Origin of the sequence: Enterococcus faecium (assembly GCF_029023785.1) — a bacterium.
Taxonomy (GTDB): Bacteria; Bacillota; Bacilli; order Lactobacillales; family Enterococcaceae; genus Enterococcus_B; species Enterococcus_B faecium.
In genome coordinates this window covers 1,236,274-1,293,944 of the sequence record NZ_CP118955.1, presented here as the reverse complement: position 1 = coordinate 1,293,944, position 57,671 = coordinate 1,236,274, and the positions used below count along the sequence as shown (strand labels likewise).

Genomic DNA, 57,671 nt, shown 5'->3' with positions numbered 1-57,671 from the left:
TGTATCCATTGTATCTTCTGTTGTTTCTGGCTGACGATAGCCTTTTACTGTGATGACAAATTTTCCATCAGAAATATCTCCTCTATATTGATATAAAGGATCATTTTCTGGTGTAGCCGTCTCAGAATCATAGGTATCAAAAGAAAAAGTATCTTTTATTTTTTCCCATAAAGAACGGTCTTCTTCACCATCCATCCGATTTTCATCTGTTTCAACATCTATACCAGACAATCCGTCAAATCCTAGTCTAGATGCTGCTTCATCAGTAGTATAAATAACGATATCATCTCGTTCATACCCTTCGTTACGCAACCGTTCAATTACTGATAATGCTTCTTCCCTCGTACTATAGCTTCCGATGACCGTTAAATTTTTCTCTTCCATGTAAATTCCTCCTAGCAAATAGATTTATGATTGGTATATTGTTACTTATAAATTTATTCTATAGGAGACGATTGTTTTCTACAAATATTTAGATTGGAATTTGATTAAAACAATTTAATTGAAATTTGAAAACATTTATGTTAATGAAAGTCATATTCTAATAAAATGTCATTTGTTTCTATATGAATTTTTATGAAAAATTTCATATAATTTCCACTCGTTGTGATGGTTTAATTTATCCAATCCATCAATAAGCAAACAACTTATATAAAAAAGGATTAATTCTCAATATAATTGCTCCTACCATAGAATAAATCTTCATGTAAAGTAATGAAGTACCAACTATTTCTAATACTTCTTTAAGAATTATCCCAACAATATCGTTAGACAAACCATTATTGAATAAATGGAGAGCCAATCGATTCTGAAAAAATGTTTTCTAATTTTTCGGAAATAAAAGAAAGAGCCTCCTGCCATTAGAACGAACCAAATCCATTTCATTGCTCATGAAGTAACCACATAGCTAAAAAGAGGATAAATCAATTAAAAGATCAAAAGAATGACTGCACTAATAAAATAACTAAAAATGTATCTTCTTACTTCATATCTTTTAGCTAGTACTTAGTTAAAAATTTGCTTCCTAAGATCAAGACAAACTGTCTATCTTCATTTGATGAAATGCGGTAAAATATAGAAAATGAACACTATTGGAGGGAATTTGTAATGGACAGCAAAACTAGAAAACAACTGCAAGAAAAGTTAAAGCAACGTACACACTTGCTCCCTTCCGTCTTTCAACAGTTTTTAGAAGAAAATCGTTCTTCCCTTTCATTAGGCAGTCGCTATGAATACGCAAAAGATTTTCATCTGTTTACTGATTATTTGAGAAAAGTATTTTCTGAAGAAGTGGATGATCAGCTGATTATCCATTTAGAAAAACAAGATTATCAGAATTTCTTAGCTAAAATCTATCGACATACTCGTTCGTTCCAAACTACAGCGAACCAAGAAACGGAGCAATTGTTTGAAAATAGCTATTACGGGATTTCAAGGAAGCAATATTCATTAAATCATTTTTTACGATTTTTGTATCAAAAAGGACTGATTGAAGAAGAGATTTCTCTTTTGGGTACAAGTTTACCGGAAACAACCAAAGCAGCTCCGCGATATATCGATGCAGAACTTTTCAAAGATTTTGAGCATTTGTTTATCCCGATTGAAGGCTTTCAAACAAGCAGAGAAGCTAGCTTTGAAGAAAAGAATAGACCGAGGAACCTTGCAATTACTGCCATTCTTCTGTATTGCGGATTAAAGATCCATGAAGTAGTAGAACTTAAACGTAAAGATGTATCTTTGACCAAGCAGATTCTTAATCTGAATAGAAAAGAAAACAGACTGAATAAAGTACCAATACCAAAAGAAGCGATGCCATTTCTGGAGAACTATTTTAAGTTAACAGCACAAAATACGGACGAAAATTCTTTTGTTTTTCGTTCCTCACATGATCAGCAAATTTCTCCTCGGACTATTCGCCAAATTTTGAGCAAAATTACAGTATATAAAAACGTATCGCCAGAACTATGCAGAAAAACATATCGTTATTATGCAGAACTATATTTAGATGATGCTGACGCGGTAAATTATTTATGTGGTAATCGATACCTCTCATCCCATTCTTTTCAAGATATCTGGGAAAAGATGGTTGATTTTTCTTATCACGAATTAGCGGCATTCGTTCGGGTTTCTTCCATATAAAACAAATGTATGATCTTTTTTTCACAATAAACTATGTTATTATATAAAGGATTATGTTACGATTATCTTTAATTTGTATATTACTTAACAAAAGATAATGGAGTGTGAATGATGGAGACCATAACGTATTCCCCTTTGAACTTATTTACGAATTTTCAAGAAGCTGCAGCTAACTTTTCCGAGACCCCGATTATCTTTGATGAGCCACTTTCAGCTTTCCCAGAATTAGGACTTGAAACAACTTACAAAAAATGCTGCGAAAGTGTGTTGAAACGGGCTTATCAATTGGCTCATCTTGGAGTGAAATCCGGAGACAAAGTTATTATTTATAAGAGTTCCGCTTTTGACACATACCTTCTAGCTGTTTCTGTGTCTTACCTTGGTGCAGTGCCTGTCATGACTTCTTATCATCTACCAACAACAACAATGGAAGTATTTATCGATCGTTTAGAAGACCCTTTCATTTTATTTGATGATGAGACAAAAAAGCGAGTGAGAGAAATTTCAAATGGAACAAAATCAAAACAGATTCCTATTCTTTATTTAATGGAACAACCTGCTTTGTCTGTTTCTCAATCATTTTTAGACAAAAATGAAATTTCTTATATGACCCATACTTCTGGTACAACTGGTATCCCTAAACTTATTTGTCATTCTGCTCATTCTATGGGATGGCGGACGAAATGGCAAAAAACAGTTTTCACAAAAATTTCGGAAAAGAAATTAATCGCTTTTCACATCTCTCCAGTGCATTCCAGATTCAATATTGGTATCTCTTCTTTGATGTCCATGGGATTTCCTATGATGCCTTTAGCAAACGCACAAAGTTCAAAAGTTGTTCATATGTTGGAAGCTCACCGGCCAATTGCACTAGAGACCCATCCGAATAACTTTGTTCAGTGGCGTTTTACTGCTAAGGAGCATCCAGAAGCTTTTTCGGGTATCCGATACTATCACTCCACTTTTGATGCTATAAACAACCAGACAATGAAGACATTTTTGCGAACGTCGATGGCACAGGATGCGGTATTTCTTCAAGTATATGGCCAAAGTGAATGCGGACCAATGATTCTTAAGGCTCATACACTAGAGAGTTTGAAAACAAGTGATGCAAGAGATATGGGCGTTGGACTGGAAGACATGACAAGCGCTCGGATTACAGATTCAGTTGGGAATGTCCTACCTGAAAACACAGATGGTCATATACAATTACTGTCTAAAGGACGGGCTTTGACTTATTACAAGGAAGATGCACGGTTCCAGGAAAATGTTTATGGCGATTGGTGGGATAGCGGAGATTACGGTTTTATGGATAAGCATGGCCACCTATTTTTGAAAGATCGGCAAGTGGATTTGATCGAAACGATCAATAGTACATTAGCTATTGAAGACTTTTTATTAGATTCGTTAGATTTTTTGGCAGAAGTAGTGATTGTAAGGGATAAAAATCATTCTCCACAACCGATTATTGCTTTAGCTCCTGATAAAGAAATGGATTGGAATCGATGGTGGGAGCAAGTCCATGAACTTCCTCGCTTGAACGTCCCTATCATCCGTGATTTTGATGCAATCCCGCGAACAGCTACAATGAAAGTGCAACGGCTTCAAATCGAGAAAGAATTAAAATCACAAAAGTCCTAACTATTTAAGGAAAGAAAGATCCATTTTGGTCTTTCTTTTCTTTTTGTTTTTTTAAATTGGATGAGATAAAAATATGCCAATTGGCTGTTTTTCTTTTTTGAAAATTTCGTTATACTCTTATTCATGGAGGAAAATGTTATGAAAAGAATCTTGACAATTGGCGGTTCTGATCCATTTGCTGGTGGAGGAATCCAAACAGATTTAAAAACTTTTGAGAATTTTGGTCTATTCGGACTAAGCGCCTTGACTTCTATAGGGGCACTAGATATTAATGAGCGATTTATGCTGGAATCTATATCTTTGGAATTGCTTAAACGACAGTTAGTTTCGATTGATAAAATGACTTCATTAGATGGTATCAAAATTGGGTTATTGAATTCAAGTGAAGCAATCATGGTTGTTCGAGACTTCATAAAAACAAAACAAAATATCCCAATCATTTTAGACCCTGTTTTGGCATTCAAAGAAACTGAAGCTGTGATCAATCAATTGTATATTTCGCAGCTCATCGAAGAACTTTTTCCACTTGTTACGATGATTACGCCTAATTTGGCAGAAGCTGCTTTACTTTCTGGTCAAGCTCTTCCCTCTTCGTTAACAGAAATGATCCATCTCGCTAAAGAACTCACTGCTTCAGGAACAAAAAACATTGTGATCAAAGGCGGCACAAGGATGGCTGGAGATGAAGCTGTGGATCTTCTCTATTCAATTGATCATTATGAGGTATTTTCTCATAAAAAAATCGACACTACAACAGTAAACGGGGCCGGTTGTGCCTTTTCTTCTGCAATAACAGCGAATCTTGTGTTAGGGGCAGATTTTACCAAAGCAGTAGCAGAAAGTAAAAAATTTGTTGCCCATTGTATTTCTAATGGCGTGCTGATGAACGATCATACCGGAAGTGTCTGGTCTGGCGGTATTCAAAAAGGAGGAATGAGAAATGAAAACTAAGCAATTAACGATCTATGCTATGCTGATTGCGTTGACAGTTGCCCTTTCATTAACAATTTTGATCCCTGTACCGGCTACGAATGGATTTGTGACATTATGCGAGGCCGGGATCTATACCGCTGCTTTTCTTTATGGTCCAACGGGTGGATTAGTTGTTGGTGCTTCCAGTGGTCTATTGATCGATTTGATTTCAGGGTATCCGCAGTGGGCAGTTTTTTCATTAGTGATCCACGGGTTACAAGGATATGTTGCTGGTTCTTTCAGCAAATCTTCTACTCGTATGTGGGGATTAGGGCTTTTATTAGGAAGCTTAGTTATGATCATCGGCTATGGTATCGCCGGTTGGATTTTATATGATTGGCCGGCTGGAGTGGCTTCTATACCAGGAAACATCTTCCAAAATCTGATTGGAATGGGACTTGCCTTTCCTATAACTGCAAGTCTTCAACGTATTCAAGCACGGAAGCAATATTAATTGAAAAAGAAGGTTTTAGAAAATGAAGTTGTCAGAAAAAGAATTAAAAGACCAATTGACTGAAATAGTTAATGACATATTGGCTGAGGCACACTTGAAAAAAGGTGATCTTTTTGTTTTAGGATGCAGCACAAGCGAAGTCGTTGGAGGACATATTGGAAAAAATTCCAGTGCGGAAGTTGGTCAATGGATCATCCGTACGTTAAAAGAGTTGTTGGATCCTAAAGAAATTGCGCTAGCTGTCCAAGGTTGTGAACATTTGAACCGAGCATTAGTAGTAGAACGAACAGTGGCAGAAGCAAAAAATTTCGAAATTGTCTCTGTTGTTCCTGCACTACATGCTGGAGGTGCTTGTTCTGTTGCTGCTTTTGACCAGTTCAATGATCCTGTCGAAGTGGAACACGTAGTTGGACAAGCCGGTATCGATATCGGTGACACATCAATCGGTATGCATATCAAGCATGTCCAAGTACCTGTCAGACCTCGTTTGAAAACCCTTGGACAAGCTCACGTGACAGCCCTTCGCTCTCGTCCTAAATATATCGGTGGTCCTAGAGCGAATTATTGAAATGAGTAATTGACAGAGCAATCTGAAAAACTTCCTCGCAAAGTCCAACTAATGAACTTTAACGAGGAAGTTTTACTTGTTTGTTTTATATAACCGAGCTTCATAAGGTGCTAGTATGCCTTTAGCTTCAAATTCTCCGCTAGAGGAATTTGACAAGAGTAATGTCCAGGACTGATCTGCTTCTTTTGGAAGTTCATAGTCAGCAAGTGATTCTGTTAAGTTTACCATAATAAGATATTGTTCATCTTCTAAATATCTTTCATAGACATAAAGTTGTGGATGTTCATGAAGATATTCTTTATAAGAACCGTATATCAGACCTTTATTGGTTTGTCTAATGCGGATCATGTTCTTATAGAATTGCAGGACCGACTCTGGTTCATATTCTTGTTGTTCTACATTGATCGTTTTGGTATTTGGATTAGTGATCAGCCAAGGTTCATGTGTAGAAAAACCAGCATATTGTTCCGAAGTCCATTGCATGGGTGTCCTGCTGTTGTCTCTCGTTGTTTCACGAATGATATCCAATGCTTCTTCTCTTGTCTTACCTTCCGCAAGCAGCCTTTTATAAAGTCTTTTCGAATCTACTGCATCAACTTGATCGATCGATTCAAAGGGCATATTCGTCATTCCGATTTCCTGTCCTTGATAAATAAATGGCGTACCTTGCAAAAAGAAATACATCATAGCGATTGCTTTTGCAGACATAGCCCAAAAATCGGGACGAGTATCTCCAAACACTGAAACGGCACGAGGAACATCATGGTTTTCCATATATAAAGCGTTCCATCCGATACCATCCAATGAAGTTTGCCAAGCGCTTAATGCATGTTTCAATTTAAGGACATCTAATTGCCCTTCTTTTTCTTGCTGCCAGATATGGATATGATCAAATTCGAATATCATATCGAAATAACCGTCTTTCCCTACCCATTGTGGTCCTTCTTCTGCAGTGACACCACTTGCTTCTCCGACAGTCATGATATCGTACTCTTCAAAAACATGTTTCAAATCGGTCAAATGTTCTTCGATTCCTGAGACATTTTGAAAGGGTGAGAAAGGGTTCTCTGTGGCTTTTACTGAATATTCATCTTTTTTTACATGAGAAATCGCATCTAAACGAAATCCATCTATCCCTTTATCCAACCACCATCGGATCATATTGAATAGTTCTTCTTTCAATTTCTCGCTTTCCCAATTTAAGTCTGGTTGTTCTTTTGCAAAAACATGCAGATAATACTGTCCAGTTTCATGAGAATACTCCCAAGCAGAACCGCCGAAAATCGATGTCCAATTATTCGGTTCTTTGCCATCTACCCCGTCGACCCAAATGTAATAATCGCGATACGGGCTTTCTTTAGATTTTTTCGATTCTTCAAACCATTGATGCTGATCCGAACTATGGTTGATGACAAGATCCATAATCACTTTGATCCCTAATTCATGTGCTTCTTTTAGCAATAAATCAAAATCTTCCATCGTTCCGAATCTCTCTTCTATATCTTGATAGTCACTTACGTCATAACCATTATCGACAAATGGAGATTGATAGATCGGATTGATCCAGATAAAGCCGATACCAAGATCTTTCAAATAATTAAGTTTTTCACGGATCCCATTGATGTCTCCTTGACCATCGCCATTGCTATCTTTGAAACTAGCAGGATAGATTTGATAGCCTACTGCTTCTTTCCACCATTTTTGTTCTTGTATCATATCGTTTCACTCCTTTAACGGTCCCTCTTGATTATAACCGATTCTATTTTAGAAGTATCCTTGTTACCGGTAACTAGAAACGAAAAGCTCAACGAATCTGCTAAGTGCGTTCGTTGAGCTTTATTTTATCATAGATAGCGGGCAATCAGTTGAATCATTTGCTTGGGAAATTCATTCAAGTCAGTAATATCTACAAAACGACTTTCACCGTAGATCGACTTGATTTCTTCTTTGTCTTGGCCAATAGCTGCGGAGACAAATAGGATTCCTTGACGTTCATATTCTTTCAAAACAGACTGGATATCTTCTTTTGCTTTTTTGCCTGTATAATCCGGCAACGCTTTTGGCTGACCGTCACTAATATTAAGCAACAGTTTGGTTGTTGCGGATTGTCTGTTTAATTTTTCTGCTGCTAAACGAAGTGCAGCACCATCACGATTGTTTTGCCTTGGTTTCATAGTGACTAATTTTTCATTTAACCATTGAAATCCGTCTTCAAATTCTTTATAAGAAAACAAAGAAGTCTTTTCTCTTGACGAACGGTCTGCTGTATCTCCGTAAATCAACAATGGGATATCGACTTTCTTAGAAAATTCGGCAATGGCAATCGCTGCTTTTTTTGCCGCTTCGATCCGATCATCCCGTATCATTGACCCAGATTCATCGATCCGTACAGCTACCGCTAAAGAAGGTTGCTCATGTGGCGGGTTCTTTTTGTCAAAATTTCTCAAATCACCATATGCTACTTTGCTTGCATTGAACCGCTGACCTTCGTATTTTCCTTTTTGGTACGTCTCTGTTTGTTCATTATCCAGTAACTCTAAAATTTGCCGGCTAAGTGATTCTACTATTGGCATTACTTGCATGTGTAGCTCACGTGCTTCCGGCGTTTTTCCTTGGAAAGCTGGTCGGTGAACGATGAGACCTTCTTTTTCATGAATCGTTTCCTTCATGATTTGTCGCGCTTCTTTATTCAGTTGCTTCTTGATTTCCTTATCATGTGCTTCCATGTCAGAAGCAGACATTTCTTGAGAATCATCTCCTGTTTGTTGTTCTTTTTGATTTTTTCCTTCGATATCGCTACTGCGTTCTTTTTGCATTTGAGGAGGAATCTCGTTTTTTTCTATTGTTTCTTCTTGTTTCTCTTCTCCCTCATTTGGTTCTTCAGCAGACAACGATTTCTTTTCATCTAAGCGCAGAATTTCTTCAGCATTTTCAGTGATGTTTCGTTCATTTGCTTCTTCGGCGCTAATGGTTCTTCCTTTTGTATGCTCAGATTGAGGATGACCCCATTTTTCTTTTCTCAATATGTCCTGAAGTTCCAGTAGCAATCCACTGTCAGACAAAGCTTGTTCAAGAATTGCCAATTCATCTGAATCAGTGGATAATTTATACAAAACTTTTGGATAAATCGACTGGAGTAAATCTTGTCCTTGCTTATAGGTATTTGCCCAATAAAAATAAGAACGCATTCCTGCTACACCTTTGATGGCGTTAGCTTTTGCAGTTTCATCCAACAAACGGATAATCTCTGCCATCTTTAAGAGAAGTTCTTGTTTTTGGATCATAGTTTTCGCCATCGCACGTTCTGCCATGACTTCTAAGGCAGGAAGATCCATTTTTTCCGCATGTTGCATCCGATCTCTTAAAGATTCATTTAATGGGCGATTTCCTTGGTAATTTCGATTTGTAGTGATCACAATGACGCAATCTGGATGGCGACGAATGATTCCTGTCGGTAAATTCAACATCCCATTTGGTTCGAGCGCTGAGTTAAGTGCCACAAGAATAGAGGCATCTCGGATGACAGTCGGCTCTTGAATCTCTAATAAATATCCTTTTTCAATCGCTCGAACGATTTCAGAAGGGTAATAGCTGTAATGGATTGCATCTGGATAATCAGCTTCGATCCTTTGAACTAGCTCTGCTAATTTTTCTTTAGCAGAAAAAGGATCAATGCCGTAATGGTTCTGGATCAGTGTCAGTACAGCTTCAAGTGTATCTGTTTGGTAAATAGCTTCTAGTAATTCTTGGTCTTGTTCCTTATTAGAATCTACTACAGGTAATAAGGCTCCGAAAACATCTGATTTGTCCATATCTGCAAAACAGGTCACTTTTGTATAGGGAAGTTGCAGATCAGCAGATAGTGCTTTGGCTAATTGTGTCTTCCCCGACCCGGCATCTCCTTCCAAAAGTACGTTACTGATTTTCATTTCAGGATCTTGCCAATTCCCTTTGATTTCGGAGGCGATCCGCCATTCTTCTGCACTTGTCCGATGGCTTTTCGGTTTCTTCCAGATCATTTGCTTTTCTAGCCGTGAAAAGGTTCGGTTTTCTGTTAGTGAGAAATTCTCCATGCTTCTCTTCCCCTTTTGATCATCTCTGTCTATTAATATCCTAGCTCATCTAAAAGACGTTTTAAAATACGGAATCGTTCCCCAATCAGTTCTCCGTCTTTTTGTAGTGTATCGTAATACAAAATGATGTCTTCATCGATCTTTGGATTTTTGGTATCTACTTCTACCGTCATTCGGTTCCCTTGTAATCCAATGATGTCTACGACTGGATTTTCTGGATCATAAAATTTTTCATAACGATAAGCATCTTGGAAGTATAAACTTCCTTGCGCAGCTAAGATCGCTAAATCTAAAATACGTGTGATTGGTAATTCTTCCGACTGTCGTGACCATTTTTCTCCAGTATGTCGCCATACCTTGCCTGAGATATCGACTTTTCCACGATCATTCCACTGAGCAAGGCCCAGTGAAAGCCCTTTTGCATCCGTATTTAATGCATTTCTTCCATCAACTTTATCATAGTCTTCTACAACGATTACTGGTTTATGTTTTAAATTTGTTGGTATTTCCATTATTTTAACTCCTCATCCTTTTATTTTTAGTAAATAAGTAAATTAGTAGTTTACTCATTTACTAAACTATATGCGACATTATAGAGGATTGAAGTGAGGATTGCAAAGAAAAAGAGCTTCATTGATAGAAATAAAAACACCATCTCGTTCTTTTACACGCTCATTAGTAACATGTAGAAAGTCCAAGATGATGTTGGAATATTTTTGGTATGTTTTTTGAATAAAAGGAATTATTGCGCTGAAATGGCAATGCCGATGGCTTTTTCACCTAAATGTGTACCAATGACTGGTCCGAAATGACCAATTTCGATTTCTGCATTTGGATATTTTTTCTGCAATTTCTCTTTCTCCGCAATCGCTACTTCTAAATTATTTGCATGTATCACGTAAAGTTTGACTGGCGGTTGTATTTCGTTATTTCTTCTACCAATAATTTCTTCAGCTCGAGCAAATGCTTTTTTACTTGAACGGATTTTTTCGAATAAAACAATTTTCCCTTCAGAAAATGTCAGGATCGGTTTGATTTTTAATAAGCTGCCAATCAGCGCTGCACCATTTGTCAAACGTCCTCCTCGTACTAAATTGTTCAAATCATCTACAATCAGATAAGCGTAGGTATTATCTCGGATTCGATCGATATGTGCAAGTATTTCATCAAGGGACTGACCTTCATCATTTAAGTCTAAGGCAGCTTCTACCATGTGTCCCATCGGCATACTAGTGATCTTAGAGTCATAAGGAATGACCGTTACTCCGCTGATGTCATCTTTCATCGCAAATAATGTGTTGACAAAGCCAGAAATCCCTGAAGAAAGATGGATACTTAAAATCGTGTCATACCCTTTCTCTTTCAATTCCTCATATAAACCCAAAACTTCCCCTACGACAGGTTGTGAAGTAGTAGGAAAATCTTTACTGTTTTTTAAAAGTCCATAATATTCATCCGCTTCGATATCGATTCCTTCGTTATAAATTTTCCCATCCATAATCAAAGGGATTGGAATAACGAATAAGTCGGGATGGTTCTTGATACGTTCCGGCAGATATGCCGAACTATCTGTAACTACTGCAAGTTTCATGTGTTTAATTTCCTCGTTTCAAAGAATTTTTCCAGACCTTATAACTATATCATAAGTAAGATTAGATATGAAACTAAAATTGGAAAATAGAAAAACGACAAGCGTAATCATACGAGTTGCCGTTTTTCAAGTGACAGCAAAAAACGATTAGTTAACCTATTCTTTGCTTCTGCTATGATGTTTAACATTTTTCAACATTCGAAACCCATTTTTTCCGAATTGAGAAAATAAAAATACTAAGCCGCCAATACTTCCTACAGCCACACAATAAATCATTGCATAGCTTTTTGATTCCATTGACAATCGCTGATTCAGCAAAAAGAAAACGGCAAAACATACTGCAAGCATAATCAGGGTGGAGCGGAAAGTTTTTAAGAAAAAATTGCTGATCTTTGCTAAAGGTGCTATTCGGTATTCTTTGCACATAAAGTGATAGCCGCGAACAAAGACAATACCGAATGCTAAGCCATTTGATAAGCTCATCCCGTATCCGCCAACTAATCCTAATCCGATTACTTGGAAGATGACTTTCAGGATAATTGCTTCTACAGTTAATCGGATCGCAAAACGATGGTGATTCAAAGATTGAAGCATCGTAGATAGGATCGTGAATAAAGAGAAAAACAAAGAAGCTAGCAAAGCCATTTGGAAATATCCGACACTTTCAGGATCATAGCCAAAAAACAATGTGTATAGTGGTCCAGCTAATAAAGACATTCCAGTCAATGAAGGAAGAAGAATCAATAACGCAATCGAAAAACTATCTCCTACTGTTTTTTCGATTTGTATCCGATCTTTTTTCTTCATCGTGCTTAATATTGGCAAGCTGCTTATAGCTACTGTTCCTACCATGGAGATCAGGATCAATGTCAATTTATTTGGATTGACAGAAGCACGGCTGAATAAGAATTCCAGTTGCTGATCTGCGATCTCTGGACGGAAAAAGTGAAGCAGTGGTTTCATCGTTACTTGGTCGATCATTTGAACGATAGTAATGACTGAGCCGACAAAAATAAACGGTAGTGTTTCCCGAATGATAGAGACAGAGGCAGATCGGTTTTCTCTTTCGAAATAACGGCTGGAAATCAAAAAATCTTTAAGTTCGAAGAAGTCTTTTCTGCGTCCGACGATATACATATGGATAATCGCAGCTAACCCACCGAAGAAAGAAGCGACTGTACTGATCAATACAGCTTCTAATATGGTTCCGTCAGTCAATACGCGCAAGTAATAAGTACCAGCCAAGATAACGATCACTCGCACAGCCTGTTCGATAATCAAAGAAGTTCCATAAGGCCGCAGATCATTTTTTCCTTGGAAATATCCTCTCATTGCACTAAGAATTGGGATAGCAATCAAAGATGGGCATAAACTTCTGATAGCTAGTATCCCATTATTAACGTTAGCAATCGGACTGATTCCGGCTAGTAAAGGAGCAAATAAATACATCAGTGCAGCAGAGGCGATACCGATGACAAACATGATATTGATCGTACTTCTAAAAATCAGCCGACAAGCAGCGTTATCTCCTTCTTTTGTGGCTACAGCTACTTTTTTTGCAATCGCATTTGGAAATCCGACTGTACCAAGCATCAGGAACAATCCATAAGGAAGATAGCCAACATTATACAATGTCGTAGCAAGCATACCATCTTGATTGTTCCCCATCATACTTAGCCAGGGAATCAAATAGACTACCCCTAAAACTTTACATAGAAGATTAGCAAAGGTTAGCCAAAATGTTCCTTGCATCAATTTTTTATTCATTTAAATTCCCTCAACTATTCTTTCATAAAATAAACATCTTCCCTATTATAGCAAAAAATCATAGAAGGACAAATCCCTCTCTAATTCCTAAAATAAAAAAGAGCTTGCATCATAAGCCAACACTAATCTTTTTTATCCCTACGAATAAACTTGCATCCAGAATTGACTGTTGCAAATGCAGTTCGGATAGATCAGTTTGAACAACTTATGTCGCAATCTCTGTTTTTAATAAAATAAAACAGTTTAAAGCATAGACAGCAAAAAGACAGACGCAAGTCCTGTCAAAACTGACAACGCCATCGAACGTGTTTTGTAAGCCACGCCTGCTACTAGAATCATTGCAGCTATTTTGATATTCCAAGCAATATCCAGATGTTCATGAGTAATGAAAACATCTTTAAAAGCTAACGCCGCAAATAATGCCACCGGTACATATTTCATCCAGTCACTGAACCAGGATGGCACTTTTCGATGAGTAAAATAAAGCATCGGGAACAAGCGCGGGATATATGCCACGATGAACAGACAAGCAACTAAAAGTAGCAAATATAGTTTAGTCATGGTGATTGGCCTCCTGTTCCGGGAAGTTGAAGAGCGGCTCATTGACATCTTTACCGCGGTCTCTTAGTTTCTTAGCTTTTTCTTTTTTGAATGCCTTCTCCAGCATAAATCCGGCAAATGAAGCAATGACTGTTGCTGCAATCAATCCGAAAGTATTTTGGAATAATACCATGAATACGACCCCTAATACGCCTGAGAATAAACCTGTAAAGATCAGTAGTGCGCTTTTCATCTGCATGATAAACATGAAAATGAACATGGCCGTCAAAGCAAAATGGACAAGGTCAGCATCTACTCGAATCACCGAGCCGAAAAAATTACCGATCATATTGCTACCGGCCCATGCAGTCATTGAGAACCAATTGACATATAAAGCCTTTCTTTTATTCCAGGAAGGGTCAGTTGAAAACTTTAAGTAGTTCACCGCATAGTTTTCATCATTCAGTGATTGAGAAAAGACAGCCAAAAACGTCCGCTTTTCTTTTTTCATAAAACCGGCAAGACTTGCTCCTAATAATGTATAGCGTAATTCTAAAAAGAAAACCATCAATAATGTCGTTGCAAATGATGCTTGCGTCGTAAGCATAGATGCAACTAAAAACTGCGCGCCACCGGAAAAGACCAGAATCGATAACAGTCCTGATAAGAGAGGATCAAATCCAACTTTTTGCAACAATACTCCGCAAGCTAATCCTACTGGTATATAGCTTATACAAAGTGGCATCACTGCATGCAAAGCTTGAAGCCATGGCGCACTTTTCTTTTTGTTCATTAAAATATCTCCTTTAATTACAACAAATAAACAGCGGACTCATTGTAACATAAATTCGCTAAATTGTAGCCGTTTTATTTAAAAACAAGATTATATTTTTCTCATTTTTGCTTCAATTCATGAATAAACGTTTTATTTACGAGAATAATTTGGGTCATATTTATCTGTTTCAATGTATATATACATCTTCTTGTCAGGAAGAGACTGACGCATATTTTTTTCAATATCATTGATGACCGAGTAAGCTTCATTCTCTTTGTTACCAACGATATCTGCTTTTGCTGCAACTAAAATCTCCGTTGGACTTAAATGAACTGTTTTTATATCGATCAGCCGACTGATCTCAGGACGTTCAAAAGCTAACTTGATTTTTGATAAATCGCTTGCTGTCACGCTTTCACCGATGATCAGACTATAAAATTCTTTTGCTAGGAAAATGGCGGCTCCCATCAGCAAGAAACCGATCAGCAATCCGCTGATCGCATCAAATGCAGCAATCCCGGTTGCATAAGTCAATATTGTTCCTGCTAAAGCCAAGACCAAACCGATTACAGCACACAAGTCTTCCGTAAAAATAATCAGTATTTCACTGTGTCGACTTTCGCGCAAAAAGCGCATCGTGGAAAGTTTTTCAGTATTCAATTCTTTGATTTCTTTCATTGCCACGCGTAACGAACTTCCTTCGATTACCAAACCAAATAACAGTATTGCTATAACAATGATCGGATTACCCACTTCATGGGATGGATGCGTCAACTTTTCAAAAGCTTCCATCACCCCAAGTGCCCCACCGCCGAAGAAAAGCATCATTGCGACGATTGTACTGAAAAAGTATTTTGCTCGTCCTTCACCAAATTGATGCAACTCGCTCTGTCCTTTATTGGCTTGTTTATCACCGAATAACAGCAAAATCTGATTGCTGCAATCAACGATACTGTGGATGCTTTCGTTTAGCATGGCGGCACTGCCACTGATTGCATAGCCGACAAATTTGCTGATAGCAACTAGAATATTAGCCCCTAGAGCAGCAATTACGGAAAACATTCCGCTTTTTTTAAAATTTTCCATGTTATTTTCCTTCTTTCATCAACTGAACTCACTGAATTATGGCAATATTCGCCCTTTAACAGTTTTTTATGAAACTTATAGTTTAGACAAATTGAAAATGACCGATTGTCCATCATTCAATTTGATCTCTTTGGCACCAGTAGTAGCACTTTTCCCGTCCACAGTAAACATCCAATAGAGTTGATTTTTCTCATCCTGTGAGTGCCCTTCAAGCGAAGTGATGAAGCCGTTATCTTCTTTGACTTCAAAATTTCGTTTCAAAATACTCAGTAAATCATCGCCTTTTTTGAAGACCACTTCTTTTTCCGAAAAGTTTTGACCATTTTCTTGTAACGTGATTGTTGCTTTTTGCGATGTTTTTACTTCCTCCTTTTGGTTGGAAGCCGATTGTGTATAGGTTGTACTGCAACTTGTCAAAATGAGTATACTGACACTCATTGCAAGCAAACTATAAATTATTTTTTTCATTTTTTCCTCCTGAATGATTGTAAAAACGTTTGACGACTGGCAGAAAAACAAGAAAGAACACAACATTGCCTATACTGTGCATCAAATCAAACGACACCCCTTGAAGGTAATAGATCCAAGGTTGAGGCAAACGATATAACAGCGTATCAAAAACGGTCATACCTATTCCGTAAACCATGCCCGCCAGAAAAAAACAGACTCCCTTTAACCATAGATTCCTTTGCACTGTTTTTCTCAAGCAGACGATTGAAAACAAACTCAGAACAACAGTATAGCTGATCCATTGGCCGATGACCCATGGTCCAACACCAAAATAAAAACTGCTGATCGCAATAGAAAGACTCATGACAATTAACGCATCTTTTAAGCTTAAGTAAAGTACTATAAATAAAAAAATAGCAGTCATTGGCTGGAAATTCGGAATAAATTGAAAAGCGATCCTACCTGCTACACAAGCAGCAGACAATAAGCTAAGCTGTGCTATTTTATTTGTGGACATTCCTAATGAAATCCCTCCTTCATCAGCAAGTTATTCACGTCCATTTAGTACATACAGAAAAGACTTGTGACAATTATTCTGGATAACTGCCGCAAGTCCTTTGGAACAGAATTATCTGAATGACATCTGGTAATCCAACTTATCCAATCAGGACTTTCTCACCATTAATGGGACCAAGAATTCGTAATTGATAAAGAAATCAATGACAGATCGTGGGTAGTCTCCAGATGAGATCGACAAGACTGTTTGATCTTTTTCGTTTGTTGTTATCGTTAAAGACTGTCCTTTATCTAATCGTACTTGATAAGTAGTTTCGTTGATCTTTTCCATATCGTAGGATGGATTTTTCATTGCCACGATAAAAATATCATCCAATACTTCATTCGTCAATTCAAATTCGCTCTGAAGATTCAAACGAAGTGGCTTCGTATTGTCTAGTAATGTCTGATTAACGGTAAAACCAAGTGTTCTTGCATGGGCTAATAATTGATTCAATTTGTGATTGAATATCGTGATCTGCCCTGCAGAGAATACTCGATCCACTGACCAGTGTCGGATCAAAGAAAGCACCCGGTCATCTTGGACATTGATTTCCATTGTCTCTGGTGATACGTTTAGGAGACTCATCGATTCCACTTGGTATCGTTGATCGATGGTCGGTAATACAAAGGAAAAGACTAATTCGTTTTGTCCATTCAACGTATAATTGATCGAAAAATGTCTTGTTTTCCATGTGTCATAAGCTGAATTTGACCGTTCCAGACCAATATCATTCAACGGTTTCAGTAATTCATACGTGAAGTATTCGATCAGGCTTGTCTTTCCGATCGTGGAGATTGGTTCTTCATTCAATATAAAACGATCATATGATTCTAATAATTGTGGAAAATCTGATTCGATCAAATCTTTTCTCATACGTAAATCCGCTAATTCTGCTTCCGCTGTTTCAATCAAACTGACGATATCTTGATGATCTTGCTCTTTTCCTTCTAAATACCCGGGATTTTCAGTTATTTCGTAAGCATGGGTGTTTTCTGCAGTATTCGTATTCGTCGGAGTTACTTTTTCTTTTTCGTGTATTTTTGTTTCCTCTAGCATAGGGATTTCTTCTGTGTCATCCAGAGGATTACTTGTTTGTTCTTCCAATGAAGTGTTCGTTTCTTCATGATCTTCTGTTTGTTCTTCATTTTTTGTCCATTCTGCTTCATCGTGTTCATTCATACTCGGAACCTCCTTCATTAGATTGATTATTAGGATTCTCATTGCCAAGATAATTCATCAAGAATTCATGGATTGCTTGACCGAATCCCTCTTTGCTACCGAAATAGCGTCTGATTTGCCTTTGTTCTTTTTCTACGATGGCTGCACGAAGCTGGTCTGCTCTTGCTTCTTGCTTCAATGCTTCTTTTTGCTGCTGGATTGTTTCAGGCGTCTCAATATAAGGAAGCCAGCCTAATTTTTCATTAGATAGTACTTGCTTCTTCTTCTCTAATTCTTGAATTTCTTCCTCGATTTTTTTACGATTCAAGAATCCTTTATTGTCGTTCAAATCAGTCATTTGTCGATTGATTTCTTTTATTTGTTCATCTAAACGTTCAATTTCTGTCTGAGCAGTGATCACCTTTGCGTCTAGCTCATTGATTTTTTTGTCATAGTCCGTTGACTCCGGTTGGGAATATTTCTCCCACTCTTCATCGATCTTAGGCAAAACAAAAATTTCTGGCAGACTTGCATCAATACCGACCGTGGGCCGATCATGGTAATAAGTGCCGATTTTGTAATAGCTCATCGTTGGCGAGATGTTTTCTACTTGTTCCATAAAAGGAAATTCCTGTAAAAAACGATCATGGATCTTACGCATCAGCAATTGATCGATCTCGTGATTTTCATTTGAGCTTCTTTTTAATTCTTCATTCAATCGGCCATTGTATAAACGGTAGATCTCAGGGATATCTTCTTCGCGGACAGCTTTTTCAAAAGCCTGTAAGTCTTCTAATAATTGGGAAAGATTCATGCTTGCTTTTTCTTTGATATCGTAAAAAGAAGACGATTCTTGTCCTGTATCCTGATCCGCGTTCGTCTCCTCTAGTTCGTCTGGCTCATAATTTGCATTTGTATCTGGCTCTTTCATACTACTTGCCTCCTCTTACTCATCTGTTTTTCACTTATTAATACTTCAATAGTACCATTTTCTGTAAAAAATTGTTATAAAAAAGAGCGGGCAATGCTCCATAAAACAGGCTGCACCAAAATTTGGTACAGCCTTTTTTTCGATCAACTAGTCTTTCCATCTGATAGGACAGAATCGAATCCGATGACCTTTATCTTATTTTTTATTTACTAGGCAGATCTCTTGTTGTGAAATGAATGCGCTGATGCTCATCACGAGTTAGCTGCGTTTCTTCGTTTAGATAAGTAAACGTCAATTGTTCCAATTCGGGATCTTCAAGCATTCTTTCATAACCGGTAAAAATCGAACGGATATAGTGTTTATATGCGTTTTTCTTTTTCTGTCTTTTTTTCATGTAGCACCTTCCTTATCAAAAACTATCATACCAATGAATAACTATCTAGACAAGTTGGTTTAAACCATTTTCTTTGTTTTTTTGAGGAATTTCGCTCTTCCAGTTGACGAATCCTCAAAAAAATGAAAAAATGCTTTAGTACTTAAGGAGGGAACCTAGTGAAAAAAATTGGTTTTGATTCAGAAAAATATATTGAAGAGCAGTCAGCGTATATTTTGGAACGAGTGAACCACTATGACAAATTATATTTAGAATTTGGTGGGAAGCTAGTTGACGACAAGCATGCGAAACGTGTACTTCCAGGATTTGAAGAAGATGCGAAAATCAAATTGCTGCAAAAATTGAAAGATCAAGCTGAAATACTGATTTGCGTCTATGCTGGAGATATTGAACGTAATAAGATCCGTGGTGATTATGGGATTACTTATGATATGGATATCTTGCGGTTAATCGATGAATTACGTGGTTATGGCTTATTAATCAACAGTGTCGTTATCACTCGCTATAGTGGACAGCCTGCCACGAAAGTCTTTATCAATAAACTAGAAAGACGAAACATCAAGGTCTATAAACACTCAGAAATCGAAGACTATCCAGTCAACGTAGAAAAAATCGTCTCAGAAGATGGTTTTGGAAAAAATGAGTATATTGAAACAACTAAACCAATCGTTGTAGTGACAGCTCCTGGCCCAGGAAGTGGAAAGCTCGCTACTTGCTTGAACCAACTGTATCATGAAAGCCAAAAAGGACATGCAGCTGGTTACTCCAAGTTCGAAACTTTCCCAGTATGGAATGTTCCGTTGAAACATCCGCTGAACATTGCTTATGAAGCAGCCACAGTCGATCTAAAAGATGTCAATATGATCGATTCCTTCCACTTTGATGCCTACAATAAAGTAGCTGTGAACTATAATCGGGATGTTGAGACATTTCCTGTAATCAAACGTATTATTGAAAAAATTACTGGTAAAGAATCTGTTTATCAATCTCCTACTGACATGGGTGTGAATCGTGTAGGATTTGGGATCGTGGATGATACCGTTGTCCAAGAAGCCTCTAAACAAGAAATCATCCGTCGTTATTTCCAAACAGAATGCGACTTCAAAAAAGGATTGATCGACGAAGAAGCAGTTAATCGAATCAAACTGATTATGGAAGAAGTCGGTTTACGTCCTGAAGACCGAAACGTGGTAGTCCCTGCCCATGACTATGCAGATAAGATTCAAGCGCAAAGTCCTACAAAAGATCCTTCTGCTGTGATTGCAATCGAATTACCAGATGAAGTCATCATTACCGGGCGTACAAGTTCATTGATGGATGCGTCAGCGGCAGTTATCTTAAATGCAGTAAAACATTTAGCCCATATCGCAGATGACATTCCTTTATTGTCACCATTAGTTCTTGAAACAATACAAGGATTGAAATCAAAGACACTTCATTCCTCTTTGGATGCACTAAGCATCAATGAAGTCTTGATCGCTTTATCAATCAGTGCAGTAACGAATCCAATCGCTCAAGTTGCTTATGATAAACTAGCTGAACTTGAGGGAGCACAAGCCCACTCTACTGTGATGGTCAATAAAAATGATGAACAAACATTGAAAAAACTAGGAATCGATATTACCTGCGCACCTGTCTACCCTTCCGAAAATCTATATTACCAATAGAAAAAGTTTACTTATAAATGTTGAAAACGAAACTATTAGCTTAATCGATAGTTTCGTTTTTTTATAGACTTTACTAAGACGTTACACTTTTTAAACCTTTTATTTTGTTCGCTTTATTTTCTAATGGAAAATGAATGCGTTTCACTCTAAAAAAGTAATGAAAATTTCACTAAAGATTAGTATTTTATTTGCAAAACAGGTAAAATAAAACGGAATTTGGAATAGGAGTGATTATTTGAGTTATTTATTAGGTATTATTGGTTTATTTGTCACATTAGGGCTTGCTTTTTTGATCAGCAGTAACAAAAAAGCAATCAAATTGAAACCACTAATTGTGATGTTCGTTTTACAGCTTGTTCTTGGTTTCGTATTATTACGTACAACTTTTGGTACAGCGGTTGTTTCTGTATTGGCAAAAATGTTTGATCATCTTCTTGCTTTTGCTGGGCAAGGTGTTGACTTTGTTTTTGCCGGTGTAGCAAATAAAGGAAGTGCACCTTTCTTTCTTTCCGTATTGATGCCAATTGTATTTATTTCTGCTATTATCGGTATTCTACGCTATATCAAGATTCTTCCATTATTTATGAAAGCTGTTGGTCTAGGATTAAGTAAAATCAACGGGATGGGCAAATTGGAATCTTATAATGGAGTAGCTTCTGCTATTTTAGGACAATCGGAAGTTTTTATTTCCATAAAAAAGGAATTACCCTTCCTATCTGAGAAACGTTTGTTCACCATGAGTGTATCGGCTATGTCTACAGTTTCTATGTCGATCGTCGGATCTTATATGGCACTGATCGATTCTAAATATGTGATCACTGCCCTTGTTTTGAACTTATTTGGCGGTTATATTCTGGCTTCAATTGTAAATCCCTATGTATTAGAAGAAAAAGAAGATGAGCTGATCATTGAAGAAAACAAAGAACAGACATTTTTCCAAATGTTGGGAGAATACATTCTTGATGGTTTCCATGTGGCGATCACGGTTGCTGCTATGCTTATCGGTTTTGTTGCTTTGATTGCCATGATCAATGCTATCTTCCACGGGATATTCGGCATCACTTTCCAAGAGATCCTAGGTTACATCTTTGCCCCTCTTGCCTTCATCAGCGGAATCCCATGGAAAGAAGCAGTGGATGCCGGTAGTATCATGGCGACTAAACTGGTTACAAATGAATTTGTTGCTATGACAGAATTAGCAAATGGTAATTTCCATTTTACTGAGCGTACAACAGCAATTATATCTGTCTTCCTCGTTTCATTTGCCAACTTCTCTTCTATCGGGATCATTTCTGGTGCGATGAAGGGATTAAATGAAGAAAAAGGAAATCTTGTCGCAAAACACGGATTGAAAATTTTGCTAACAGCGACTTTAGTCAGCTTTTTAAGTGCTATTGTGACTGGCTTGCTGGTATAAAATACAAAAAAGCAAAGTTACTTTTAAAAGCTTTGGAAATATTTTCCAAAGCTTTTTCACTTGTTCAATCATCAAAGGAGAAATGACAATGAATTATTGCTATGTATTTATCGGTCCTTCTGGTTCTGGAAAAACTTCACTCGCAGAAGCTATTTTTCAGCCGGAACAAAAGATCATTACTTACACGAATCGATCACCAAGACCTGGGGAAAAAGATCAAGAGGATTATTATTTTGTTTCTGACAATACATTCAATCAGATGATCAAGGGAAATGAGTTTGCAGAGTGGGACCAATATGCTCAACATAAATATGGTTCCAGTAAAGCAGAAATTAAAAAGAAACTGACAGTAGGAAATTGTTACGCCGTTTTGACAGCAAATGGTTTTTGGCATTTATATGAGTATTTCGGGACGGTAGTCCGTCCTATCTTTATTACGATCTCTAAAGAAACATTGCAATCGCGCCTGAAAAAACGTGGAGATTCATCTGAACAGATTTCAGCCAGACTGGCGGTTTATGTAGAAGATTTAGCACAGTTGAAACGTTTGAAAGCTATCCCCTCACTTTTAGTCGTGTCAAACGATGGAGCGTTCCAAGAAGCTGCAGATAAAATAAAAAAAGGATTATTGATATAAATGTATCGAATAATACTCGTAGGATAAGCCGAGAGATCGTGACAAAAGCTATGTCACGACCTCTCGATGAAGGGAGTTTCAGAAAGCAGCTATTTCGTAAAATACGCTAAAATTCCACAAAAATTTGAGAAGCATTTTCGGAAATTCTTTCTTGTTTTTTGAAGCTGGCCACTTCTGTTACAACCTCTTGGCTATCATATGATTATTTTTTTCAGTAGTGTTAATGTCTTTATCTTTGCTCAGATGATTTTATAGTCAATTGATGATTATTTGATATGCTTTTCTTTCGCCGTGTTCAAAAGGAAATTCAATCATCCCTTGATAAGTGAATCCAGCAGAATAGATGGTCTTTTCCATCGGTTCATTAGCTGGATAAGTATCGATACGGATATCTTGGATATTTTTGCTGGCTGCAATCGTCAACAAATGTTCTAAGAACGGTTTTGCTAGTTTTTTTCCTCGAGTACTTTCTGCTAAAGCGACACGATGAATCGATAAATAAGGACCAGTTGATTCTTTCCAACTACCATCTATTTTTGTGTAAACGGGATCCACGCCTGAGACTAATGCAGCTGTTCCAGCAATTTGATCTTCCACTATTAATACATAGCTTTCTTTTCTTTCAATATCGTTCAAAATCGTTTCTTTTGTTGGTTTCTGCCCGTTTTGCCATTGAGGAGAGCCTTGCGAAGCAATGAAATCCGCTGCGGCATTAATGATTTCTACCACTTCTTCTACTTCTTCTTTCCTTGTTTGCCGAATATACATCCAGTTTCCTCTTTTCTATTCCTTTTTCATTTACATTATCTAATCATTGGATCACTTCATATAGTTCCTGAACTTTTGAATAATATTTAAGCCAATCTTTTGGATGATCTAGCAGGTGACTAATAAGTTCCAAATGATGCATAAGTGACCACTTTTTCAACACTCCCAGTCCAGGGAATTTTTGTTGCTGGTAAAGAGCCAATAATTCAATCATTCCTGAAGTAATCAAGAGTTGATGATGGTGACGCATGATCCATTTTTTCATTTTATCTCCTGCTTCAAGAAACTTCAATGCTTGGTCTTTAGCAGAGTCGTTACTGTCAGAGACAAAATGTTTCACGCGTATATTGCCGTAAGCATCAATATACGTTAGATGGATAGCAAGCGCTCGGCTAGGGAACCCTTTATCGAAATAACGGCTACCTTCGATCGTGAAATCAGAAAATCCAATATATCCGTCTGCGTGGAAAAAAAGATAGTCATCACTAAAAAAGTCATCTGTTTTATCTGCATAACTTTCAACATGCTTTCTCGTTTGAAAAGAGTCACGGATCACAATTTTGTTTTCGGGCAGCCAGATGCGAAAGCGACTAGTATCTGGTATCAAAAATTTCGAATCAACTCCTGCCAACTGTTTCCACACCTCTGTATCTTTTGGGTAGTGCTGTCCATCGAAAACAAGAAACGCTGGAGGTGAATCCAGTACTTCACTGAGATTTTCTGGCGTTAAGATCTGTGCAGGGACGACAGAGCTATTTTCTTTGACTGTCCAACTGTGCACATGCTGATCGAATAATTTGAATTGTCCTACTTGGGGATTTTGGATCACAGCGATTGGATGGTGCTTTTTTTGAAATAATTCGATCACATTTTTAAGCGTAGCGGAATCACGTACTGGTTCGATCACTGGTTGGATTTTATTGGAGAGCAATCCTCGCGACAGTGCTTCTTTTAATGCTAATAGGTCAAATTGTTTTCCTCTTAAATAAGGATAGTACATATTTTTCACTCCAATGGCTCTGTAGGCAACCGACGGATCTGCTGTTGTTGCCTCAAATATTCATAATCATGCTGAAGCGCGATAACTTCTTCTTGCAACTCATTGATTGCCTGACTAGCTATTTCCTCTAAAAACCGTTCATAATATCGTTCGTTAGAAAATGGATCTTGATTTTCTGAACGTCTTTTCAATTCTTTGTACAATTGATCTTTTGGAAAATATTTTACGCCTCGCTCCATTTGCTTTGCTTTTCTTACTTCCCTGAATAAAGAAGCCATGAAGCGGTTTGTCAAAGCTTCTTCCGGTACAGCAAGCTCTTTCTTTGCTGCTTTTTTCGCAATCAGAAATGTACCAGAGGCAGGCATCTCCTCTTCAACCGTGTACGGACGATACACTAAAACACCTATTCCTGTAGGGATTTCAGTTTTTACTTCTTCATATAGTTTACTTGGTAAAACAAAATAATTATAATGTCCAACAAATGACAGTTTGGCTGTAGAGCGAAAATCTGCTTTTGTCACTTTCAGCTCATAGCATCGCCATTCTCGGCTTCCATCAAATTTTGTCAAGCAGCTAAGCGTATCTACAATTCCTTGGTCATCAGGCATCGTGACTTCTTCTACAACCAAGCCGCCTTGCTCGATGCAATATTGGTATAACGAGGATTCTATTTCGATGGTTAGCGGGGTCTTCATGTTTTCTACCTCCGAACATATTTTCGATTTACATTTTACATGAAATGGTTTTAAAATACTAGGCAGAATATACAAGAAACAAAAAATAGAAATGGTGCCAGCCACGCTAGCACCATTTCTATTTTTCAGATTGACTGATGGATAGAACGTTTTTCTAAATACTGTTGCACTTTTTCGATCCCGATACAAATGACCCAATAAATCAGTGCAACTAAAATATAGAGAGAAAAATAATCGAATGTCCGACCGCCTATGATCTTTGCTTTTTGAAATATTTCTGGCACTGTGATTGTTGCTGCTAACGAAGTACCTTTCACTAGATCCATAGCTACGTTACTGAGTGCCGGTACTGAGATTCGAAAAGCTTGCGGCAAAACGATATATTTCAATACCCCAAAGAAAGAAAAACCAGAAGCTAAACCAGCGTCCCACTGACCTGAAGAAACGCCTGCTAGTGATCCTCGATAGATTTCACCAATAAATGCACTGCTGGTAATCGTAAAGCAGATGACTGAAGCCGTTAAGGCACTTAATTGATAAGGTAACCCGAAATATAACAGAAACAGCAGGACTAGTGCGGGAATGCCTCTAAAGAACGATAAATAAAAACGAATAAATACATTCAGAGGCAGCCAATCCAAAAGACCTAAAACTGTCAAAAGCAACCCTACCAAATTTCCTAAAAGAAACGACACGAAGCCAATCCCTAATGTGTATACCAAGCCTTGCAGTACGAAAGGAAGTGAAGTCCACATGAGGGAAAAATCAATTAGAGGAAAGTACATCACTCACTCACCGACTCAGCCATCGTTTCTTTCGGTTTGACTGAAACATCAGTTTGAAAATATTTTTCAGATATTTTCTTTGTCGTCCCATCTTCTTTCATCTCTTTTAATACGCCATCGATTTTCTTTTTCAGAGCATCATTTCCTTCTTTCAATAAAAAACCACTTTCGTTTTCATTGAAATAAACGTTCTCCAGTATTTTTACAGGGATATCTGGTAAAGCAGATACGGCCATTTTCTGCAGATAATAATCATTTAGAATAACATCTGTTCGACCATTTGCTACATCGCTTAAATACTGATCATTCGTGGCATTGTCATATGTGACTAATTTAGCTCCGTGTTTTTCCGCTAAACGCATATAGCTAGTATTGGGTTCGCCAGCTGCTTTTTTCCCTTTAAGATCTTCAAGTGAGTGGATTCCTGAATCATCTTTTTTTCGTACGATCATACTGTCAAATGAATATTTGAAAGTCTCTGAAAGGGAGAATCTTTTTTCTCTTTCTTTTGTGATACCAAAATCGTTCGCAGCAAAATCTGATTCTCTTTTTGAAACAGAAGTGATTTGTCCATCCACGTTGTATTCTTTAAAGGAGATTTTGACATTTAACCGTTTAGCCACCTCTTTTGCCAAATCTACATCATAACCAACTAATTCATTTTGATCATTATAATAAGATGCGGGAAACAGTGTGCCAGAAGTCGCTACTACTAATTCTTTCTTTTTTTCTACATTACTCCAGCTGTTATCTTCCTGATTAGCGGCAGCTGTACCGCAAGCGCTTAAAATAAAAAAGGCACTAGTTATTAGAGCAAACAATCTTTTTTTCTTCATTCTTCTTCTCCTTGTTTCTGCTATTTCCATGGATTTGGTAAATGGAACTGATGATTTGCTTCAAATAGATAGCCGATTTGAAATAGCAAATCTTCTCTTCCTCTGGCAGCCATAAATTGGATTCCTAGAGGCATGTTTTCTTTTGTCAAATGAGTAGGCAAGCTGATTGCTGGTTGTCCAGTCAGATTAGCCAACTGTGTATAAGGTGTGATCTTCAAGCTCTCCTCAAACATGGAAGAAACAACGTCTAAACCTTCTACTTCAGAACAATCACTGATGTGTTCCATCTGTGCTCTTATCGCATCACTTTGCAAATCTTCGCTGATTTTAGGGGCGGTAAATGCAGTCGTTGGTGAAAGGAATAGATCGTATTCTTGATGTAGGTTTTCCATGACAATTGCTGCTTCATCCCATACATGCAGAGAATCGATGTAAGTAGCGGCAGAGAGCTTCTGACCATATTGGAACAAAGTCCAAGAAATGGGTTCAAGTTCTTCTTTTCTGACAGCTCGCTGGATGCCTGTTTCAATCGAGCGGATCATTGCTGCTGTTTCTGCGCCATTCATCTGATAATAAGACGTGATCAGTTTACGACCATCTAGTGGGTAAGGAATCTCTGTCAAATCATGCCCTTCTTTTCCAAGGAAATCTACAGCTTTTTTTACAGCAAGTACTGCCTCTTCACTAATCTGTGAGTGGATCGGTGAATCAATACAAAAAGCTATCTTCAACCGTTTTTTTCTTGGATGTGTTTGCCACTCAACTGGCGATACTTGATATGGCGCACCGGAATGGATACTTCTCATCCCATAAAATAAAGCCTCCGTGTCTCTCATAGAAACTGTCAAGCCGAAATCAATAGCAGCTCCTTGCCATCCTCTCCAAGCATATGGACCAACTGGCATCGTCCCTCGCGAAGGTTTCAGCCCAATCAATCCGCAAAACGAAGCGGGTATTCTAATAGAACCACCGCCATCACTAGCACCAGCTAAAGGAACGATTCCTGATGAAACTGCAGCAGCAGCTCCTCCACTTGATCCGCCCGGTGTACATTCAAGGTTCCAAGGGTTTCTTGCTGGGCCATAGATGACTGGGTCTGTAATATTTTTGAAACCAAACTCTGGCGCATTGGTTTGTCCAAAAGGAACTAGACCTATCGCTTCTGCTTGCCGCACATAATTAGATGTATGAGAAGCTCGGTGTGTTTCAAATAAACGAGATCCTGAAGTAGCTAGCCATCCCTTTTTTTCTTGACCGAGCATTTTTAAAGGAAATGGGATACCAGCCAATGGCCCTTTTTCTGACTGGGGAATCAATAGCTCGTGGGAATTACTCTCGAATGGTTCAAGCGCGACAAACGCATTCAATTCATGATTTTGCTTCTTTATTTTTTTCTGTATATCCGTAACTAGTTCTTGAAAACTAAATTCTTTTTCTTTAAGCTCTTTTGCTAATTCTGTTGCATCATTCATATTATCCTCCTTTTTGCCTCTGTTATTTTCCCACAAGTTCGTCTAACATACAATGAGTACGCTTGCACAGGAATGAACAGACGAGTGTTTTTTATAAAAAAAGACGAAGATCAATCATGACCTTCGTCTCTTTGCTATGAAATGGTGCGTAATTTGCCTTTAAATTCGTCAATTGACGTATATCCTTTTTCTGACATAATCTGCGTTAATTCTTTTATGATTCTAGAAAAAATTTCCGGCCCTTCTTTATGAAGCTCTGTACCAATCTGTAACATGCTTGCGCCACATAGCAGATGTTCAAATGCATCTTGTCCTGTCCGAATCCCACCTGTACCAATGATTTGGATTTCTGGTTTCAAACGTGTATAAAAAGCGCGAACATTCGCCAAAGCAGTCGGCTTGATATACTCTCCGCCAATGCCGCCGAACCCTTCTTTTGGTTTGATGACTACTGCTTCTTGTTCTGTATCGATATACAAACCATTGCCCACACTGTTGATAGCATTGACATAGGTCAATGGAAACTGATTCAAGATATCAGCCATCTGATCAAAATGAGCAAAATCAAAATAAGGAGGCAATTTGATTCCTAGCGGCTTAGAAAAGATGCTGAATACTTCTTTCAGTGTTTCATAAGTGGCCTCAAAATCGTAAGCTAGTTGTGGTTTTCCAGGCACATTGGGACAAGATAAATTTAATTCAGTGATCCCATTAAACCCACTTTTTTCTATTTTCTCAAGCATTTCCAAGTTTTCCTGGACACTCATCCCGGCAATGGAAAAAAATAACGGTTGATTTTGGTTTTCCTGCACTTTTTCATACGCAAGAGCATACTCTAGATAATAAGAAAAACCTAAGTTTGGAAGTCCCATAGAATTGATACTCCCTAAAGGAACATCAAAATAGCGTGGTTCGGGATTTCCTTTTCGTTCATTGATCGTACAGCTCTTAGTGATAAATGCTCCTGCTTCTGAATGAGCCAGTTCATCTAATTCCTGGGTAGTCATGCAGTGGACACCAGATGCATTCATCAAAGGATTGGCAAAGATATGATTGGCAAAGGTCGTTTCTAAACTCAAGTAAATCGCTCCTTCAAACAAGTTATTTTGTCTAGTGTATCATGACTAAAAGAAAAATCAACTCTTGTTTTCCGAAGAAATTCTTAATCATCTTGTTCAGTTGACAGTACTTCGCCTGTTTGGCTATTGATCTTGACTGATGTACTTTGATTGCCGTCTTTTACTTTGACTTCCCAATAAGTAGTACCTAAATCTTTATCCAAATCCCAATCTGTTGCCGTACCGCTTCCTACTTTGTCGACGGCGATTTTTGCTGCTTCCTCAATCGTGATCAATTTATCAACATCCAGACCATCTTCTTTTTTCTTTTGACCATTTTGTTCATCTCGATCTAGAGTTTCTGGATTCTCTGTCTCCATTTTTTCATTTTGAGCATCAATTCTTGCTTCGTATTCTTTTTGATCATCGACACCTTCTATCTTGTAGAAGTAAGATCCCCAATCACTATCTAATTCCAAACTAGTAATTGCAGTATCTGGGTATTTATCTTGGAACAATTCGATCGCACGAGCTGCAGACACTTTGATATCTGACTGAGTACTTGCTTCACTAGAACTTTTTGTCTGGCTAGACGAAGATGTGCTTGCTTTTGTTGAGGAGTCCGATACCTGTGAAGAGCGCTGTTCGCTACTGGAAGACGTATTCCCAGATGTGCCTTGATTGGTATTTGATTGACAAGCAGCTAAAAACAAAGCTGCAAATAAACTAGTATAAATAACAGTTTTTTTCATTGATTCGATCCCCTTTGTTATAAAATAGTATTCTATTACAAGTATAACGAAGAAAAAATTTTCTGTCATGTTTAAAAATTAAAGAACCAAACTTTTATTATGAAAATATAAAGAAAAAGAAACTAAGCTTTAGAGACAATCCTAGAAGTTAGACAAAAAAGTTCACTTCTGGAGCATCATAAAACTTAGCTTCTTTTTAAATAGTCTTTAAACAGTACTTTTGCCTCAATTATGCACGATGCATTGGGATGTCATTGTTTCCAGGTTGAACAAGCAAATATTGAATCACATCGATATTACTTGATTCAAATGAAGCTGCACAAGCTTGTAAATATAGATCCCACATTCGATAGAAGGAATCACCCATTTCTTTCGTGACTTGATCTTGGACTTGATGAAAATTCTTTGTCCAATGTTCTAATGTCAATTGGTAGTCACGACGTAAGCTTTCCAAATCAATCAGTTGCAAATCGTTTTTTGTAATATTATCAACTAATTCAGTAACACCAGGGACATAACCGCCAGGGAAAATATATTTATTGATCCAAGCATTTGTCGCACCGCCTTGTTGTCGGCTGATTCCATGGATCAAAGCTGTTCCTTTTGGTTTCAATAAATCTTTTACCACTTTGAAATAACCTTCAAGATTTTCAGAACCTACATGTTCGAACATACCTACACTTGTGATATGATCAAACGTTTCGCCTTTTAGTTCGCGGTAATCCATTAATAATACACGGCATTTATCTTCTAAATGTTCTTCTTTTATTCTTTTGGTAATCAAATCGTATTGTTCTTCACTTAGTGTGATCCCAGTTGCCTTGACATTATACTCTTTGGTAGCAGTGAACATCAATGTTCCCCAGCCACAACCGATATCAAGCAACGTTTCGCCTTCTTTGATAAAGAGTTTGTCTAAGATATGATGGACTTTATTGATTTGTGCTTGTTCCAACGTATCTTCAGGTGTATTGAAATAAGCACAAGAATAAGTCAAAGTTGGATCTAGCCAAAGTTTATAAAAGTCGTTACCTAAGTCATAATGCGCATGGATATCTTCTTTGTTTTTTTGTTTCGTATGTTTTTCTTTCTTTGGCAGCCATTTTAGATAATCTTTTCCTCGTAAAAAGCTGTTTGCTTGCTGATAAGCATCGTTGATCAATGCTTGGATACTTCCCTCGATCTCGATTCGATGATCCATATAGGCTTCTCCTAGTGCCAAAGAAGCGTTACTTGTAATCTCTTTCATTGGGATTTCTTCATGGATATTGATTTTGATTTGGGGAGGAGTGTCCGTATCTCCGTATTGTTTCGTTGTACCGTCCCAATAATTTACTTCGACAGGGAGCGAGAAAGAACGTGAAAATAATTGATTGTATAAAGTTTTCTCTAACATGATTTTCCTCCTTAAAAAAACTACCCTATTACGTTAATACTAAAAAAGAAAAGAATCAACTAAGAAGTTTAATTTTTTCAGAAATTTTTCAAAAACTACTTTATTTTTCATTTTTTTCACATTCATTGTCGCATAAATCGCTTAAACTTGTCATTCGACACGCTTATCTTTGAATCTTGTTTTGACAAAAACCCATAAAAGCAGCAAGACAGTTATCGTTGTTTGGACACTTAGCATCAAGATAAAGTCAAAGTGGATAAACCCTACAACTGCTGCTGCCATGGAACCTATTCCCATAACATTCAGCATCAAATTTGCACTCTCTTTGAATGTATGAATGGATGAAAGTTGGCTTTTTCTTGTCATCCACAAGAAAAAGGAAGCCCCGAATAAAATGAGACTCGTCATGACAAATAGGACAAGACCAAGACTTAAACTATAAGATAAAATGATTGTTGGACGATTACTGGCATAAAATTCTCTTTCTAAAAATCGTTGGAAATCTTCGGGCGTACGTACAGAATCTGGTTGGAAAGATGGGCTATAATTCATCGTATAGCGGCGTATACCAGATTTATCCTTTTGTTGGATCACCCATTGTTCCTTCTCAAAATCAATAAAAGTTCCATGATCGGATTGTTGTTTCTCAGATAAAGACACACCTACCAAAATTTCAGGGGTCACAGCTATCGTTTGTTGCGATGCTTGTAACCCAGTTTCAGATAATTCAAGTTCAGAAAATTTTTGGGTTCCTTGTTCATCGATCAGCGAATGAACGGATAGAAATTGTTCTAATGGAATCGCTTGGATCTGATTGGCATAAAAAAGAGTCACAGGCATGACCATCAAGGAAACTAAAAATACAAATATCAAGAAAAATTTAGGCCATGATAATAGTTTGCGTCCCGCAAACACTTGAGTTGGCGTACGTAATGCGGAAAAATAGTTTAACGGAAATGTTTGCATGATACTCTGCTCCTATCCTTTTGTTCCGCCAGATGTCAGGCCGGTAACAAAGTTCTTTTGTAAAAAGAAGAATAATAGACAAATCGGTAGTGCAATCAAAATTGCCCCAGCAGCAAAAAGAGAGACTCTTTGGTTTGTCACATCAGAAATAAATGTTTGTAAGCCGACAGCAACAGTCTGATTTTCAGGTGTTCGAAGCAGGAACTTAGCTAACATGAAATCCCCAAAAGGTCCCATAAAAGCCCATAATGCTTGAACGGCGAGCATCGGTTTGACAAGCGGTAATACAATCTGGAAAAAAATCCTGAAATGCCCTGCCCCATCAAGTTTAGCAGATTCATCTAAATCTATTGGTACAGTGTCAAAGTATCCTTTCATCAGCCAAGTATTCATTGGAATTCCACCGCCTATATAGATCATTGTCAAGAACCAGTACTTATCGAGCGCTTCTAATAAGAAAGCCATGACATAAAAGGCAGTCAATGCTGCCATAGTCGGTACCATCTGAATCACTAAAAAGAACATCAAACTTGATTTGCGGCCGATAAAACGATAGCGACTATAAGTATAGCCCGCCAAAGTTACTACAGTCACTTGTACGATCATTGTTAGGACAGAAATGATCAATGTATTTTTATACCAAGTCCCGTAAAGTGTTTCACTGAATAGCCGAGTAAAGTTTCCTAAAGTCCAGTCACTTGAAAGATCTAAACTAAAAGCTGCAATATTTCCTGACTTGAAGGCAGTACTTGCTGTGATCAAAAGCGGATAGATGATAATGACTGACAGTATTAAAAGAAAAAAGTAAGTAAAAAAGTGAGAAAGTCGTTTTTGGAATCGAGCACTCGAATGAAATTTTTTCATTGTTAATCCCCCATATTGAACGCATTTGTCTTTTTAAATACCAGCAATGACACACAGATAACGATGACGGAGATAATCAACGTGATTGCTGAAGCCATAGAATACTGCGGAGAAGTTCCAGTCGTAAGTTTATAGATCCAGGAAATAAGAATATCAGTAGAACCAGCTCCTCCGCCTACGCTTCCGGGACCACCATTGTTAAACAGATAGATCATGGAGAAATTATTGAAATTCCCCGTATACTGTGTAATAAATGTTGGCGCTGCCACTAGGAAGACAGCAGGAAGCGTGATGTTTGAAAAGCGCTGCCATGCATTTGCTCCGTCGATTTTTGCTGCTTCATATAAGTCTTCTGAAATCGATTGTAAGATTCCTGTAACCATCACATAGATATAGGGAAATCCTAACCAGCCCTGCACTAAGATAATTGCTACTTTCGTCCAGTTCGGGTCCGTTTTCCAAGAGATTGCACTGATATCTACAAAAGGAAGCTGGTTTATGAAAGGAATCACTTGAGTATTGATGGCACCTACGCTATCGTTGAATATATTCGAAAAACTCATGATAGTAATAAAAGCTGGGACCGCCCATGGTAATAAGAAAATGATACCGAAAATACGTTTGAATTTAATAAATTTCTGGTGAGCAACAACCGCTGTGAGAATACCAAGGGTGATTTGCAAAGTTGTTGCACATAAAGTCCAAATCACGGTCCACGAAAAGACTGCAAAAAAAGTATTACGATATGAGCTTAAAAAGAAGATACTAAAAAAGTTTTTAGCCCCTACCCAATCAATTAAACTGGCTGGTGGAATATGATTGAAGTCATAATTAGTAAATGCAGTGAACAATGTAACTAGGACTGGGAAAATGATCGTAAAAATCATGAGAAGATAAGCGGGAAGTGTCAATAGATAAGGAAAACCTTCATCACCTATATTATGTATGACTTCCTTCATCGTCCGATTGATTTTTTTGCCCTCTTGACGCATCTTCGCTACTCGATAAGCGTCTAAAAGATTCAAACCGTAAAAAATCAAGAAAATGATTGTAATGATGAATTGCAAAGTGCCTTCAATCAAAATAAATAATGAATGATCTTCCATTGGTATACTTCCCAAAGTAACCAATCCTACCAATGCATGAAATCCGCCCAGAAGCATCTGACCAATGAATAGGACGAATATGGCGAAAAAAACGATACCTTTAAAAGCTTGGCCATTTACAAACTGCCCCATCCCTGGAATAAGTGAACAAAGCGTGATTTTTTTTTCGTTGATATTGCTTGTTTTATCTTGCTGCATCTGAATGCCCCCTCTAAACTTGCTAAACCGCAAACTGCTTTTAAGATAATGGCAACAAGAGCAAGATAATTTTCCATCTCGCTCTTGCCACTTTTATCTGAAGCACCTGTTCCATTTTTTATAAAAATGGACGGTTATCATTTTAATCAGTATTTTTGTTCTATGGCTTCACTGATTGTTTTTACTGCTTCATCTGCGGATTCTTTTGGTGTTTTTGAACCTGATGCTGCATCGAACATCAAGTTTTCTGCACCTGTCCAAACTTCGCCCATTTCTGGGATGTTTGGCATCGCTTGAGCTGTTTCATATTGTTCAATCACAGCTGTTGTTAATTCATCGTTTTTAGCCTTTGCTGTTTCCCTAGCTTGTTGGTTTGCAGGGATTTCATTTACCATTTCAAAGAATTTTTCTTGATTTTCCTGATTCGTTACATAATCAAGCCATTTTTGAGAGAGGTCTTTGTTTTTAGCATAATTGCTGACTACCCATCCTTTTCCTCCGCCAAACGGTTGATAAGGCTGTCCATTATTTAGAGTAGGAATTTTGGCTACACCATAATTGATATTGTTTTCTTTGTATGTTTGCGCTTGCCATGGACCGTCAATGATTGCTGCAGTTTTATTGGACATGAATTGCTGGCTGGCGAAGTCTCCTGCACTTTTTATGTCTTGCATTCCCTTTGGCCAAACATTTTTGAACCAATCTGTTGCATAAGAGATTCCTTCTACAGCACCTGCATTATTCAAACCGATATCTGAAGGATTTGTGCCATCATCACCAAATACATAGCCACCGTAACCTGCAATTAAACCATAGGAATAATAAAAGTCAGTCCATTTAGCTAAAAATCCTGTATTTTTTCCTGCTTCTGACTCAAAAGCAAAACGACTGTCTTTGGATAGATTCTCCAAATCTTTAAACGTTGATGGTGCTGTATCGACTAAATCTTTGTTATAGTACAAAACAAGGGTCTCGATTACTGCAGGTTCTCCGTAGATTTTTCCATCATAAGTCACTTGGGCTTTGTCTGTTTCATCGTAAGCTGCTTCATTTCCCAGTTTTACTTCCGCCAGATGTCCTTGCTGTCCTAACGCACCGATCCGGTCATATGCTGCCATCATAACGTCAGGTCCCTTTCCAGCAGGCCCATCTAACGCTAATGATTCCAACTGATCGAACATGTCCTTTTCTACTAGCTTGATTTTCACATCGTTTTCTTTTTCGAAAGTGTTTTTTATTTCGTTTATATAATCTTTATATCCAGAATCAACGGAAACTGTTAACGTTTTTCCTTCATCGGCTTCCCCTTCTGCTGAAGAGTTACCATTGCCACAAGCCGCTAATCCGCCTAAGATTCCTAAAGAGATTAACCCTAAACCCAACTGTTTCACACTTCTTTTTTTCATCTTCATTTCCTCCTGTGTATTCAACGTGCTGTTACACCCTTATTATAATGGGCACAAATCTTCATTTGCAAACGCTTTCTTGTTGTTACCGGTAACAGTTTTCAACACATGATCAAAAATCCGTATTGTCGTATCTCTGCTTTCCCGTCTTCTAACAACTGACAATTTTGACTAAGAATCACCTCATTTTCCTGTTCTACTACCCAAGGTTCTTTTGACTGATTAAAGTAAACATAGATGATCTGTCCCTCTAGTTCCCGTGTGAAATAGAGCTTATCTTCACGATCATATACTATTAGCCACTGAGTAGAACCTTCAGAAATAATCTTAGACAACTGTTTCCTTAGAGAAACAAGTTCTTTTATAAAACCGAATAGCTCTAGATCTTGTTCCTCCTTCTCCCATATCATACATTTGCGGCAATCCGGGTCATCTTCACCAGTCATCCCTATTTCTGTCCCGTAATAGATACAAGGAGACCCTTTTTGAAGAAACATAAAGGCCATCACAGACTTCATCAATTCTTTGTTACCTTGGCAAAGGGTCAAGATCCTGGCAGTATCATGAGAATCTAATAAGTTGAATGTTCCTTCGTTCACCTGATCTCTGTAAAGCATTTGCTGATGATTCATTCCACTGACCATTTGTGAAGCTGTGATTTTCTTTTTTGCAAAATAATCTTTAATCGAATCTGTGAATGCATAATTCATCACTGCATGGAATTCATCCCCTTGCAGCCAAGCTTGAGAGGAATGCCAAATCTCTCCAAGGATATAGATGTCTGGTTTGATTTCTGTAACTGCTTCTCTGAATTTTTTCCAAAAATGATGATCGACTTCATTAGCAACATCAAGACGCCATCCATCAATATCGAATTCTTTTATCCAATAAGTTGCGATATCCAGCAAATATTTTTGCACTTCTGGATTTGCTGTATTTAGTTTCGGCATGAATGGAGTAAAAGCAAAAGTATCATATGGGATATTTTCAGCAGTTTCTGGTAAGTCAGTCATCTGATAAGAATCTACTGGGAAAAAACGGATGTGGAACCAGTCTTTATAGATCGATTTTTCTCCGTTTTTGAGAACGTCTTGCCACTGTGGTGAATGGACACCCATATGATTGAATACAGCATCGAACATGATACGTATCCCTCTTTTATGTGCTTCATCAATCAAGTTTTTTAAAAGTTTTTTATCGCCAAAAGCGGGATCCACCTCATAATAATCAATCGTATCGTATTTATGATTGGATGTGGCTTTAAATATGGGACAAAAATAGATGCCATTGACGCCAAGGTCCGTCAAGTAATCCAAATGATCCCTCACACCTTGCAAATCTCCCCCGAAGAAGTCTTCTCGGTCTGGATCTTTACTTCCCCAAGGTAAAGTGTGTTCGGGGTCATTTGCTTTGTCCCCGTTTGCAAATCTTTCGGGAAAAATTTGATACCATACTGTTTCTTTTACCCATTCTGGAATAGTGAATCGATCGATTTGATGAAAATAAGGTATTCGAAAATAAAAATTTGGTTCAGTAATCACATTTTCTCGATAAGGAAAAATTCCTTGATCACCGTAAAAACAGTCCGTGTTATCTTCCCCAACAACATGGAACGCATACTGTAAGCGCCTTGTTTCGCTCGTCACTTCAATTTCCCAATAATCATGAACATTGGTACTTAGACATTTTTTCATTGGTCGTTGTTTTTGATACCATTTTTCAGTTGTTATGGTATATGGATCTCCACAAAGCACATATACTTTTTTGATATCATTTTTCCTAGTACGAAGCCGAATACGAAATCTTGTATTCGTATATAGAAATGCATATTCACTTTCCGGTCGATGATAAATTGCAGCTGTATCCATTGATTTCCTCCTTGTGTTTTAATATGACGTCATCACTATAAGTGATAGAGAAACAAAAGACAACGCTTTCAAAAATGTTATCGGTAACAGTTTTTTGATACCGAATTTTTATTTTTTAAACTTGCCAAATAGATAGACTTAAAACTTTTAAAAGTTTTAATCTACTTCCTGTACTATTTAGTGTCCTGAATTTATCTTAAGCGATCAATTTCTCCAATTTTCTAAAGTAAAAGTTTTTTAACAGTTTTTAACGTAGAAGTATATTCTAGAAGAATGAAACATAATAATTTAGGCTAGCCTAATTTTTTTATTAATTAAAGTTAACTTAAGGTGAAAAGTAAGTTATAATAAGATAAGAGTATTATTAATGAATTAAGGAAGTGGATAAATGAAAGAAACGAGACAATTTATATGGACATACATTAAGATTATTTTTGCCCTCTTCATATTAGGAGTCGCTATCAATATGTTTTTAGGGCCTCATCATATTGCTGCTGGAGGTGTCAGCGGTCTAGGAATATTACTGGAAGCTGCTTTAGGATTTGACCGAGCTATAGTTATTTTAGTGTTGAATATCGTTATGTTGGTACTAGCTCTTCTATTTTTAGGTAAAAAACCCTTTTTTAAAGTACTTTTCGGAAGCTTGTTTTTTCCTTTAATCATTGCAATAGTTCCAGAAACAATGATTACTTCAGATCGGTTGTTGTCTGTCATTTTTGGAAGTGCGATTTTTGCTTTAGGAGTTGCGATTTTATATAAAAACAACTCTTCTAGCGGCGGTACGACGATCCCTCCCCTCATTTTTAAAAAATATTTCCACTTGAATACTTCGATTGGCTTATTTTTTACAGACGCATTCGTTGTTTCTCTTAATCTGTTTGTTTTTGGAATAGAAGAGTTTCTTTATGCTATTTTATCTATTGCAATCACTTCAATTGTCATGACTTATATCGAAACAGGTATCAATCGAAAGAAATCTGTTATGGTCATGAGTGAACATTATTTGGAAGACATCCGCCTTCGCTTAAGTGCTGAGATTGGACGTGGCCTTACCCTGCTAGAGGCAAAAGGCGGGTATAATCGAAAGTCAAAAGAGGTTTTATTGATCGTTGTGACTGATCATGAATTTTCCCGAATGAAACCATTGATAGAAGAAATCGATCCAAGTGCCTTTGTCATTGTCAGCAGCGTAGCAGAAGTAATGGGACGCGGATTTACTTATCATCCAATCGAATGAGTTGGTAAGTAAATCCGCTATTTTTTTGAATGCGTTTTCTTTAACTGGTATAATAAAAGAATCTAGTAACTGTTCGACTGAAAAGGAGAGGAGATCTTTATGCATAAAGGAACGGAAATAGATTTTGTATTAAATGATAGTTTGAAAGCACTAGAACTGTATCAAACAATCTTTGATGAAATACAACTGATTGAGGCAACAGATTACCCTAGAGGCAATAATGAAGTCATTTTTACCTTGTATGGCACGAGATTCCATATGCTGGATGAAAACACGTCTCTTGGTTTGACTGCTCCTACTGCTGAACATCCAAATACGATCTGGTTCAATATCATCGTCTCTGATATCGAGGACACACATAATAAAGCATTACGAAATGGCTGTGTAGAGATTCAAGAAATGACAGAAATGATGGACTTTGGTGTGACTAACTCAATGTTCAGAGATCCTTTTGGTTATTTATGGATGCTTCATCAGGTCCATCGTGAAGTAAGTTTTGAAGAAAGAAAACAACTTTTTGAGAAATATATGTAATGTTTATGATGAGATTAGTTTTTGTCTCTGATATTTTTTTGTATATGTTTGCTATTCGAGAAAGCGCGTCTGTTTCATGTGCTTTCTCTTATTTATCTTATGCCAATCCATTTCTTTGCTTTCCACAATTATATTGTGTAAAATTCAATTGTATAAAATATAATTAAAGGTGGTAATTTTATGAAAAAAATGTATTCTACGAAAATGATCAACACAGGCGGACGCTCTGGAGAAGTTCATAATCCCGATCGTACATTCGAATTGAATATTGCAGCTCCTGGTAAACGCGTCGAAAATGCAACCAACCCTGAACAATTGTTTGCAGCTGGTTTCAGTGCATGTTTTAACAGTGCATTAGAATTGATCAAACAGCAAAAAAATATCTCTGGGGCTTCTACTGTCAGTGCACAAGTTTCCCTTTATTCAGAAAGTGAAACGAGCTTTGTCTTAGGTGTAGAGATTGAAGGATCTATCGAAGGTCTTTCTCTGGAAGAAACGCAAGAATTATTAGAGGCAGCGCATAAAGTGTGTCCGTATTCAAAAGCTACAGCTGGAAATATAGAAGTTACTCTGAAAGCAGTTAGTGAATAGACTTTTTTGTGTAAATCCGCTATGATACACTATAGTAAAACAGCGGAGGTGGAAAAATGGAAGATCTATATTTAGTTAATCAAGTATGTTTTCCTTTATATGCCGCCTCTAAGGAAATCATTAGACACTACACTTCCCTCCTCAAGCCGCTGAATCTTACCTATACCCAGTATCTTGTGATGTTAGTTTTATGGGAAAAGAAAAAGACTTCAGTGAAAGAGCTAGGAAATGATTTGTGTCTGGATTCTGGTACGCTGACTCCCTTACTAAAAAAGTTAGCAGAAAAAAATTATATTAATCGTCAGCGTGAAACGGGTGATGAAAGAATCGTAAATGTTACGCTGACTCCTCAAGGTGCTGCGTTGCAAAAACAAGCAGAAGGTATTCCACAAAAGATCAAGTCTTATCTTCCACTTGAACAGGAAGAATTGGATACACTGCAACATCTGACCCGAAAAATGCTAGATAATTTTCATCAAGACCAGAAAAAGGGCTGAAACTGCTAGATGAACGATTTTATGAGGAAAACCAACTCATAAGATAACGTCATTTAGCGGTTTTTCTTTTTGCTCTTTCTCTTTCTTATTTTCATATTCCATCATATAATGAATAACGTGTTTATTTTTTGTTATTTGGAGGTTGTCGATTTGACCGTTTATCAGCGTTTTTTGGCGAATGAAAAAATACGCCGTCTCACTGTTTTATTATTTGTCGTTTTTGTTCTTTTCTTAGTTAGAAGTATGATTACAACCATTTTGCTCACATTTATCTTTACTTATTTGATGATTCATCTTGTTCAAATCATTCAGCGATTTGTCCGAATCCCTACAGGTGTTTTAGCTATCATGATTTATACACTGATCGTTTACCTTATCTATCTGGCATTCACAAAGTATATCCCGATGCTTATTCATCAAACATTTGATATGATCCAGTCCGTTATTGATTTTTACGAGCATCAGCCAAAAGATGCAGATCCTGTTTTACAATATATCCATACTTATATTGAGCGAAACGATTTTTTTGAACAGCTTCAAAATGGCGCTTCGATTGCGCTTGGCTATTTACAGGATATAGGAAAAATGGCAGTGGCGTTTGCTATGTCATTCATCTTAAGTTTCTTTTTTATGATTGAAAAGAAAAAAACAATTGTATTCTCAAGATTGTTTTTAAAAAGTGAATTTTCTTGGTTCTTTCAAGATATTTACTATTTTGCCGATAAGTTTGTCAATACATTTGGTTTGGTATTAGAAGCTCAATTTGTTATCGCTCTTTTAAACACGTTGCTCACTACAATCGCCTTGGCTGTATTTGGCTTTCATCAGCTGCTGAGTTTAGCGATCATGATTTTCATTTTAAGTCTGATCCCAGTAGCAGGTGTTATCATTTCTTGTATTCCTCTATCTTTCATAGCTTATTCCCAAGGAGGCATCCGAGATGTTGTTTATATCCTGATTACGATTTTGATTGTCCATCTAATTGAGTCTTATGTGCTGAATCCGAAGTTGATGTCCAGCAAAACAGAACTGCCGATTTTTTATACATTTGTGGTCTTACTTGTTAGCGAACGGTTCTTTGGCGTTTGGGGCTTGATTGTTGGCATTCCGATCTTTACCTTCTTTTTAGATGTATTGAAAGTGAAAAAGATCCCGAACCATCTTCCAAAAGAAACAGATATCCCTTAAAATAAATATGAAGAAAGATAAAGTATGAACGACCCCAAATATCAGATTTCAATCTGGTATTTTGGGGTCGTTTTCTGGATATTTCTTTTTATTTGAAAAATGCGTTCACAGACATTATTCAAATGTTAGAGAGATCTGTTTTGTTTAAATCTTTTTGCAGAAAGCATTGTTGCTATACTTAATAGAATGATTCCGCTCCACAGTATAACTTTGTTTTGTGACTCTCCGGATTTTGGTAGCTGTTTATTTTTCGTTTCAGGACTAGCAAAGGTTGTATCCTTGCTACTTTTTAAGGTTTCAGCTGATTGGGCGCTATCAAATATTCGTGATTTTTTATTCAGCTGCTCTTCATTTATTTTTAGAATTGCTAGATTTGATTTTTTACTCTCTTTTTTTCCATCCTCTTGAATTGTTTTTTTGTTTATTTTTTCTGGTATTCCTTGGTCTCTTGCGTCCGTATCTGGTTCTGGAGTCACATCTGGTTTTTCTTCTGGATCTACCTCTGGTTTTTCTGGATTTTCAGTTTCATTATCTGTGTCTGGATTTGTTTCCGGTACTGTTTGGTTTCCAGAATCCGTATCTGGTTCTGGAGTTACATCTGGTTTTTCTTCTGGGGCTACCTCTGGTTTTTCTGGATTTTCAGTTTCATTATCTGTGTCTGGATTTGTTTCCGGTACTGTTTGGTTTCCAGAATCCGTATCTGGTTCTGGAGTCACATCTGGTTTTTCTTCTGGGTCTACATCTGGTTTTTCTCCAGGGGTTATTTCAGGTTTTGATTCATTGTCTGGCTCTGGTTGAGTTTCTGTATCGGGTTCTTCTCCAGGTTCTATTTCCGGTTTCTGTTCTCCGTCTGGATTTTCTGTAGGCGGTACTTCTGGCTTATTTTCATTTTCTGGTTTATCTGTTGGTTCTTCAACAAGATCTCCTCCTGAGTCGATAGCTGAATCTTGCTCAATTGTCTGCCGCTGACTATACGGCGTTAAATGATGATGATCGTTCGGTAGTCCATCTGATACCTTGACAGTAAAAAGCGCTGGTTTTAACAAGTCCTGATTTAATGTAACGGTGAAGGTAAATATCGCTTGCTTGTGTTGGATAGTCAAAGTGTTCTCGTCATAGCCAATCGACAAAGCGGGATCAACATTCTCAAATGTAACAGCTGATTGTAGTATAGGTGCTAAGTCTCCTGAATAGTCAATTTTTGCTTTGATGGTCGCTGTTTGTCCTTTTCTTAATTTTGCGACTCCTGAATTGAAGGATGAAAATTCATCCTGAAAGGTAATTCGATTGACGTTGGCCCACTTGGTTTCTGTCCATTTGGCTGTTTCTATCTCCTCTGTGTGGACTGTCTGATTTATAGTAAGCGATAAGCTTAAGGCTGCAAATGTTGATATTAAGATGGTTGAATATCTCATAACTCTCTCACTCCTTGATTTTTTTGTATGCAAGAAATAAGATAGTAGAGATTCTACCTATATGTTTACTGTTTTTTTGTCTAAATTTATGAAAAAAACAGTAATATTTTCAAGTTTTAACAATTTAAGTAAAAAGGAGCCTCTTTCATGCAAACTCAAGAAGCGATTAAAACGTTTCTCTTGAAGAAAAAAAGCAATACAAAATTAGATATTTTTCTTTTCCTATCTGAACATCGTTTCTTTATTACTACACAATATTTAGCAGATCATTTCCATATGTCTGAATCAAATTTTTTACTATACATCAAAGAATTAGAACAAGACTTTGAGCGTCTCAATCTAACAGAACTGCATATTGATAAGCAAAAACCTTTTTTAAAGTTGAATTTTGAAGGAATTGATCCGGCTTACTGCTATTATCGTCTATTTGGAAGATACTGCAACGAATCAGTCAGTTATCAGATCTTGACTTCTTTGTTCAGCTGTCAGACAAATTCGATTATCAGTTTAAGTCAGCAAACAAACTATAGTGCCTCTTATTTGTATACGAAAATGAAAAAGATTAATGCATTTTTAGCATTGTACGGTTTGTCTATCTCCTTTTCTAATAATGGCAGAAAGTCTTTTTCTGGAAAAGAGGTACAAATTCAATATGCAGCATTAGATATTTATTGGAACATCTTTTCAAGTACTGCTACAGAATTTTATGATGAAGATCCGCAAGTAGTGGCTTTTATGATGAATACTTTTTTTAAAAAAGAAGTACTTGACCGACTAAATAGCGGTATGATAGATAAATTATATTTTCTATTAAAAATATGTAAAGAGAATTTTCCTGCAACTTCTGTGAAAGACGTACAAAAAGAATTCACAGAGTATGAATATATTGACTTTTTTATTGATCCCTCTGTAGATATTTTGCGACCTAATCTGCCAATTTGTCGCGAACAACGCATCTTAGTGAATATTTTAGCTCGACTTTCTATCACGAAAATCGAATCGGAAGAAACAAGCTTGGAGCAATACAAACTTTTAAAAAAAGCAAACGTTCCTCATGTTCTTTATTCAAGAGAAATGGTGGAGTCCTTTTGTACTGTATTTGATTTGTTTATACCTGAAAAAGAAAAGATTCTTTACTCATTGGCATTCGCACGAAATAAACTTTATAATGGATTTCTTAACTTCAATCAACCAAATACGCCCCTTCCTACTTTCATGCTTTATCAAGAACATAGCGTGTTGAAAGAAGTCCAAACCGCCATTGAACAATTTTATATGGATTTCAGAGAACAAAATCAACACTTGTTACCAGTTATTTTAGAAAAGGAAAATGTGCAATGGATGGTTGAAGACCTAGTACATTTGTATGATCGCTACAAAAAACAGCCGCGAATTGTGATTGGTGTGAACTATACGCGTGATTTTTATATCAGTAAAGATCTGATCGTTAAGATAGAACAAATTTTTTCAAATGAATCGATCAAAATACAAAATGATTTTATGGAGAACTGCAACATCGTTATCAGCGACTGCCCTTTGAAACAATTGCCTTCTCATATCAAAAAAATCTATATTTTAAAAGGAATCATCACACCAGAAGACTGGAAAAAAGTGATTATGAGGATCTCAGAATATATCTTTGAATTAAAAGAAGAAGCACTCATGGATCAATCGAAAAAAGAAAATCAAGTTACTTCCTAGACCAAATAAGATACATAAATCCGAATGCTTATTAACAACCTCCGGATTTATGTATCAAGAATTTGAACATCCTTCTTATTTACATAATAAAATTACAGTTTTTTTCACTAATTATCTTTACTTTTGTTTCCTTTTTCGATTGCTTCCCATAATCCATTTAGATAAACAGCACCTAATGCTCGATCATATAAGCCGTATCCTGGTCTTCCTGTCTCATTCCAGATCATTCTTCCATGATCAGGACGGATGTATCCGTTAAATCCGTTGTCATACATTGTTTTTAGTATGCGGTACATGTCTAATGAACCGTATTCGGATTTATGCGGTGCCTCATAGAAATCTCGATTAGCTAAAAATTTAATATTTCGAACATGTGCAAATGGGATTCGATCTCTTTGACAAAATTCTGCTAAAATCCCATATACATCATTTTCTGGATCTTCTGCAATACTCCCTGTACAAAGAGTGATTCCGTTATAAGGGCTGTCTACTATGCGGCACAACCAATCTAAATCTTCTCGATTCTTTACGATTCGAGGTAATCCAAAAATCGAGTATGGCGGATCATCTGGATGTACAGCCATTTTGACCCCTACCTCTTCACATGTTGGGATGATTGATTGGAGAAAATAGGCAAAATTTTCTCGAAGTTTTTCTTCGTCTACTGATGCATAGGCTTCAAGCAAGGATTTGATATGAGCTAAGCGCTCAGGTTCCCATCCCGGCAATTCAAATTCATTGCTGGAATGTTCGATGCGCGCGACGATTTCTCTTGGATCATCTGGAATATCATCAGATATAAAAGCTAACGTGGATGAGCCGTCTTCTAAGCGGTAGTCAAGGTCAGATTTCACCCAGTCAAATACAGGCATAAAATTATAGCAGATGACTTCTATTCCATATTCTGCCAAGTTTCGGATTGTCTGCTTATAGTTTTCGATATACTGCTCACGGGAAGGTAATCCAATTTTAATGGCATCATGCACATTGACGCTTTCAATTACTTTTAGTGTTAACCCACGAGACTCAATTTCTTCTTTTAGTTCTTTGATCCTCTCCCTAGGCCATACCTCTCCTACTGGTATATCCATCAATGTGCCTACAATCCCTTTGACCGCAGGAATCTGTCTGATTTCATCTAAGGTAATCTTTTCTTCCTGTGATCCGTACCATCTAAAAGTCATTTCCATGATAAATTTCCTCCATGTTCTTGTAAGTAATCCTGTGATGTTTTTCGTACGGCATTCGGTCCTGCTACCATCTTGATGAACATTTCTTCTATTTTTCTGCCAAGCTCTGCTTGGTAAAGATCTACACCAAAAATTTCTTTATTTGACAAAATAGGAGCCATTTTCTCATGAATATGTGATGTATCTTGCGTACCCAGTTGAATATCGGAAAGCTTATGCTGAAAGTCTGTCAATAGTGGGTCTGGACTCGGGATGAATGGTTTTCCTTGATCATCAATGCCAATAAGGTATCGAAGCCAAGCAGCGAGAGTCAATGGTATGAATACAAGTGTCTGCGGGTCTTTAACTTCTATTTCCATATATTTTTTAATCGTCTCACCATAACGAATCGCCACCTTTTGAGAGGTATCCGTGGCGATTCGCTGAGGCATATCAGGAATATTTGGATTAGAAAAGCGCACAGTAATTACTTCTTCCAGAAAGATCTTTGGATCAATGATACCTGGAGACTCCACAACTGGGAGGCCTTCATTGTACCCGATTTCAGAAACTAGCAGCGATAAATCTGGATCTTTCATCTCCTCAGCTATGCTCCTATACCCCAGTAAACAACCCATAATAGCTAAAGACGTATGCAAAGGATTAAGGCAAGTCGTCACCTTCATCGTATCTGCTTTATCTACCGTTGCACGATCAGTCAAGAATACCCCAGCTTTTTCGAATTTCGGACGTCCATTGGGAAAATGATCTTCCATGATTAAATAATGGATGTCCTCTGTATTGACAAATGGAGCAATATTATTTCCTTTTGCGGTTTGGAAAATCGACATATTTGAAAAGCCCTCTTTTGCCAACATTTTGCTAACTGACAAGGAAGGATTCGGGGTGATACGATCAATCATCGTCCATGGAAACGCAACAATTTCTTCATTCGATAAGTATTGGATAAATGTATTTTGTACATAACCTTCCTTTTGCCATTCTTTTGCGATCGTTAGCAAAGAAGTACGTAATTGACTACCGTTTTGTGAAAAATTATCTGTAGAGACAAGTGCAATCGGCCAAGCTCCAGATAAAAAACGTTTATAAAGTAGCGCAGCAAGAATACTCATTGTATGTGATGGCTTCTTTGGACCATTTTTTATATCGACTGCAATCGGTCCTATATATTTATTATTTGTATCTTTCAATCGATAACCTTTTTCAGTAATAGCAAAAGTAACTAATTGTAAACTAGGATTTTCAAAGTGTCGAATCATCTTATCAAAGTGTTCAGAACAATCTGGATGACAATACAGACTGTCAGCTGTCGCAGCTAATATACGTTTGACGAACTCTCCACTGCTTGGCATGACCACTTCAAGAATCAAATCATCAAAATCTTGGTAAGCCCTTTCAATTATTTCTTCATCGAATGTTTCACAAACAATGACACCAGTGGACAATTCGCCTAGATCCGCTAAACGTTGAGCGATTTCTGCATGAAATCCTCGATAAAGATTTCCGCCACCGAAATGGATCCAGACAGGATTTTTTTGTCCATTTTCTCTTAATGATGCACGGTCAAAATGAGGTATTTCTACTTCTTTTTGAGATAATTCAGGGATAAAGTTCCTCCAGTTGTTTAAATCAATCATTTTTCCCCTCCTAAACTAACATATTAGTTTTTGTATTCAAGTGAATTTTATGCAATAAAAATCGCTATGTCAACCAAAATTTTACTATTTATACAAATTTACTAGTTAATGTGACATACCAGATTGTTTTTCAGACCTCTTCTGTTATACTACGTTCATAGAAATGATTTTGGAGGAATAAAGATGAAAAGCAGCTTGCAATCTCAAGCTTATCAAGCGATTCGTAAACAAATTATCTATGCTGACTTAGAACCTGGAAGGAAAATATCTGAAAAGGCACTGGAGGAACATCTTGCTATCGGCCGGACTCCCATTCGCGAAGCATTGATTCAACTACGTCAGCAAGAACTCGTGTATACGATACCTCAAAGTGGTACGTATGTTTCAAAAATTAATCTTGTTTCTGCAGAAAATGCTCGCTTTGTCCGAGAACAGTTGGAAGAGCAAATCATGATTGAATGTTGTTCCAAATTGGACACACAAACACGAATAGTGCTAGAAACGATTTTAGAAGAACAAGAAAAAGCAGTCAAAATAAATGACGAACGCGCTTTTTTCCGTGCAGATAATTTATTTCATGAAGCTTGTTTCGAAATTGCAGGAAGAAAAGAAGTTTGGAACTGGTTAGATGACCATAATACCCATTTAGAACGTTTCCGCTGGTTACGAGTGACCATTCAGGGGCTTCCATGGGAAACGATCATGGAACAACATTATGATTTACTCAAGGCTTTAGTTGATAAAAAACCAGAAGAAGCTCGATTTCAAACGGGATTGCACTTACACATGATGCTGAAAGAACAGGAAACTGTTACTCAACGTTATCCCGAGTATTTCCAGCAGTAGCATTTTCTTGCGACCTCTTCTATTTTTATAATTAACCTTCGTTTTTGAGTAATCTTTATTAAATAACAAAATATCCATTGACTTTGCAACTCCAACTAAATTACAATAATTATAAATAAATAATTATTATTGGAGGTTTTACTATGTCATTGATTGGGAAAAAAATCGAAGAATTTAATGCACATGCTTATCATCAAGGAGAATTTTTAGAAGTCAGTGAAAAAGATCTTATGGGGAACTGGAGTATTCTTTGCTTCTATCCAGCTGATTTTACTTTTGTTTGTCCTACTGAATTAGAAGACTTACAAGAACAATACAGTACATTGAAATCTTTAGGTGTTGAAGTCTTTTCTTGCTCTACCGATACCCACTTTACTCACAAAGCATGGCATGATACATCAGATGCTATCGGTAAAATCGAATACGTGATGATCGGTGATCCGTCTCATCAGATTTCTCGTATTTTTGATGTTTTGGATGAAGAGCAAGGATTAGCTCAGCGAGGAACATTTATTATTGATCCAGACGGAATCGTTCAAGCTATGGAAATCAATGCAGATGGAATCGGTCGTGACGCTAGTGCACTGATTGATAAGATTCGCGCTGCTCAATATGTACGTACCCACCCAGGTGAAGTTTGTCCGGCAAAATGGAAAGAAAGTGGCGAAACATTGAAACCAAGTTTTGATCTTGTTGGAAAGATTTAGGTGGTGGATATGTTAGACAAAGAAACTAAACAAAATCTCGAACAATATTTAGCACTGATTGAATCTCCTATTGTTTTTTCTGTTAGTTTGGATAATAGTGAAAATAGTCAAAAACTAGCTGAATTTACGAAGGAAATAGCAGAAATGTCTCCTAAAATCTCTTGGGAAAAAAGAGATTCGATGCGCACACCTAGTTTTTCTATCAATCCAGTTGGCAAAGAAAGTGGAATCGTTTTTGCTGGTATCCCCCTCGGTCATGAATTTTCCTCTTTTTTACTGGCTATGTTACAAATTAGTGGACGGGCACCGAAAATCAGTGAATCTTTGAGTCTTAAAATCAAAAAAATAACACAAACATTGCATTTTGACAGTTATGTTAGCTTGACTTGTCATAATTGCCCCGACGTTGTACAGGCATTGAATATATTAGCTGTATTAAATCCAAATATTACTCATACGATGATTGAAGGTGGGATGTTCCAAAAAGAAATCGATGATAAAAAAATCATGGCAGTGCCAACTGTGTTTTTAAATGGAGAAGAATTTAGTAGCGGACGCATGACGATCGAACAAATTGTTGAAAAAATCACTGGCCCTTTGATTGAAGAAGAGTTGTTTGAAAAAGAACCTTATGATGTATTAGTGATTGGCGGTGGACCAGCAGCTAGTAGTGCAGCTATCTATGCAGCACGTAAAGGAATCCGTACAGGACTTGTCGCTGATTCTTTCGGCGGACAAGTCGTTGAAACACTAGGGATTGAAAATATGATTGGTACCTCTTACACAGAAGGTCCAAAATTGATGCAGCAAGTAGAAAGTCATGTGCGTAGTTACCCTATCGACATTATGATGAATCAACAGGCCGTTTCCTTAAATAAAGAGCAACATTTTATTAATATTGGCTTAGCTAACGGTATATCACTTAAAGCAAAAACCGCCATCATCGCGACAGGTGCGCACTGGCGTTCTATCAATGTACCAGGCGAAAAAGAGTTTAAAAATAAAGGAATTGCTTATTGCCCACACTGTGACGGCCCTTTATTTAAAGGAAAAGAGATTGCTGTTATCGGTGGTGGTAATTCTGGTGTTGAAGCAGCAATCGATTTGGCTGGGTTAGCAAAACATGTATATGTTCTAGAATTCTTACCAGAATTAAAAGCAGATCAAATCTTACAGGATAAACTAGTCTCTCTTGCGAATGTCACTGTTATCAAACATGCAGCGACGAAAGAAATCAGCGGTACGAATCAGGTAGAATCTCTCTCCTATATCGATCGCCGTACGATGGAGATGCATACACTAGCTGTTTCAGGAGTATTCATTCTAGTCGGCTTACTCCCTAATACGGATTGGCTAGATGGAACGATCGAAATGAATCCAAGAAATGAAATAGTGACCGAGAAAAATGGCGCAACGAATATCCCCGGCGTTTTCGCAGCTGGTGATTGTACAGATAGTCCATACAAACAAATCATTGTTTCAATGGGTTCAGGAGCTACTGCAGCTTTAGGAGCATTCGATTATCTGATGCGCACTTGAGCTATGAAGATTGTAAAAAGTCAGAGAGCGGAAAAAAGGATGGTGACAAGAATTTTGTCACAATCCTTTTTGTTTTTTTGAATAATCGCTTTTTCTTCTCTTTTTCTTATATACTATAAGTAGTAAATAATTTGAAAAAAAGAAAGGTGACTGATTATGGCGCAAAATCGTATTTTTACGACAAGTTTTGCAAGCGTTTATCCTATGTATGTAGCAAAAGCGGAGAGAAAAGATCGTATAAAAGAGGAAGTAGATGAAATCATTTGTTGGCTGACGGGTTATTCCCAAACAGAACTAGAATATCAACTACAAAAACAAGTGACTTTCGAACAATTTTTTGCGGAAGCCCCTGTCCCCAATCCTTCACGTTCCTTGATTACAGGTGTTGTTTGTGGTGTACGAGTAGAAGACATCGAGGATAACTTGATGAAAGAAATTCGTTATTTAGATAAAATGATCGATGAGCTAGCAAAAGGCAAAAAAATGGAAAAGATCCTCAGAAGTTGATTTTTCCAGAGATATTCTTCTCCTTCGCTCATTTTGTAACATTTAATTTGGTAAAATGACTAGTTCACGTTAAAATAAGTCAAAGGAGGTTTTCTTATATGTTTGAGACGATTAAACAAAATATTCAAAAATACGCCTTATTAAGAGCTGCTGTTTATATTATTTCTGGGATTGCGATTGTGCTAAACCCTTCTGCTGTTTTTCATTTTATCGGTTATCTGATCACCGCCTATCTTGTTTTGCTTGGGTTGTTGAATCTTTTTGAGGCTTACCGTTTTAAAAGGAAAACAGGTTCTTGGAGTATCGGTCTGTTCAGTGGTCTTTTTTTCCTGATCTTAGCTCTGATCGTCTATGCTTTTGCACCTGCAATCGTTTCTATCCTGCCGATTCTTCTTGGATTAGCTGTTATCATCAACAGCTTGTTCCAGTTGTTCTTCAGCATGAATACAAAAGCTAAAAGTTGGAGTGTTTATAGTAGTATTCTGTTGTTGATTGGCGGATTCGTCTTATTGTTCAATCCATTCAAAAGTTTGATGCTTCTATTCCAAATATTCGGCTTTATTTTGATTTTCATGGGCATCCAGGAGATTATCAATTTCATCAGAATAAGAAAAATGACTATACGTTAATCATTTTTAGTTATTAAAATAGACCGTATAAAAACCAACAATCCAAAAAAATCTTTTGGATTGTTGGTTTTTTTGTGAGTATATTTTCCTATTTTTTCAATAATGTATGTTATGCTAAGTTCGGGCTATATTTTATACAAAGGAATGATGAGAATGGAATTTATTGGTATTTTATGCCTGATATTGATTTCAACAACGATTGGCTCACATATCTCGCGGAGATTAGGTATCCCAGCAGTGATTGGACAATTACTTGTTGGTGTTTTGCTAGGCCAAGCTGGATTGAATTGGGTCAAACCTGATATTCTAGTCCATGACTTTTCGGAGATTGGTGTGATCTTATTAATGTTTTTAGCTGGTCTGGAAAGTGATTTATCTCTTTTGAAAAAATATTTCCGACCTGGTATGTTCGTTGCTTTGCTTGGGATCATCTTCCCGGTTGTTTTTGGCTGGTTGACAGGCAAAGCATTCCAAGTTTCGGGAAATGAAGCGATTTTCTTTGGGATTATTCTTGCGGCAACTTCTGTCAGTATTTCAGTAGAAGTATTAAAAGAACTAAACGTAGTGAATACAAAAGAAGGATCAACAATTTTGGGTGCTTCTGTGGTAGATGACATTTTAGTCGTTTTAGTTCTAAGTTTCAGCCTATCTTTTCTAACGGGGGAAGCTTCTAGCAATGCTTCTTTACCGCTTGTTTTGATTGAACAGCTAATTTATTTTGTTTTTATTTTCTTATTAGTCAAATGGATTGCGCCTTTCCTACTTTCATTTGCAGAAAAAGTGTACGCAAATTCTTCTATTATCATCGTATCGCTAGTTATTTGTTTAGGAATGTCTTACGTAGCGGATCTTGTTGGGCTTAGCTCTGTCATTGGTGCTTTTTTTGCTGGGATAGCTGTCAGTCAGACAAAGGTTAAAGAAGAAGTATACCACAATGTAGAGGCTTTAGGATATGCAGTATTTATACCAGTATTTTTTGTCAGTGTAGGATTAGAAGTTGATTTTTCTGACTTTAGTGAACAACTACTCTTTATTTCTATATTGACGCTTGTAGCGATTTTGACCAAATTGCTTGGAGGTTATTTTGGTGCTCAGATTGCCGGTTTTTCTCAACATAGTTCATTGATGGTCGGTGCTGGTATGATTTCGCGTGGAGAAATGGCTTTGATCATTTTACAAATTGGACAGCAAAGTCAATTGATCGAACCACAGTACTATTCACCTTTAGTTATCGTGATTTTATTAAGTACACTTATTTCTCCACTTGTTCTCAAATATTTTACAAAAAAAGTTTATGAAGTGTGAGTAAATCAAAAAGAAGTTGTGAAAGAGACATCGTGAAAACCGTTTATTTGAAAAAAGGACTGTGACGATAACGCCACAGTCCTTTTACTGTACTTAAAAAGCAATTTTTTATTGATAATTTTGGTTGAGGTATTGCAATAGTTCCGATGCTCGTTTGGTTGCTGAATCATCATCTTCTTTATTTTCCAACATGCTGACCATCATATAACCTTGGTTATCAGGATTGAAAGCAAACAAGAAACTGTTCTCTTTCCCCTTTTCATCCTGTTTTTCTTTGATTTCCGCTGTACCAGTTTTCGCTGCCAACGGAATCCCTAAAGCAGAAAGAGAATGTGCTGTACCATTTACATCTTGCACAACTTCTCTCAGATCTGGCACGATCGTTTGTACTGCTGTTTCGCCGATGACATTCTTCTTATCTTTTGTCTCTTTATCTGCAATCAATTTAGGATAGACAAGTGTGCCATTGTTGGCAAAAACAGAATACATTGCTGCTTGCTGGATAGGATTAATTAGAAGTTCGCCCTGTCCATATCCAGTATCAGCTAGCAAGATATCTGAGTTAAAGCTATCTTCATTAGAAATTTGTGCTGGATTCATACTAATTGGCAAATCAAGGTCTTCACCAAAAATGAATTTATCTAAGCCTGTACGAAATTTTTTCTCACCCATTTTCAACGTTTCTTGTGCCATATATATATTATCGGAATAGATCAAAGCAGTTTTTAAGTCTACTTGTGATACATCACTGACACGCGTTACTTGATAAGATCCCCAAGAACTGTCTTTTTGCCATTTAAGCCCGTTGATCGTCAACACTTCATTTGGATCGATAGTGCCGTTGTCGAGACCGATTGCTGCTGTAATCATTTTAAACGTAGATCCAGGAGCATAACCTGTCGCAAATCGGCTGATGAATGGCTGTTCAGGATTTTCTTCATAAGCTTTGTAATCTTCTTGTGAGATCCCGTTTGTCATTTTGTTTGGATCATAGCTTGGAGAGCTAGCAAGCGCAAGAAGATCACCGGTTTTTGGCGTTGTCGCAACAGTTGATCCAGCTTTTCCTCCTAGACTGTCAAAAGCTGTTTTTTGTGCCTTCGCATCGATTGTCAATTTGATATCTTTGCCATTTTGAACTTCATGTTCGATCAGAACTTTTTTCTCTACACCGTCTGCATCTGTAATGCTTAATTTCCCACCTGTTGTCCCACGAAGATCCTTATCAAAAGCCATCTCCAAACCTGAGCGACCGATTTTTCCATTACTGCTTAATTCTGGATTCTTATCAATATCTTCTGCTGTGATATCTCCCACGTAACCAATCAGCTGAGCAGCTGCTTCACCCAAAGGATAATATCTGCCGTCTACTTCTTGAATGGTAGCTCCAGCTGGAAGTTCTGGCGTTGCTCCATCAATGATTTTCAATGGGACAAAGTAATCGGGTTGTACCCAGCTTTGTGAAATCGCCTGATTGATAGCATCTTCTGTTAAGTCGAAGGAGGAAGCAATCGCTTTGATATTGGCTGTTTTTTCGCCTCCATCTCCAAGTTTACTTGGAACGACTCCTAATTGTTTTAGTTTGCCTGTTGTTGCTAATGGTTCACCATTTCGATCTATAATATTCCCTCTTGCTGCTTCTTGTGTGGTCAGGCTTACTTTGTCATTTCCTTCCATTTCTGGAAAAACCAAGTTGGGTTGCCAGTTGATCGTGGTTTGACCATCATTTCTGTCTAATGTTCCTTTATAAGAAAGATCTTTCAATTCACCTAATGAGGTATTCATCTTTGCTTTATATGAAAAACTGTAAGTAGAATCGTCTTTTTTATCTACTTTTAGATTCGATATCTGAAGTCCTTTGACATCAGCAGCACCGTATATATTCTGGTATTTATCTAAGATCTCTTTTTCAGATAATGCACTTTTATTTGCCGCCTTTTTTGATGTCATTTCTGCAGCTTTGTTATAATCTCCCTTGTTCAAAGCTTGGACAAATTGCTCAACTGTCTTTTCTCCAGCTTCTACTGCTTGGGTTTCTTGATAGTGCTGGTAGTAAAAATAACCGCCACCCGCAGCTGCTATTAAGATCACTGCGCCGGCAATATAAGCGCCTGTTCGATTTTTGCCGTGCTTGTCACTTCTTTTCATTTTTTCCTCCTTCTCTTGCTTGTCATTCCTTTATTTCACTATTTATACCTGTTTATTCTAACATAATAAAAGAAGTCAGAACATAACATAGATTGTTATTTCTAACTTCTTTTATTTTCTTTACTTAATTATTCAGAAATTTTTTGATTGCTTCTTGGTTTTTGGTCAAATCTAATTCCAGAACACTTCCGGAAGGCGTATTGTCGTTGAAGTCCCAACTGCCGTCTACTGGTACGGATAATGTATCGATCTTTTTATTATTGTCTTTGAGGAAATCCATACCACAATCCAGAAGCACACTTTCTGGAAGGTTCGTTTGGATACTACCAAGTAATTTCCCAACCGCTTTGGGTAGCTTGAATATTGAAGTTACGTCTTTCAGCTGCTGAGAGATAGCTTTGATCACTTGCTGCTGCCTTCTGATCCTCCCGAAGTCTCCTTCTTTGTCTTCCCGAAATCGAGCATACTGGAGTAAAGTATTACCATCCATCACTTGCTCTCCTTTGTTTATATATACGCCATCTAAATCTAGAGATTTTTCTGCATCGATCTTGACTCCACCAGGAAACAGTTCATTAACGCAATCGATAAAATCTTGAAATGTGATACTTGCATAATAGGGAGCTTCAAATTTGAAATTTTCCTTTAATGTTTGATTTAATAAATCAACTCCCCCATAAGAGTAAGCTGCATTTATCTTATTCATTCCGTAACCTGGAATATCGACATATGAATCTCTCATGATAGAGATCAGTTTTGCTTGTTGTGTTTTCTGGTTGTATTGTGCAACCAGAAGTGAATCCGAGCGACCGTTTTCGTCTTTCGAACGAGCATCTGAACCAATCAAAGCCACATTTAGTGTGGTAGGGACACTTTTCGGCTCTACCTTTTTCACAGTTGAACTCTGTTTTGCAGACGAAAATCCATGGATAAACTCAATCGAAAAATAGCCAACTACTAATGTAAGCAGTAACAAAATAGATAATATGATTTTTTGAGATACTTTCATTGCGAATTCCTCTTTCTAAAAGAACCTCTCGCTTGAAAAATAAAAGATTGTACTTTATGATAATTCAAACTGAGAGTTTCTCAGTTTCTCTTTATTGTTTTTCAGGTCGATAGAGCGGCAACTCTTCGGCCTGTATCTTTGAAGAAATATTCAACGTGATTCCGATTCCTAAAGAAAGGATCAGATAACTTGTTCCTCCGTAGCTAACAAATGGCAATGGCACACCAGTCATTGGCATCAGCCCCGCGATACTTCCCACGTTCATTATCGTCTGAACGAATAGCAAAGTTCCGAATCCTAAAAGAAACAATCCAGCTTGCTGATTTTTACAGCGACTGCTTAAACAAAAGATTCTCATGCATAATGAGAACAATAAGAAAAGCACACACAATGCACCGATTAGCCCAAGCTCTTCTGTAATAATCGAAAAAATAAAATCTGTTTCTGTCTCTGGAAGATACCCTTTTTTTGTGATACTATTTCCTAATCCCCGCCCAAATATGCCACCATTATATAGTGCATAAAACGAATGGGTCATTTGATAGCCCGCACCATGACTATCGATAAAAGAATCTCTTAAAGTCGCGATCCTTTCATAAGCATGATTAAACATCTGTGGAAGCCAACCTTTATTTCCTAAATATAATACCCCGCCTGCTGCTCCAATCAGCAATGCAGAAAAAGTAACGATTAGATAGATCCCTTTTTTAAATGGAACCGCCGCTGCCCAAAATATGACCCACGCAATCGAAAGGATCATCAATGCTCCAGCAATCTTTGGCTGAAATAAAATCAGAAAAGTTATACCTACTGTAATCAGGAATGGTTTTTTTAGATCTTTTGGGCTACTATTTCCGTCACGAAAAAACCAGCTTAAATAAAAAATCAAAAAAAGATTTGCCAGTTCAGAAGGCTGGAATTGAATGCCAAACAGAGAGATCCAACGTTGTGCGCCGTTGACAGTGACACCGAATATCCCTATTCTTACTAATACTAAAAAGAAAA

At 37.3% G+C, this 57,671-nt stretch carries 54 protein-coding genes (2 of these 54 only partly in view); 20 read left to right on the top strand and 34 right to left on the bottom strand.

Annotation, left to right across the window (positions count from 1 at the left end):
• A protein-coding gene (locus PYW34_RS06310) for a DUF2382 domain-containing protein (protein ID WP_002295887.1) crosses the window boundary here: on the bottom strand, positions 1-384 show its 5' portion. The gene continues 603 nt to the left of window position 1, outside the view; 384 of the gene's 987 nt are visible here — the first part of the coding sequence; it begins with the start codon at positions 382-384; its stop codon lies off the left edge, out of view.
• Positions 385-1,107: 723 nt separating this feature from the next.
• Here PYW34_RS06310 and PYW34_RS06305 point away from each other — a divergent pair.
• The 5 genes from PYW34_RS06305 to PYW34_RS06285 all read left to right on the top strand — a co-directional run bounded on the left by PYW34_RS06305 (position 1,108) and on the right by PYW34_RS06285 (position 5,774).
• The gene (locus tag PYW34_RS06305) at positions 1,108-2,139 is read left to right on the top strand and encodes a tyrosine-type recombinase/integrase (RefSeq protein ID WP_002286066.1); all 1,032 of its coding nucleotides are present in this window, start codon (positions 1,108-1,110) and stop codon (positions 2,137-2,139) included.
• Positions 2,140-2,247: 108 nt separating this feature from the next.
• The gene (locus PYW34_RS06300; RefSeq protein WP_002286067.1) at positions 2,248-3,780 is read left to right on the top strand and encodes an AMP-binding protein; all 1,533 of its coding nucleotides are present in this window, start codon (positions 2,248-2,250) and stop codon (positions 3,778-3,780) included.
• Positions 3,781-3,918: 138 nt separating this feature from the next.
• Positions 3,919-4,731, top strand: a complete 813-nt coding sequence (locus tag PYW34_RS06295) for a hydroxymethylpyrimidine/phosphomethylpyrimidine kinase (protein WP_002286068.1) — start codon at positions 3,919-3,921, stop codon at positions 4,729-4,731.
• A complete protein-coding gene (locus PYW34_RS06290; protein WP_002286069.1) occupies positions 4,721-5,206 on the top strand; it encodes an ECF transporter S component in 486 nt (161 codons plus the stop codon). The genes PYW34_RS06295 and PYW34_RS06290 overlap by 11 nt, the downstream gene beginning before the upstream one ends.
• A 22-nt stretch (positions 5,207-5,228) precedes the next feature.
• Positions 5,229-5,774, top strand: a complete 546-nt coding sequence (locus PYW34_RS06285) for a TIGR01440 family protein (RefSeq protein WP_002286070.1) — start codon at positions 5,229-5,231, stop codon at positions 5,772-5,774.
• Between the two features lie 72 nt (positions 5,775-5,846).
• Here PYW34_RS06285 and PYW34_RS06280 read toward each other — a convergent pair whose 3' ends face one another.
• From PYW34_RS06280 to PYW34_RS06220, 13 genes are all read right to left on the bottom strand, one after another.
• Complete coding sequence (locus PYW34_RS06280) at positions 5,847-7,490, bottom strand: glycoside hydrolase family 13 protein (protein ID WP_002303818.1); 1,644 nt, start codon at positions 7,488-7,490, stop codon at positions 5,847-5,849.
• Between the two features lie 128 nt (positions 7,491-7,618).
• Positions 7,619-9,847, bottom strand: a complete 2,229-nt coding sequence (locus PYW34_RS06275; RefSeq protein WP_002334531.1) for an AAA family ATPase — start codon at positions 9,845-9,847, stop codon at positions 7,619-7,621.
• 32 nt (positions 9,848-9,879) lie between these two features.
• On the bottom strand, positions 9,880-10,359 hold the full coding sequence (locus PYW34_RS06270; RefSeq protein ID WP_002286073.1) for a DUF6530 family protein: 480 nt from the start codon (positions 10,357-10,359) through the stop codon (positions 9,880-9,882).
• Positions 10,360-10,589: 230 nt separating this feature from the next.
• Positions 10,590-11,438 carry a DegV family protein gene (locus PYW34_RS06265; RefSeq protein WP_002286075.1) on the bottom strand — a complete coding sequence of 283 codons (849 nt, stop codon included), beginning with the start codon at positions 11,436-11,438 and terminating at the stop codon, positions 10,590-10,592.
• Positions 11,439-11,594: 156 nt separating this feature from the next.
• Positions 11,595-13,205 carry a polysaccharide biosynthesis protein gene (locus PYW34_RS06260; RefSeq protein ID WP_002286080.1) on the bottom strand — a complete coding sequence of 537 codons (1,611 nt, stop codon included), beginning with the start codon at positions 13,203-13,205 and terminating at the stop codon, positions 11,595-11,597.
• Between the two features lie 243 nt (positions 13,206-13,448).
• Positions 13,449-13,766: an AzlD domain-containing protein gene (locus PYW34_RS06255; protein ID WP_002295896.1), complete on the bottom strand. Its 318-nt coding sequence runs from the start codon at positions 13,764-13,766 to the stop codon at positions 13,449-13,451.
• Entirely contained in the window at positions 13,759-14,538 is a 780-nt protein-coding gene (locus PYW34_RS06250) for an AzlC family ABC transporter permease (protein WP_002295898.1), read from the bottom strand. The genes PYW34_RS06255 and PYW34_RS06250 overlap by 8 nt, the downstream gene beginning before the upstream one ends.
• A 132-nt stretch (positions 14,539-14,670) precedes the next feature.
• Positions 14,671-15,606: a cation diffusion facilitator family transporter gene (locus PYW34_RS06245; RefSeq protein WP_002295900.1), complete on the bottom strand. Its 936-nt coding sequence runs from the start codon at positions 15,604-15,606 to the stop codon at positions 14,671-14,673.
• A 75-nt stretch (positions 15,607-15,681) separates the two neighbouring features.
• The gene (locus PYW34_RS06240; protein ID WP_002295902.1) at positions 15,682-16,074 is read right to left on the bottom strand and encodes a DUF4430 domain-containing protein; all 393 of its coding nucleotides are present in this window, start codon (positions 16,072-16,074) and stop codon (positions 15,682-15,684) included.
• Positions 16,055-16,573 (bottom strand): membrane protein, encoded by a 519-nt coding sequence (locus PYW34_RS06235; protein WP_002295904.1) that lies wholly within the window; start codon positions 16,571-16,573, stop codon positions 16,055-16,057. The genes PYW34_RS06240 and PYW34_RS06235 overlap by 20 nt, the downstream gene beginning before the upstream one ends.
• Before the next feature lie 147 nt (positions 16,574-16,720).
• Entirely contained in the window at positions 16,721-17,794 is a 1,074-nt protein-coding gene (locus tag PYW34_RS06230) for a hypothetical protein (protein ID WP_002295905.1), read from the bottom strand.
• Positions 17,787-18,704, bottom strand: coding sequence for a coiled-coil domain-containing protein (locus tag PYW34_RS06225; protein ID WP_002295906.1), 918 nt, complete (start codon positions 18,702-18,704; stop codon positions 17,787-17,789). The genes PYW34_RS06230 and PYW34_RS06225 overlap by 8 nt, the downstream gene beginning before the upstream one ends.
• Positions 18,705-18,906: 202 nt before the next feature.
• Positions 18,907-19,098, bottom strand: coding sequence for a hypothetical protein (locus tag PYW34_RS06220; RefSeq protein WP_002295907.1), 192 nt, complete (start codon positions 19,096-19,098; stop codon positions 18,907-18,909).
• Between the two features lie 158 nt (positions 19,099-19,256).
• Here PYW34_RS06220 and PYW34_RS06215 point away from each other — a divergent pair, with 158 nt between their 5' ends.
• The 3 genes from PYW34_RS06215 to PYW34_RS06205 all read left to right on the top strand — a co-directional run bounded on the left by PYW34_RS06215 (position 19,257) and on the right by PYW34_RS06205 (position 22,819).
• The gene (locus PYW34_RS06215; protein ID WP_002295908.1) at positions 19,257-20,765 is read left to right on the top strand and encodes a DUF1846 domain-containing protein; all 1,509 of its coding nucleotides are present in this window, start codon (positions 19,257-19,259) and stop codon (positions 20,763-20,765) included.
• A 235-nt stretch (positions 20,766-21,000) separates the two neighbouring features.
• Positions 21,001-22,182, top strand: coding sequence for a NupC/NupG family nucleoside CNT transporter (locus tag PYW34_RS06210; RefSeq protein WP_002295909.1), 1,182 nt, complete (start codon positions 21,001-21,003; stop codon positions 22,180-22,182).
• 88 nt (positions 22,183-22,270) lie between these two features.
• Entirely contained in the window at positions 22,271-22,819 is a 549-nt protein-coding gene (locus PYW34_RS06205) for a guanylate kinase (protein WP_002295911.1), read from the top strand.
• Positions 22,820-23,074: 255 nt separating this feature from the next.
• On the opposite strand, the gene PYW34_RS06200 is transcribed toward PYW34_RS06205, so the two are convergent.
• The 14 genes from PYW34_RS06200 to PYW34_RS06135 form a co-directional block, all read right to left on the bottom strand.
• On the bottom strand, positions 23,075-23,587 hold the full coding sequence (locus PYW34_RS06200; protein WP_002295912.1) for a GNAT family N-acetyltransferase: 513 nt from the start codon (positions 23,585-23,587) through the stop codon (positions 23,075-23,077).
• Between the two features lie 43 nt (positions 23,588-23,630).
• On the bottom strand, positions 23,631-24,587 hold the full coding sequence (locus PYW34_RS06195; RefSeq protein WP_002295913.1) for a sce7725 family protein: 957 nt from the start codon (positions 24,585-24,587) through the stop codon (positions 23,631-23,633).
• Between the two features lie 5 nt (positions 24,588-24,592).
• Complete coding sequence (locus PYW34_RS06190) at positions 24,593-25,282, bottom strand: hypothetical protein (protein WP_002303824.1); 690 nt, start codon at positions 25,280-25,282, stop codon at positions 24,593-24,595.
• Positions 25,283-25,407: 125 nt separating this feature from the next.
• Entirely contained in the window at positions 25,408-26,067 is a 660-nt protein-coding gene (locus PYW34_RS06185; protein WP_002321153.1) for an amino acid ABC transporter permease, read from the bottom strand.
• The gene (locus tag PYW34_RS06180; RefSeq protein WP_002333014.1) at positions 26,067-26,903 is read right to left on the bottom strand and encodes a transporter substrate-binding domain-containing protein; all 837 of its coding nucleotides are present in this window, start codon (positions 26,901-26,903) and stop codon (positions 26,067-26,069) included. The genes PYW34_RS06185 and PYW34_RS06180 overlap by 1 nt, the downstream gene beginning before the upstream one ends.
• Before the next feature lie 20 nt (positions 26,904-26,923).
• Complete coding sequence (locus PYW34_RS06175) at positions 26,924-28,375, bottom strand: amidase (RefSeq protein ID WP_002333015.1); 1,452 nt, start codon at positions 28,373-28,375, stop codon at positions 26,924-26,926.
• A 134-nt stretch (positions 28,376-28,509) separates the two neighbouring features.
• Positions 28,510-29,454, bottom strand: coding sequence for a dihydroorotate oxidase (locus PYW34_RS06170; protein WP_002295918.1), 945 nt, complete (start codon positions 29,452-29,454; stop codon positions 28,510-28,512).
• An 83-nt stretch (positions 29,455-29,537) separates the two neighbouring features.
• Complete coding sequence (locus PYW34_RS06165; protein ID WP_002295919.1) at positions 29,538-30,185, bottom strand: PepSY domain-containing protein; 648 nt, start codon at positions 30,183-30,185, stop codon at positions 29,538-29,540.
• 229 nt (positions 30,186-30,414) lie between these two features.
• A complete protein-coding gene (locus PYW34_RS06160) occupies positions 30,415-31,581 on the bottom strand; it encodes an SAM-dependent methyltransferase (protein WP_002295921.1) in 1,167 nt (388 codons plus the stop codon).
• Positions 31,582-31,731: 150 nt separating this feature from the next.
• Positions 31,732-32,547 (bottom strand): maltodextrose utilization protein MalA, encoded by an 816-nt coding sequence (locus tag PYW34_RS06155; protein ID WP_002295923.1) that lies wholly within the window; start codon positions 32,545-32,547, stop codon positions 31,732-31,734.
• Positions 32,548-32,559: 12 nt separating this feature from the next.
• Positions 32,560-33,411 (bottom strand): sugar ABC transporter permease, encoded by an 852-nt coding sequence (locus PYW34_RS06150; protein ID WP_002288156.1) that lies wholly within the window; start codon positions 33,409-33,411, stop codon positions 32,560-32,562.
• Between the two features lie 2 nt (positions 33,412-33,413).
• A complete protein-coding gene (locus tag PYW34_RS06145; RefSeq protein WP_002288157.1) occupies positions 33,414-34,715 on the bottom strand; it encodes a carbohydrate ABC transporter permease in 1,302 nt (433 codons plus the stop codon).
• Positions 34,716-34,861: 146 nt separating this feature from the next.
• The gene (locus tag PYW34_RS06140) at positions 34,862-36,121 is read right to left on the bottom strand and encodes an extracellular solute-binding protein (protein WP_002288159.1); all 1,260 of its coding nucleotides are present in this window, start codon (positions 36,119-36,121) and stop codon (positions 34,862-34,864) included.
• Between the two features lie 101 nt (positions 36,122-36,222).
• Positions 36,223-37,989: a glycoside hydrolase family 13 protein gene (locus PYW34_RS06135; RefSeq protein WP_002288160.1), complete on the bottom strand. Its 1,767-nt coding sequence runs from the start codon at positions 37,987-37,989 to the stop codon at positions 36,223-36,225.
• Between the two features lie 388 nt (positions 37,990-38,377).
• Here PYW34_RS06135 and PYW34_RS06130 point away from each other — a divergent pair, with 388 nt between their 5' ends.
• From PYW34_RS06130 to PYW34_RS06110, 5 genes are all read left to right on the top strand, one after another.
• A complete protein-coding gene (locus tag PYW34_RS06130; RefSeq protein ID WP_002295924.1) occupies positions 38,378-39,226 on the top strand; it encodes a YitT family protein in 849 nt (282 codons plus the stop codon).
• 99 nt (positions 39,227-39,325) lie between these two features.
• Positions 39,326-39,760, top strand: coding sequence for a VOC family protein (locus PYW34_RS06125; RefSeq protein WP_002288162.1), 435 nt, complete (start codon positions 39,326-39,328; stop codon positions 39,758-39,760).
• Positions 39,761-39,940: 180 nt separating this feature from the next.
• A complete protein-coding gene (locus PYW34_RS06120; RefSeq protein WP_002288163.1) occupies positions 39,941-40,351 on the top strand; it encodes an organic hydroperoxide resistance protein in 411 nt (136 codons plus the stop codon).
• Between the two features lie 56 nt (positions 40,352-40,407).
• Positions 40,408-40,848, top strand: coding sequence for a MarR family winged helix-turn-helix transcriptional regulator (locus tag PYW34_RS06115; RefSeq protein ID WP_002288165.1), 441 nt, complete (start codon positions 40,408-40,410; stop codon positions 40,846-40,848).
• A 108-nt stretch (positions 40,849-40,956) separates the two neighbouring features.
• Complete coding sequence (locus PYW34_RS06110; RefSeq protein WP_002288167.1) at positions 40,957-42,036, top strand: AI-2E family transporter; 1,080 nt, start codon at positions 40,957-40,959, stop codon at positions 42,034-42,036.
• A 125-nt stretch (positions 42,037-42,161) separates the two neighbouring features.
• Here the strand turns inward: PYW34_RS06110 and PYW34_RS06105 are convergent, their stop codons facing one another.
• Positions 42,162-43,451, bottom strand: coding sequence for an LPXTG cell wall anchor domain-containing protein (locus PYW34_RS06105; protein WP_002288169.1), 1,290 nt, complete (start codon positions 43,449-43,451; stop codon positions 42,162-42,164).
• 147 nt (positions 43,452-43,598) lie between these two features.
• Between PYW34_RS06105 and PYW34_RS06100 the strand changes: the two genes are divergently transcribed.
• Complete coding sequence (locus PYW34_RS06100; RefSeq protein WP_002288171.1) at positions 43,599-45,152, top strand: helix-turn-helix domain-containing protein; 1,554 nt, start codon at positions 43,599-43,601, stop codon at positions 45,150-45,152.
• 107 nt (positions 45,153-45,259) lie between these two features.
• On the opposite strand, the gene uxuA is transcribed toward PYW34_RS06100, so the two are convergent.
• Both uxuA and PYW34_RS06090 read right to left on the bottom strand, forming a co-directional pair.
• The gene (gene uxuA / locus PYW34_RS06095) at positions 45,260-46,342 is read right to left on the bottom strand and encodes a mannonate dehydratase (RefSeq protein ID WP_002296275.1); all 1,083 of its coding nucleotides are present in this window, start codon (positions 46,340-46,342) and stop codon (positions 45,260-45,262) included.
• Positions 46,333-47,979, bottom strand: a complete 1,647-nt coding sequence (locus PYW34_RS06090; protein ID WP_002333017.1) for a mannitol dehydrogenase family protein — start codon at positions 47,977-47,979, stop codon at positions 46,333-46,335. Before PYW34_RS06090 ends, uxuA begins: the two co-directional genes overlap by 10 nt.
• 183 nt (positions 47,980-48,162) lie before the next feature.
• Between PYW34_RS06090 and PYW34_RS06085 the strand changes: the two genes are divergently transcribed.
• The 6 genes from PYW34_RS06085 to PYW34_RS06060 all read left to right on the top strand — a co-directional run bounded on the left by PYW34_RS06085 (position 48,163) and on the right by PYW34_RS06060 (position 53,512).
• Positions 48,163-48,825 (top strand): GntR family transcriptional regulator, encoded by a 663-nt coding sequence (locus PYW34_RS06085; protein ID WP_002288176.1) that lies wholly within the window; start codon positions 48,163-48,165, stop codon positions 48,823-48,825.
• Positions 48,826-48,968: 143 nt separating this feature from the next.
• Complete coding sequence (gene ahpC, locus PYW34_RS06080; protein WP_002288178.1) at positions 48,969-49,532, top strand: alkyl hydroperoxide reductase subunit C; 564 nt, start codon at positions 48,969-48,971, stop codon at positions 49,530-49,532.
• 9 nt (positions 49,533-49,541) lie between these two features.
• Positions 49,542-51,071 (top strand): alkyl hydroperoxide reductase subunit F, encoded by a 1,530-nt coding sequence (ahpF, locus tag PYW34_RS06075; RefSeq protein ID WP_002288179.1) that lies wholly within the window; start codon positions 49,542-49,544, stop codon positions 51,069-51,071.
• Positions 51,072-51,227: 156 nt separating this feature from the next.
• Positions 51,228-51,578: a DUF2200 domain-containing protein gene (locus PYW34_RS06070; protein ID WP_002288180.1), complete on the top strand. Its 351-nt coding sequence runs from the start codon at positions 51,228-51,230 to the stop codon at positions 51,576-51,578.
• A 98-nt stretch (positions 51,579-51,676) separates the two neighbouring features.
• A complete protein-coding gene (locus PYW34_RS06065; RefSeq protein WP_002288181.1) occupies positions 51,677-52,207 on the top strand; it encodes an HdeD family acid-resistance protein in 531 nt (176 codons plus the stop codon).
• 153 nt (positions 52,208-52,360) lie between these two features.
• Entirely contained in the window at positions 52,361-53,512 is a 1,152-nt protein-coding gene (locus PYW34_RS06060; RefSeq protein ID WP_002295931.1) for a cation:proton antiporter, read from the top strand.
• Positions 53,513-53,620: 108 nt separating this feature from the next.
• Here PYW34_RS06060 and PYW34_RS06055 read toward each other — a convergent pair whose 3' ends face one another.
• From PYW34_RS06055 to PYW34_RS06045, 3 genes are all read right to left on the bottom strand, one after another.
• Positions 53,621-55,657 carry a penicillin-binding transpeptidase domain-containing protein gene (locus PYW34_RS06055; RefSeq protein ID WP_002288183.1) on the bottom strand — a complete coding sequence of 679 codons (2,037 nt, stop codon included), beginning with the start codon at positions 55,655-55,657 and terminating at the stop codon, positions 53,621-53,623.
• Positions 55,658-55,781: 124 nt separating this feature from the next.
• Complete coding sequence (locus tag PYW34_RS06050) at positions 55,782-56,666, bottom strand: LCP family protein (RefSeq protein ID WP_002325723.1); 885 nt, start codon at positions 56,664-56,666, stop codon at positions 55,782-55,784.
• A 91-nt stretch (positions 56,667-56,757) separates the two neighbouring features.
• Positions 56,758-57,671, bottom strand: the 3' portion of a protein-coding gene (locus tag PYW34_RS06045) for an FtsW/RodA/SpoVE family cell cycle protein (RefSeq protein ID WP_002295934.1). It continues 250 nt past the right edge of the window; 914 of the gene's 1,164 nt are visible here — the last part of the coding sequence; its start codon lies off the right edge, out of view; its stop codon occupies positions 56,758-56,760.

Bases quoted from the DNA above. Each gene is read 5' to 3' on its own strand.
- PYW34_RS06065 (WP_002288181.1), top strand. From the start codon at position 51,677: ATGTTTGAGACGATTAAACAAAATATTCAAAAATACGCCTTATTAAGA.
- PYW34_RS06250 (WP_002295898.1), bottom strand. From the start codon at position 14,538: ATGAACAAAAAGAAAAGTGCGCCATGGCTTCAAGCTTTGCATGCAGTG.
- PYW34_RS06190 (WP_002303824.1), bottom strand. From the start codon at position 25,282: ATGAAGACCCCGCTAACCATCGAAATAGAATCCTCGTTATACCAATAT.
- ahpF (WP_002288179.1), top strand. From the start codon at position 49,542: ATGTTAGACAAAGAAACTAAACAAAATCTCGAACAATATTTAGCACTG.
- PYW34_RS06295 (WP_002286068.1), top strand. From the start codon at position 3,919: ATGAAAAGAATCTTGACAATTGGCGGTTCTGATCCATTTGCTGGTGGA.
- PYW34_RS06135 (WP_002288160.1), bottom strand. From the start codon at position 37,989: ATGGATACAGCTGCAATTTATCATCGACCGGAAAGTGAATATGCATTT.
- PYW34_RS06280 (WP_002303818.1), bottom strand. From the start codon at position 7,490: ATGATACAAGAACAAAAATGGTGGAAAGAAGCAGTAGGCTATCAAATC.
- PYW34_RS06245 (WP_002295900.1), bottom strand. From the start codon at position 15,606: ATGGAAAATTTTAAAAAAAGCGGAATGTTTTCCGTAATTGCTGCTCTA.
- PYW34_RS06140 (WP_002288159.1), bottom strand. From the start codon at position 36,121: ATGAAAAAAAGAAGTGTGAAACAGTTGGGTTTAGGGTTAATCTCTTTA.
- PYW34_RS06200 (WP_002295912.1), bottom strand. From the start codon at position 23,587: ATGTATATTCGGCAAACAAGGAAAGAAGAAGTAGAAGAAGTGGTAGAA.
- PYW34_RS06155 (WP_002295923.1), bottom strand. From the start codon at position 32,547: ATGCAAACATTTCCGTTAAACTATTTTTCCGCATTACGTACGCCAACT.
- PYW34_RS06290 (WP_002286069.1), top strand. From the start codon at position 4,721: ATGAAAACTAAGCAATTAACGATCTATGCTATGCTGATTGCGTTGACA.
- ahpC (WP_002288178.1), top strand. From the start codon at position 48,969: ATGTCATTGATTGGGAAAAAAATCGAAGAATTTAATGCACATGCTTAT.
- PYW34_RS06235 (WP_002295904.1), bottom strand. From the start codon at position 16,573: ATGTCCACAAATAAAATAGCACAGCTTAGCTTATTGTCTGCTGCTTGT.
- uxuA (WP_002296275.1), bottom strand. From the start codon at position 46,342: ATGGAAATGACTTTTAGATGGTACGGATCACAGGAAGAAAAGATTACC.
- PYW34_RS06305 (WP_002286066.1), top strand. From the start codon at position 1,108: ATGGACAGCAAAACTAGAAAACAACTGCAAGAAAAGTTAAAGCAACGT.
- PYW34_RS06260 (WP_002286080.1), bottom strand. From the start codon at position 13,205: ATGAATAAAAAATTGATGCAAGGAACATTTTGGCTAACCTTTGCTAAT.
- PYW34_RS06175 (WP_002333015.1), bottom strand. From the start codon at position 28,375: ATGAATGATGCAACAGAATTAGCAAAAGAGCTTAAAGAAAAAGAATTT.
- PYW34_RS06150 (WP_002288156.1), bottom strand. From the start codon at position 33,411: ATGAAAAAATTTCATTCGAGTGCTCGATTCCAAAAACGACTTTCTCAC.
- PYW34_RS06085 (WP_002288176.1), top strand. From the start codon at position 48,163: ATGAAAAGCAGCTTGCAATCTCAAGCTTATCAAGCGATTCGTAAACAA.
- PYW34_RS06145 (WP_002288157.1), bottom strand. From the start codon at position 34,715: ATGCAGCAAGATAAAACAAGCAATATCAACGAAAAAAAAATCACGCTT.
- PYW34_RS06125 (WP_002288162.1), top strand. From the start codon at position 39,326: ATGCATAAAGGAACGGAAATAGATTTTGTATTAAATGATAGTTTGAAA.
- PYW34_RS06050 (WP_002325723.1), bottom strand. From the start codon at position 56,666: ATGAAAGTATCTCAAAAAATCATATTATCTATTTTGTTACTGCTTACA.
- PYW34_RS06270 (WP_002286073.1), bottom strand. From the start codon at position 10,359: ATGGAAATACCAACAAATTTAAAACATAAACCAGTAATCGTTGTAGAA.
- PYW34_RS06205 (WP_002295911.1), top strand. From the start codon at position 22,271: ATGAATTATTGCTATGTATTTATCGGTCCTTCTGGTTCTGGAAAAACT.
- PYW34_RS06240 (WP_002295902.1), bottom strand. From the start codon at position 16,074: ATGAAAAAAATAATTTATAGTTTGCTTGCAATGAGTGTCAGTATACTC.
- PYW34_RS06165 (WP_002295919.1), bottom strand. From the start codon at position 30,185: ATGAAAAAAACTGTTATTTATACTAGTTTATTTGCAGCTTTGTTTTTA.
- PYW34_RS06160 (WP_002295921.1), bottom strand. From the start codon at position 31,581: ATGTTAGAGAAAACTTTATACAATCAATTATTTTCACGTTCTTTCTCG.
- PYW34_RS06070 (WP_002288180.1), top strand. From the start codon at position 51,228: ATGGCGCAAAATCGTATTTTTACGACAAGTTTTGCAAGCGTTTATCCT.
- PYW34_RS06300 (WP_002286067.1), top strand. From the start codon at position 2,248: ATGATGGAGACCATAACGTATTCCCCTTTGAACTTATTTACGAATTTT.
- PYW34_RS06265 (WP_002286075.1), bottom strand. From the start codon at position 11,438: ATGAAACTTGCAGTAGTTACAGATAGTTCGGCATATCTGCCGGAACGT.
- PYW34_RS06180 (WP_002333014.1), bottom strand. From the start codon at position 26,903: ATGAAGAAAAAAAGATTGTTTGCTCTAATAACTAGTGCCTTTTTTATT.
- PYW34_RS06230 (WP_002295905.1), bottom strand. From the start codon at position 17,794: ATGAATGAACACGATGAAGCAGAATGGACAAAAAATGAAGAACAAACA.
- PYW34_RS06275 (WP_002334531.1), bottom strand. From the start codon at position 9,847: ATGGAGAATTTCTCACTAACAGAAAACCGAACCTTTTCACGGCTAGAA.
- PYW34_RS06115 (WP_002288165.1), top strand. From the start codon at position 40,408: ATGGAAGATCTATATTTAGTTAATCAAGTATGTTTTCCTTTATATGCC.
- PYW34_RS06255 (WP_002295896.1), bottom strand. From the start codon at position 13,766: ATGACTAAACTATATTTGCTACTTTTAGTTGCTTGTCTGTTCATCGTG.
- PYW34_RS06195 (WP_002295913.1), bottom strand. From the start codon at position 24,587: ATGTACTATCCTTATTTAAGAGGAAAACAATTTGACCTATTAGCATTA.
- PYW34_RS06105 (WP_002288169.1), bottom strand. From the start codon at position 43,451: ATGAGATATTCAACCATCTTAATATCAACATTTGCAGCCTTAAGCTTA.
- PYW34_RS06130 (WP_002295924.1), top strand. From the start codon at position 38,378: ATGAAAGAAACGAGACAATTTATATGGACATACATTAAGATTATTTTT.
- PYW34_RS06090 (WP_002333017.1), bottom strand. From the start codon at position 47,979: ATGATTGATTTAAACAACTGGAGGAACTTTATCCCTGAATTATCTCAA.
- PYW34_RS06110 (WP_002288167.1), top strand. From the start codon at position 40,957: ATGAATAACGTGTTTATTTTTTGTTATTTGGAGGTTGTCGATTTGACC.
- PYW34_RS06060 (WP_002295931.1), top strand. From the start codon at position 52,361: ATGGAATTTATTGGTATTTTATGCCTGATATTGATTTCAACAACGATT.
- PYW34_RS06055 (WP_002288183.1), bottom strand. From the start codon at position 55,657: ATGAAAAGAAGTGACAAGCACGGCAAAAATCGAACAGGCGCTTATATT.
- PYW34_RS06185 (WP_002321153.1), bottom strand. From the start codon at position 26,067: ATGTACTTTCCTCTAATTGATTTTTCCCTCATGTGGACTTCACTTCCT.
- PYW34_RS06220 (WP_002295907.1), bottom strand. From the start codon at position 19,098: ATGAAAAAAAGACAGAAAAAGAAAAACGCATATAAACACTATATCCGT.
- PYW34_RS06120 (WP_002288163.1), top strand. From the start codon at position 39,941: ATGAAAAAAATGTATTCTACGAAAATGATCAACACAGGCGGACGCTCT.
- PYW34_RS06100 (WP_002288171.1), top strand. From the start codon at position 43,599: ATGCAAACTCAAGAAGCGATTAAAACGTTTCTCTTGAAGAAAAAAAGC.
- PYW34_RS06285 (WP_002286070.1), top strand. From the start codon at position 5,229: ATGAAGTTGTCAGAAAAAGAATTAAAAGACCAATTGACTGAAATAGTT.
- PYW34_RS06225 (WP_002295906.1), bottom strand. From the start codon at position 18,704: ATGAAAGAGCCAGATACAAATGCAAATTATGAGCCAGACGAACTAGAG.